The following is a 57671-nucleotide window of genomic DNA, read 5'->3' as shown; positions in this document are numbered from 1 at the left end:
AGGAGATCGGGATGGGCGAGAACCTCGACATCCCCGGCCGGGAGGCGGTCCGGGTGCCGATGCAGTGGTCCGACGGCCCGAACGGCGGCTTCTCGACCGTGGACCCGGACGCGGAGGCGGACCGCCTGCCCGCCCCCGTCGTCCAGGGCGAGTACGGCCCGGCCAAGGTGAACGTGGCGGCCCAGCGCCACGATCCCACCTCGCTGTTCTCCTGGGTGGCCGCGCTGGTGCGCCGCTACCGGCAGTGTCCCGAGCTGGCCTGGGGTGCCGGCGTGACCGTCGACCACGACACCGCGTCCGTGCTGGCGCACTGGACGGAGCACGACGGACGTGCCGTCCTCACCCTGCACAACTTCGCCGCCGCGTCGGCGAGCGTCACGCTCAGGCTCCCGGAGGTCGGCGCGGGCGCCCGGTTCGTCGAGCTGCTCGGCGAGCAGNCCGGCGCCGTCCGAACCGTGGACGAGGACGGCAGCCTGCGCCTGGACGTCGACGCCTACGCGGCCCACTGGCTGCGCACCGAAAGCTGAGCGCGGCCCCGACGGGAAAACCTGCCTACTCGACACTGACGGTGCAGTGATGTCGGCGCGGTTCCTCGATCTCATCGAGCAGTGCTATCGCGAAGTCCGCGTACNCGATCCGACTGNCCGAGTCGCCGTGTTCGGCAATCCGGTACCGACCGGTGCGCGCTCCATCGTGGTCGAAATCCCCGGCGGGAGCGACGTACACCCAATCGAGCTCGCAGGCCCGAAGCACGTCGAGGCCCGCGGCATGCCCGAGGCAGAAGGAACGGTACTCGTCCGGAAAGCCGGGCTCATCCATCAAAGGAGCACCGGACGCCCCCGGCAGGATCGAGGAGACGCCGACGACCACCAGACGGCGCACACCTGCCTTCGCCAGCCCGGTGGCCAGGGCCCGAGATGATGAGGTGAAGAAGTCGTGGGCCGGAACGGCCAGATCCACCGCGGCGCTGATCGCCGCGTCCTGCCCGGCCGCCGCATGCTGGACATCTACCGCATCCGTGACGTCACCCACCATCACCCGGCTACCAGCCAGCACATCGCCGTGACGTGCGGGGGCGCGCACCACGGCAGTCACCCCGTGGCCGCGCCGACGCGCCTCGGCGAGAGCCTGTCGCCCCGCCCGCCCGCCCGCGCCGAACACCACAATATTCACGACAACCGCCTCTCCCCAGATCCGATGCCTTCGCGCCGGCCGGTTCGGACGGTATCGGGGGCGGAAGTTACCACGGGGATACCGACTGTCCGGCTATCGTGACGCCATGAGGGAGNCCCTGCGCGCCGACATGTTCGACGAGCTGTGCCCGTCCGCGCTCAACCCGGTCCGCTTCGGCGACAAGTGGGCGGCACTCATCATCCGCTGCCTCGAAGACGGGCCCCGCCGGTTTTCCGAGCTGCGCGTACCGCTGGGTCGGATAACTCCCAAGGTGCTCACCCATTCGCTGCGCTCCCTCGAACGGGACGGCCTGCTCACCCGAACCGTCCTGAACGGCACGACCACCGTCCGCGTCGAATACGAGCTGACCGCGCTGGGCCGCAGCATGCTGGAGCCCATGGCGATCGCCTGCGCCTGGGTGGCGGAACACTGGGAGCAGCTCCTCGACGCCCGCGAGGCCTACGACCGCGCCATCCGTTTCGACCGCGCTGCCGCGGCGCTGCCGGCCGGCCGGCGCGCGGCGGCGCCGATCGGCTGACGCACGGCAGCGCCGGTCGGCGTTGAACGGCGTAGCCCGTCGGCACGGACCCCGGGCCGACGGCCCTGCCGGCACTTTCTCCCTCCTCGCTTACCGCCGATAACCTTTTAATCCATGCTTCTCCGGGCATGACGTGCCTGAGCAGGGCGCGAGGGGATGGCGAGGGTGGTTCTGGTGGCTCAGAGTGAGCGAGGTGCGGCCGAACCGCCCGGGAAACGGCGCCCACGACGCCCCCGAGCACGGCGTCCGGAGCAGGAACAGGGCCCGGAACAGGAACGGCGCCGAAGGCGAGCGTGGCGGGCGACGAAGTCCGCGGTGGCCGAGGCGCACGCCACCCGGGAGACGACCGTGACCGCGTCCGACGGGGTGCGGCTGCACGTCACCGAGGCCGGGCCACCGGACGCGGCGCTGACCCTGGTCTTCGTCCACGGCTTCTGTATGACCGCGGACGCCTGGCACTTCCAACGCCGAGACCTCGCCGACCTGGGCCGCACGGTCTGCTACGACCAGCGCGCGCACGGCCGGTCCGGCCCGTCCGACGTCGAGCACTGCACCATCGCCCAGCTTGCCGACGACCTACACCGGGTCCTCGACGACCGGGTGCCGACCGGCCCGGTCGTGCTCATCGGACATTCGATGGGCGGGATGACCGTTCTCGGCCTGGCGGAGACACACCCGGAGCTGTTCGGCGACCGGATCATCGCGGTGGCCCTGCTGTCCACGAGCGCGGGCGAGCTGGCCCGCCTGGCGTTCGGGCTGCCGGCGACCGTCACCGCGGCGGCGCGGCGGGTCCTGCCCGGGGTGGCCGTCGGGTTGCAGCACGCCCCGTCCCTACTGGAACGGCTCCGCTGGCGGGGGAGCAGCGCGTCGCGGGCGCTGACCCGGCGGCTCGGGTTCGGCGTGACCCGGGTGCCGGAGCCGGTCGTCGACTCGCTGGAGGAGATGATCGCGAACACCCCGATTCCCGTGGTCGGCGCCTTCCTGCCCACCCTGCTCGACCACGATCGGCTGGCGGCCGCCGGTGTGCTGCGCGAGGTTCCCACCCTCCTGCTCGTCGGCGACGCCGACGTCATGACCCCGCTGGAGCACAGCCGGACNCTGGCCGAGGCCCTGCCCAGGGCCGAGCTCTCGGTCGAGAAGGGCGCGGGGCACGCGGTCATCCTGGAACGACCGCACGAGGTCAGCGCCCGCATCCGCGAGCTGGTCGCCCGCGCCCGGCCGGCCCGGCGGACCTCCCGGCACCGGACGACACTGACGCTGCGCACCCCCAGGGCCGGACGATCAGGCAAGCGCGCCCAGGCTCACCGCCTGCCTGATCGCCTTCCTGACCAGCGGTGATGCCGGCCTGCCGCACCACACNCAACCCCGGTGGTCTCCGCGCCCTCCGGCGTTGCACCCCGGGACAGCGCTCAGGCTAGGAGCGCGGTCCGACAGAAAGACCCGAGGCGGATGGGGCCAGGTCGGAAGGGTGGCCATCACCCGACCGAGGCCCGGTCTGCTGAACATCGTCTCGACCACNACCGCGCCGGTGAGCAACGCACCGAAGACCCACGCCGACAGGCTGACCAGCGGCACGAGCGCGTGCCGCAGCGCGTGCACGTTGAGGTACCAGTGCGGGTGGGTCGGCGAGCCGCCGTTGGTGGCGAAGACGATGTGACCGTCCCGCCGGACGCGGTACTGAAGTGGGTTGACCCGCTCCGCTCCCGATCGGCGGCCCCGATGGTGGAGCAGGAGCAACGGGACGCCGGCGAAGCTGTAGTCGCCGACGACNCTCGACACCCGCCCCCCCGCGGGCCCTGAACTCGGCGGTGATCTTCTCGTTGAGCCGCCGCTTGATCTCATAGGTGTCGACGCGGGACAGCACGACGATCGAGACCGGGTCGCCGACGATCACACAGCTTAACGAGCCGGTCAACACCCGTAGGCCCACTCACCACCCGCAGGCCCGCCCGAGACCGGTGGGCCCGCCGACGGCGAGCACGTAACCTCGGTTCATGGCTCTACCGCCGGCCAGCTCCACCCCGCCAGCCAGCTCCACATCGCCAGCCAGCTCCACATCGCCAGCCAGCTCCACATCGCCAGCCAGCTCCACCCGCGCCGAACGCCGCCGTCAGACCGAGTCGCGCATCCTGCACGCCGCCCGCGAGCTGTTCGCCNAGCACGGCTACGACCNCACCACCATCCGAGCGGTCGCGACCCGGGCCAGCACGGATCCCGGGCTCGTCATGCGCTACTTCGGCTCCAAGGCCGAGCTGTTCTCGCACGCCGCCTGCCTGCAGGAGGAGGCAGCCGCACCGGACTCCCCGGAGGAGCTGACCGAGTACCTGCTGGACACCCTCACCGACCGCCTCACCCAGGAGCCGACCGCCGCGCTGGCGATGCTGCGATCGATGCTGACGCACCCCGAGGCGGCCGACGCGGTGCGGACGTCGCTGGGTGGCCAACTCAAGGGCGTGCAGGAGGTCATCTCCGCCGACGACGCGGCGGTCCGCAGCGGCCTGGTGAGCACCATCCTGCTGGGCGTGGTCATCGGCCGGGTGCTCCTCGAACTCGACGAGCTCACCGCCGCCGACCCGGCACAGATCCGCCAGTTGCTGCGCCCCTGCGTCCGGCTCCTGGTCAACGACCTCCCGACCGGGTAGCACCCCGGCCGGACAGCACCCGGCCGCCGGCCTCGCCGCGCGTTCGGCTCCTACTCGCCGTCGACCTCACTACTCGCCGTGGGCCTCACTACTCGCCGTGTCCTCACTACTCGCCGTCGACGAGGATCGCCTGCGCCGGGCACGAGCCGGCGGCGTCGATCACCTCCTGGCGCCGCTCCTCGGGCGGGTCCTCCGTCAGCAGCACCACCAGCCCGTCCTCACCAGTCCGTCCTCGTCCTGCTCGAAGACGGTCGGCGCCCAGCGCATCGGCAGCGCGGCGCGCAGGCCCGGGAGCCGCCGGAAGAGCGTGGGGTAGACGATCCCCAGCTCGAGTCGCGCACTGACGCAGTTCGGCCACCGTCCGGTTGCGCTCCTCCTGGGTGGTCCGGAGGTTCACCGTCGCCGCGGTGCTTTCCTGGAACAGCTGGCGGTCGGTGTAGGGCACACCGAGCAGTTCGCAGATCGTCATCGTCGGGACCGGCAGCGACAGCACCTGCACGAGGTCGGCCGGAGGACCGGCGTCAAGCAACTGGTCGATGCACTCGTTGACGATGTGCTCCACGTGCGGTCGCAGTCTCTCCAGCGTGTTCACCGAGAACTCGCCGGCGAGCATGCGCCGGTACATGGTGTGGTCCGGCGGATCCATCCAGACCAGGAAGCCCTTCTGCCCGCGCACCAGGGCCTCCTGGTCCGGCACCAGCGGNGGGTAGCCCGGCCGCAGACCGTTCTTGCTGACCTTCGGGTCGTTCAACAGACGACGCACGAGCGCGTGGCCGGTGACAAACCAACCAGTGCTGCCGTCGACGAGGCGCACCTTCGTGATCGGCGCCTCGGAACGCGCCCGGGCATAACCGGGGGGCGGCTCGAACGGTGAGCTCCGTTCCATTGGACAACTCGGCAGATGCGACTCCACGCTCAGCGTCATCAGAGGAGCCTCCACATCGGATGAATGGCACGGCCACAGCCGTCGTCCGGGCCGCCATCCTCCGACCGGCGGCTTGTGGCCGCCCTGAACCCGGGATGGGTCCCGCCCGGCCGCNGGGCGCAGCGGTCACGACAGACAAATCCGACCGGCTTACTCGGGAACGCGACGGCGCCGCACCCACATCTCGGCCTACGAGCGTTGACCGATCAGTCCTGGCGTGCCATGATTCGGTCAACGCTCGTAGACCCAACCCGCCCGTAGACCCATCCCGCCCGCAGACTCGCCCCGCCCGCAGACCCACCCAGCTCGTGGACCTACCCGACGCCCGAAGACCTGCTCGACCTCCGTAGACCTGCTTGGAGTGACATGGACAGCCAGTCGGCGCCAGCTCTTCGCCTGCCTCCACCAGCCGTCGCCGAGTGGGCCGAGGAGACGGCCGGGCGCGACGACGCCTTCGTCTGGACGAACCGGCACACGGTCGCCCTGCTCGTCCTGTGCCTGGCGCAGCTGCTNGAGGCGCTGGACATGACCGTGGTGAACGTCGCACTGCCCGCCGTCCGCGATGATCTCGGTTTCTCGGCCNGCAACCTCGCCTGGGTGGTCAACGCGTACACGGTGCTGTTCGGCGGCTTCCTCCTGCTCGGCGGCCGGGCCGGTGACCTGCTCGGCCGGCGGCGGGTGTTCCTCACCGGAATGCTGGCCTTCACCGTGGCCTCGCTTGGCGCGGGCCTGTCGCAGGGGGAGACGTCGCTCATCTCCGCCCGCGCCGTCCAGGGCCTCGCCGCGGGCTTCGTGTCCCCGATGACCCTGGCCATGATCGCGTCGATCTTCCCGCAGGGACCGCCGCGCAACCGAGCCCTCGGCGTCTGGGGAACGACCAGCGCGCTGAGCGCGTCGCTCGGCCTGATTCTTGGCGGTGTCCTCGTCGACGGGCCCGGCTGGCGTTGGATCTTCTTCATCAACCTGCCCGTTGCGGCGGTCCTGCTCGTCAGCGCCCTGCGCGTGCTGCCGCCGGACCGGCCCACGCACCGACACCAGCGGTTCGACGCGGTCGGTGCGGTGGCCTCCACCATCGGCGCGAGCCTGCTCGCCTACACCGTCATTCAGACCGATGCGCATGGCTGGGGCTCGGCCCGAACAATCTCGCTCTTCGCGCTCACGGTGGTGGTCATCGCCTACTTCATCGTGCATGAGACGAAAATCAGCAAAGAACCGCTGGTTCCGTTCTCACTTTTCCGAATCCGGTCCCTGTCGGCCGCGAACACGGTGCAGGCGCTCACCTCCGCGGCCATGTTCGCGCTCTTCTTCTTCACCTCGCTCTACATGCAGAACGTGCTGCACTACTCGTCCCTCAAGACCGGCCTGGCCTACCTTCCACTCACCGCCACACTGGTGATCTTCGCCGGCATTGTGCCGCCGCTGATCCCNAAACTGGGAGTGCGCTGGGTGCTCGTCGCCGGAGCGACCGTGTCCGCGGTCGGNCTGGCCCTGTTCTCCCGCATCACCCCCGAGCGCGGCCTGGTGTCCGGCATCATCCTTCCCTCCCTGGTGGTCAGCTTCGGCTTCTCGCTGATGTGGATCCCGATGACGATCGCGGCGGTGTCGGGCGTTCCCGGCCACCAGAACGGCATAGCCGCGGCGATGCTCAACGTCAGCCGCACGCTGGGCGGCGCCCTCGGGCTGGCGTTCATCTCCACCTTCGCCACGCGCCACACCGCCAGCCTGCTCGCCCGGCACGACCCGCCGCGCCTGGAGCACGCGTTGAGCGACGGCTACCGCCTGGGCTTCCTCATCAGCGCCGCACTGATGGTCGCCACCGCCGTCACCGCCCTCACGCTCTTCCGTAACGAAGGTCGCGGGGAGAAGGTCGACACCGCCCAGCTCGCCGCCGTGGGAATCGAGGAGTGATCGACAACACTCCCACCACGACGAGACGGATGGCCGTGCGCCCTTCCGCCACGTCAGCAGGTCGTGTAACAAACGGGTAGCAATCTTGACCCGTCGAAACAGGACGTACCCCCCCCGACGGTTGGACGGTACCCTGTCCAGTCTCCGCGACTGGCTGCACTCGTCCCGCCGGATGACGCAGAATGGCACACGGCTCCCTCCACGACGACTCCGCGGCGCCGCGGAGGGTCGGTGCTGCCCGACGTCTGGCGGGGCGCGCAGGCTGGCCGTCCTGCGCCGTGTTTCCGGGCCGGGACGGAGGGACAGCCCACGACAGGGAAAGCAGAACAGGGAGAGACCCTCCGAAGGTCGACGACCAAACCCGACCTGTCAGCCCTCGGTGGCGGGCAACGTGGGCAGCGCCGATGCCTGCGCGCGTCAGGGACCGAACCCAGGGGCCAGGAAGCTCCGTAAGCGGATTGAGCTTCCCAATGCTGGACAACCATGCGCAGCATGTCCCACCTGGTCATGCTCCCGGCCTTCATGAGGAGAACACCTTCCACAGCATGCGCGAGGAACAGGCGCTTCTCANCCAACCGGTGGCGGATCTTCATGTCGCGGGTGACCAGCACCAACAAGATCGACGGCATCCGCATGCACCGCTCGGGGCGAGNGGCCACGTAGCAGGAGAACTACGGCTGCGCCCACTCGACGGTGTCGGGTCGTTCNCCGGTCGTGAAGTTCGCCCGGACGACCTGTTGGGCCGTCGCCATCGGGATCAGCGCCCAGGGCGGGCAGTAACTCGGCTGGCTACCCAGCCAATAGTCGACCTCGTCGCGCGNNTCGCCTCGTGACCACCAGATCTGCGAGTTACTGGTGAAGGGCCTGATCAGGTCGTTGTCGCTCTTCATGCGCCACCCTTGCCCTTCCCACCATGATCTCGGATCTGGGCGATACGCGGGTATCCGCGCGACCCGTCCCGTTCCATGTCGTTAGGGTGATCGCCTGACGGCATTTGTGTAAGGGGGCAGGGGCGATGGCAGACCCAGGTGCGGACACGGACCGGGTGGGGGCGACGCTGCGGACGGACAGGCCACACGCAGCTCGGATGTACGACTACTACCTCGGCGGAAAGGACAACTTTCCCGCCGACCGGGAGGCCGCCGAGCAGGCGATCGCCGCCTTCCCGAACGCGCGGGTGACCGCCCGGGTGAACCGGGCCTTCATGACGCGGGCGACCCGCCATCTGGCCGCCGACGCCGGGATTCGCCAGTTCCTCGACATCGGGACGGGAATCCCGACGTCGCCGAACCTGCATGAAGTGGCCCAGGCCGTCGCGCCTGACACTCGGGTCGTCTACGCGGACAACGACCCGATCGTGCTCACCCACGCCCGGGCACTGCTGACCAGCACCCCGCAGGGCCGGACCGCCTATGTCGACGCGGACCTGCGCGACCCGGCCGCGATCCTGGACTCGCCCGAACTGCAGAAGACCCTGGATCTGTCCCGGCCGCTCGCCTTGTCACTTGTCGCGATCTTTCATTTCCTCCCCGACGAGGATGATCCTTACGGGATCGTGCGCCGCCTCGTCGACGCGCTGCCCTCGGGCAGCTACCTGGTCCTCACCCACGGGACCGCCGACTTCGACCCGGGCGCCGAGGAGTTCGCGGCCGCCTATCGACAGCGGGGGGTGCCGTTCCAGCTCCGCAGTCGCGCCGAGGTGGAACGCCTGTTCGATGGGCTGGAGCTGGTCGACCCGGGCCTGCTCGTCGCGCACCGCTGGCGACCCGACGATGACGACTCGATGAGCCTGCTCGACGCACAGGTGGGCCTCTACGGCGGGGTCGCCCGGAAGCCGTGATCGTCGTCGACGTGCGTCGGCGCATGGTCGCGCTGGGCGTCGGAGGGCAGACAAGCCCGGCGAGCCAGCCCGCAGGATCGGGGTCGCGCCCGGTCCGCGTCCCCACGTCCCCACGTCCCCCGGCCAGGGAGTGGTAGCCCTCACCACCTGGCCGGCGCGCGCGGGATCGCCGCGCGGGACGCCGCCGGCCGGGTGGCGAGAGCGGACTCGGCCCATACAGCGCTTCGGGCGGCGAGCTCTACCACGTCCAGATGATCGACTGACCCCACGGGGTGCCGCCGTCCCGCCGGGGATTCCGGGTGGGACGGCGATTGGCGTTCGGGGGTATACCCCGCGATGCGCCTGTTCCAGGTACATGCATCGGCAAGCCCGGAAGAATCCTCCATCGTGCCGTGGATCTCTTGGCCCGATGCACTCCCTGCGGGGAGTGTCTGGCGGATATCCCCTGGGATGCCCGCGAAGGTGTCCAACGGTGTACGGCGTGATAGCAGAACGACTACGTAAACCGGCGCCGCCCATCCCGTGCCGGGGGGCCGGCGGGNACCTCACCCACCGGCCCCTACAGATTCCAGACGTGAGTCTTTCTCTTCATCCAGAATCCCGGATCCGGCTGGCCGAAATCAGTGCCATCGCTGGTAATTTCCTCCGTTGCAGACGTGGGTGTACACCGAACCGCCGCCGTTGCTGTCGAGACAGAAGCCGGTTGCCACATTCTGGATCTGGTAACCGAACGGGCCCTGGTCGGTCACCTGCCACTGCTGATAACTACCGCCGTTGCAGGGCAGTGTGTAGACACGCTTGGCACCGTTGCTGTCCAGGCACCGTCCGGTCCTGACGTCCTGAATCTGGTCGCCGAAGTTCAGCTGGCTACTCACCCAGGACTGGTAGGGGCCACCGTTGCAGCCGAGGGCGTAGACGGCCCCTTTACCGTTGCTGTCCAGGCACTTCGAGGTCGCCGTGTTGACCCAGGTTCTTGGCGCGGCCGAGGCCGCCGAGGCGGCGAGCATCGTCGCCACCAGGCAGATGAACGATGCCGTCGCAAGACGGATTGACAGTCGCATGATCGTGCTCTCCTGTTCTCCCGCACTGGTCGACATCGGCCGGCGGGGCGTGAATTTTGCGGCACGTGGCCGTCCTGTTGGCGACGCACATGGATGGTGGCGCAGGTAGATTTCGGCGCACACCGATGTCAGCACAGCCAGAGTCGGCGCAACACGGTCCCGCGTTCGCGGCTCGCGCTCGGGCATCGGGCATCGGGCATCGGGTGTCGGGTGTCGGGTGTCGGGTGTCGAAAGAGTGTGAGGCGAGAGGGCCCGCAGCCGGATCTGCGCATTCCCGTCAACCTGGTCAGGGTTCACGGGTATTACACCTGCGTTTTACAGGCCTGATGGTCTGCCAAGAAAGGCCAGCCACTCGGCACCGGTACCTGTCATGTCGGCGACAGGTTCGCACCGGCTGTGCTGGACCCGGCGGGCCGTTCGACGGCCGGTAAGCGGAAGTCCGACCTGGCCCGGCAGTTGGGATCGGCCGGGAGACCGTGTACAGCTACCTGCGCGCCGTGCGCCCCCATCCTGCCGCCGCTGCCGGGTAGATGCGGGCTTCTCTTTTGTGTGCCGATGCTCCCCGTGTCATGACGGCGGGGTAATCGGGGCAGGGTGCTGCTCGACCGGCTGATGACTGTTGCAGATCGCCCGCCACACGGGTTGTGCACAACGGCGCGGATGCCAGCGGCGGCCGGTGCCACCGAGATCGTGGTCGGGATGCGCTACCGGGAGCCGGTGGGGACCTGGACGCTGTACGTCGACCGCGAGCCGGTCGGGGAGGTCACCGTCGTGTCCGCCGTACCGATGAGCGGCACCCGGGCGCGGCTGACGCTCGCCGCTCCCCTGCCGGTCGACATCGGGGTGGATGCGGAGCTCGGCTGGTCGATGCTGTCCCGCCGACGGCTCCACGATCTGCGGCACTCGTCGGCGTCGATCCAGCTCGCCGAAGGCATGGATCTTGCTCTCGTGTCGAAGCGGATGCGGCACAGCTCGACGTCAATCACCGGGAACCTGTACGTCCACCTGCTGCGCTCGTCCGGCCAGGAGGCGNCCGAAGCGGTGGCGGCGGCGGTGCCCCGCTCCGCGCGGCGCGGGCGCACCAGGTGGGCACCGAACCCGCGGAGGGGGTCGTTTCGGCTGACAAGGGCGAGATTCCCGCTGGTAGCCGAGGAAAGCGCCCGAAGCGATCACTGCGGAGGATGAGAGATTCGAACTCTCGAGGGGTTGCCCCCAACACGCTTTCCAAGCGTGCGCCCTAGGCCACTAGGCGAATCCTCCGTCGATGAGACTATCTGATCGTCGCCGATCCGTGGACNCGGGGTCGGCCGAGCCGGACCCGCGACGGCGCCAGCGTCCCACGGGTCCCGCCATCGGGCCGCCGCTCCGGTCGGTGCCGTGCCGCCCGCGCCGGCGTCCACTCCCCACGCGTGCCCGACGTACGCCCTGCCCTCGCCCGTCCGGCGCTCGGCCGCTTCCTCGTCTATCCAGAGGGTTTCGTGTCCGATTTATCCCTCTGGATAGGCAAGGAACGAGCGCGGGACGGAGGGGGTCGGGCTGGAGTGGCGGCCGGTTCGGGTGAGGTGGAGGACCTCCAGATTCATGATCGTCCTGGGCGGGCTAGACTGCGGAGCAGACCCCTCGTGCGGCGTTACCCTCGTGAACCCCCCCAGGGCCGGAAGGCAGCAAGGGTAAGCGGGCTCTGACGGGTGTGNGGGGGGTCCTCTCGTTTCGCCGATCGTCTCGTCGAGCACGCGGAGCAGGCCAGTGAGCACAGCGTTGTACAACCGGTACCGTCCCGCGACCTTCGCCCAGGTCGTCGGCCAGGAACACGTGACCGACGCGCTGCGCAAGGCTCTGCGAACCGGCCGGCTGCACCACGCGTACCTGTTCAGCGGCCCGCGGGGCTGCGGCAAGACGTCCTCGGCCCGGATCCTCGCCGCCTCGCTGAACTGCGAGCAGGGCCCCACCCCCGAGCCCTGTGGCGTATGCGACGAGTGCGTCGGCATCCGCACCGGCGCCTCGATGGACGTCACCGAGATCGACGCGGCCTCCCACGGCCTCGTCGACGATGCCCGAGATCTGCGCGAACGGGCCTTCTTCGCCCCCGCGTCGGCCCGGTTCAAGGTGTTCGTGGTCGACGAGGCGCACATGGTGACGGCCGCGGCGTTCAACGCCCTGCTGAAGGTCGTCGAGGAGCCGCCGCCGTACCTGAAGTTCGTCTTCGCCACCACCGAGCCGGACAAGGTCATCCCGACGATCCGGTCCCGCACCCACCACTACGCCTTCCGGCTCGTTCCGCCAGGCGTGCTGCGCACGCACCTGGCGTCGATCTGCGAGCAGGAGGGCGTCACCGTCGACCCGACGGTGCTGCCACTGGTCGTGCGGGCCGGAGCGGGATCGGTTCGGGACTCGCTGTCCGTCCTCGACCAGCTCCTCGCCGGGGCGGACGACGACGGTCTGCACTACGACCGCGCGGTAGCCCTTCTCGGCATGACCGACGGGGTCCTGCTCGACGAGACCGTCGACGCGCTCGCCCGGCACGACGGCGCCGCCCTGTTCACCGTCGTCGACAAGGTCGTCTCCGCCGGCCACGACCCGCGGCGCTTCGCCACCGACCTGCTCGACCGGCTCCGCGACCTGATCATCATGGCGGCCGTCCCGGACGCCGACGCCCGCGGGCTGCTGGAATCCTTCTCCCCGGACCAGATCGACCGGATGCGCGCGCAGGCCGCCGCGGTCGGCCCCGCGGAGCTGTCCCGCACGGCGGACGTGCTGCACGGCGGCCTGGTCGAGATGCGGGGCACGACGAGCCCACGGCTGATGCTCGAGCTGATCCTCGCCCGCGCGCTGCTGCCCGCGGCCTCCGCGGACCCGGCGGCGCTGCTGACCCGGCTGGAACGGCTGGAACGCCGTTCCGTGCTCGCCGCTCCCGACTCGGCGGCCGCTCACCCGGCCTCGGCGCCCGGCTTCGGCCCGGACCCGGCGGCAGGCAGTTCCCCGTTCGGCGGTGTCAACGGCCCGGATGGCCCGCGTGGCATGNCCGGCCCGCCTGGCCCGGACGAGGCAGCGGCCCCCGCACGGACGGCGTCGCCCGCTCGGCCGGCACCCGCCCACTCGGCACGCGCCGCCGCGGCTCCCGCTTCCCAGGGGCCGGCCAGCGGATCGTGGGACGCGGCTCCGGTGGGGGGTGGCGCAGGACCGGGTGCACCGACCGGCGGAGCCGGCTACGGCGGACCGCCGCCGGCAGGCGCCGGTTTCGGCCCGCAGCCCGGAGCCGGCGGCGGCCCCGGGGCGAGGCAGGGCGCAGGGACCGGGCAGGGTGCCGGAGCCGGGCAGGGCCCAGGAACTGGGCAGGGTGCCGGGGCCAGGCACGGTCTTGGCGCCGGGCAGAGTGCCGGTGCCGNGCAGGGCGCTGCGGCTGGGCAGGGCGGCGGGGTCGGTCCGGGCGGCGGGCGGATCGACGCCGCTGGCCTGCGGATGCTGTGGGACGAGGTCCTCCAGCTCGCCAGCCGTCGCAGTCGCAAGACGCACGCGATCCTGAAGGACCACGCGACCGTCGCCGATGTGCGCGGTGACGAGGTGGTGCTCGCCTTCGCCAGCCCCACGATGGGACGGATGTTCGGGCAGGGCAACAACGCCGAGGTGTTCTGCACCGCCCTGGCCGAGAAGATCGGCGGAACCTGGCGAGTCAGCGTGGGGCCCGCGGGAGGCTCCGGTCCCGGACGCGGCGGCGGCCGACCGGTCGGGGGGCCGCCGCCCGGCGGGGGCTTCGGTGGCCAGCCGGGATCAGGACCCGCCTGGGCCGGCCCGGACCAGCGCTTCGGTGGCGGTGGGCCAGCCCCGGCGGCGGGCGGCCGAGCCGGTGGGCCCGCTCCAGGCCAACCCGGGCCAGGGCAACCCGTGTCGGGACACTGGCAGGGGCCGGGCGGCGGAAGTCACCCGGACCAGCAGGATCACTCGGGTCACGCGCGCCCCGGGGAGGGACCTGGCGGCGTGGACGCCGGCGGCCGGCCGCCCGCCCCGACGGGCTGGGCGCCCGGTCCGGGCGGTGGCGTGCCGCGCGCCGACGACGGGGACGCCGGTCGGGCGACCGGCGCACACGGCCCCGTGGGCGGACCCGGGGAAGGCGGACCCGGGCAAGGCGGACCCGGGCAAGGCGGACCCGGGCAAGGCGTGGCCGACGACGGCTGGCGCGGCCGTGGTGGGGAGTCGGGCGGGGATCATCACCTGGGCCGGCGCAGCGACAACACCCGATTCCCCGAGCCCACCCCGCCGACCCACGAACACCTCGAGGACGGCGGCAGCGGTACCTACTACGGCGACCGCGGCCAGGGGTCCGGTGACGCCCACGGCATCGTCGAACAGCGCGGGGCCGGTGCGCATGCAGCCGGCCAGAACAGCACGGGCCGTAACGGCGCCGGACCNAACAACGCCGGACCGAACAGCTTGGGCCGGAACGGCGTCGCGCAGAACAGCACCGACTGGAACGGCGCGCGCCACCATGTCGGCGTGCACCGTGCCGCGGATCAGGGCGCCGCTGCTCAGGGCGCCGCCGGTCAGGGCGCCGGCGGCGGGGGTGCCGCGGCGAGGGGTGGCGCCGGTTGGGCGGGAGGTGGCGAGGGCGGCGCTGGCCCGATCGGGGTCGGCGGGCACGGTTCGGCGGGGGGTGGCGGCACGCCCGCCGCGCCGCCGGTCAACGACGAGCCGTCCCTCGATGACGATGATGCCCCGGGGCAGGTGGGCGGGGCCCGCGGCGGTGCGGAGGCGGCGATGTCCCTGCTGCGGACCGGGCTCGGCGCCACGGTCATCGAACAGATCCCGACAAGCTGACGGGAAAGTAGGCTCGTCGACATGTCGAACTCGCAGACCTCCGCCGGCGATGGGACNCCGGCCGGCGGTGGACTGCCCGCCGGGGGTGGNGCCCATCTGGGGCAGATCCTCCAGCAGGCGCAGAAGATGCAGGCCGCGCTCCTGTCGGCCCAGGAGGAGCTCGCCTCCGCCCGGGTGGACGGCACGGCCGGCGGTGGCCTGGTCAGGGCCACCGTCAACGGCGGCGGCGAGCTCGTCGACCTCACGATCAGCCCGGAGGCGGTCGATCCGGAGGATACCGAGACACTCGCCGATCTGATCCTCGCGGCGGTCCGCGACGCGACCACCAACGCGCACCGGCTCGCCGCGGAACGGATGGGCTCGCTCACGGGCGGACTGGGCGCAGGCGGGCTCGCCGGCGGCGGGCTCGGTGGGGCCACCGCTGCAGGTGGGGCCGGTGGGGCGCTCGGCGGTCTGGGTGATCTCGGCGGCCTGTTGGCCGGCGGCGGCGCGGCGGGGCCGCGCGGTCCCGGTCGTCCCGGACTGGGCTGACGGGCGGGAGCATCGATGTACGAGGGCATCGTCCAGGATCTGATCGACGAACTCGGGCGGCTGCCCGGCATCGGCCCCAAGAGCGCCCAGCGGATCGCGTTCCACCTGCTGGCCGCCGACCCGGTGGACGTCCGCCGGCTGGCGACCGCGCTGACCGAGGTCAAGGACAAGGTCCGGTTCTGCCGGAGCTGCTTCAACGTCGCCCAGTCGGAGCTGTGCCGGATCTGCGCCGATCCCCGCCGCGACCAGGCCCTGATCTGCGTGGTCGAGGAGCCCAAGGACGTCGTCGCGATCGAGCGCANCCGGGAGTTCCGCGGGCGGTACCACGTGCTCGGCGGGGCGATCAACCCGATCGGCGGGGTCGGGCCCGACGACCTGCACATCCGCGAACTCGTCGCACGGCTGGCCGACGGCACGGTGACGGAGCTGATCCTCGCCACCGACCCGAACACCGAGGGTGAGGTCACCGCGTCCTACCTCGCCCGCCAGATCGGGCCGATGGGGCTGCGGGTCACCCGACTGGCCAGCGGCCTGCCGATGGGCGGCGACCTGGAGTGGGCCGACGAGGTGACCCTCGGCCGCGCCTTCGAGGGACGCCGGGTCGTCAACGCCTGACCCACCGGCCCCGGGGCCCGGGACCCTCGGCTCGACCCCCGGTCAGAAGCCGAGGATGGGCGCGTACGTCGAGCTGGGGATCGAGGCGAGGGTCAGCAGGACGACGCTGACATCGAGGTGGTCGGNCTCGGCGCTGAACACGGCATGCAGGCCACGGGTGCGGTAGACATCCACCCCGTGGTCGCGGCTGACCCGCACGCCGAAGACCTTCGTCGCCCTGATCCACCAGATCCGGCCGGCCGCCCGGATCCGGATCTGGCGGGCGTCGCGCCGCATGCCGGTCGTCAGCCGGGCCAGCCGGTCCGCGGGCAGCCACGGCTGGTCCACGTAGCCGACGATGTCCCGCTCCGGGCCGTGCACCACGAGCCGGGCGGGGCGGGCCGCGGAACCGGGCTCGACCAGGTCGAGCTCCGTGGTGATCTCCCGGTCCCGGGGGAACATCTCGGCCGCCCAGACACCCTCCCCGTGCAGGACCCGCTTGCCCTGCGGACCGCCCTGCGGATGCCCGCGGGGCAGCATTCCGCCGATGATCCGGCCGGCGCCGTCCAACCGCCAGGCCACCGAGATGACGACGCCCGGGGGCAGGGCGGCGCCAAGATCACAGGCATCACGTAGGGGGCAGGTCCGCACGCCTCGGATCCACCTATCCATCCAGGCCGCTCAGGTGCCGTCGTGCCCGCGCACGCCCCTGGGTCGCCTCCCCGGGGGCCGGCCCGCCTCCGGGTGGACCGGATTTCCCCCTGGAGATCACTCGACACCTCCCCACTGCCCCCGGTCACCGTCCGCACATGTGGTCACTTTCCGCCACCAAGCTCGACTGCCACCGACCATCGATGTGTGGATCTGCAACGCCTCGCTGNGCTGTGCACCCAGATGCTACGCCGCGCGCCCATGTGCCCATCATGTGCACTCGCGCGAGCATGTGCGCGCGCTTTCGCCATCCCGTCCGCCCACGCTTTCGGACGCGCGTCGGCACCGGCGTCCGAACGGTCGTCGGCGATCGCCTCGGAACGTTCATCCAGCGGAGCGTTCGCACGTGCATATGCCCGATACGTTCGCCCCTCCGGCCATTCCTACGGATCACATGACGACCACGGTGCGGGCCGGTACCAGGACCGATGCCGACCCCCGCGGTCCGCGGACGCGGAGCCGGGCGGCATGGTTAGGGGCGGCCGGTCCACACCGTCCATCAGGAGGTCCACCGTATGATCATCAGCTCGCATGTCCCCGCGGGCGCCTTCGTGGGTATGGCGATCCGGCATCCCGTGCCCGCCCTGGCCGCCGGATTCCTCTCGCATCTCGCCATGGACGCGCTGCCGCACTGGGGCACCGGCCCGAACACCGAGTCGGAGTGGCTGCCGATCGCGCGCCGGGACGGGGTCGCCGGGCTCGCCGCCATGGCCCTGCTGACCGCGTCGGCCCCGGCCGGGCGGCGCCTGGCCGTCCTCGCCGGCATGACCGGCGCCTGCCTGCCCGACACCGACAAGGTGGGCCGGTACTTCGTCGGCTCCAGTCCCTGGCCGAGCAGGTTCGACCGCTTCCACGAGAAGATCCAGAACGAGGCCCGCCACCGGCTGCCCCGTGAGGTGGCGACGGCCGCGGCCCTCACCCTCGCGGGCACGGTGCTGCTGCGTCGGCTGCCCGCCCGCGCGTCCTGACCGGGGCGCCAGGGGCCGCCCGCGCGTCCTGACCGGCCGGTAGGGGCCGCCCTGGCCCCGGACCGCCCGGTCCGGACCGCCCGGTCCGGGCTGGCCGGTCCGGGCTGGCCGGTCCGGGCTGGCCGGTCCGGGCTGGCCGGTCCGGGCTGGCCGGTCCGGGCTGGCCCCGCCCGGCCGCCGTCAGGGCAGCAGGACGGCCGCGCCGGTGACCCGGTCGGCGGCGAGATCGTCGAGGGCCTGGTCGGCGGCGTCGAGCGGGTAGGGCGACACCGTCACCGCCAGCCGGTGCTCGGCGGCGATCGCGAGGAACTCCGCGCCGTCGGCCCGGGTGTTCGCGGTCGTGCTGCGCAGGTCGCGCTCCTGAAACAGGTGGTCGGCATAGACGAGTGGCGGGATGTCGCTGAGGTGGATGCCCGCCACCGACAGGGTGCCGCCGCGGTCGAGCGCCGCGAGCGCCACCGGCACCAGCTCGCCCACCGGCGCGAACAGCACCGCCGCGTCCAGCGGCTCGGGCGGCGCGTCGTACGCCCCGGCCGCGGACGCCGCGCCGAGTTCGAGGGCCAGGGCCTGCGCGCGGGCCGAGCGGGTCAGCACATGGACCCGCGCCCCCTGGGCGATCGCCACCTGGGCGGCGAGATGCGCGGACGCGCCGAAGCCGTAGATACCCAGCCGGCCGCCGGGGGGCAGTGCCGCCCGCCGCAGCGCCCGGTAGCCGACGATGCCGGCGCACAACAGCGGGGCGAGCTCGGCGTCGCTGTAGCCGGNGGGCAGCCGGTAGGCGTAGTCGGCGCGGACGCAGACGTACTCGGCGTACCCGCCGTCGACGTCCCAGCCGGTGTAGGTCGACGCGGGGCAGAGATTCTCCGCGCCGCGGGCACAGTAGGCGCAGGTCCCGTCGGTCGAGGCGAGCCACGCCACGCCCAGCCGGTCGCCCAGGCGCACCCCCGGCGGACCTGCGTCCACCGCCGCCGGCACCCCGGGGCCGAGCGCGTCGACCCGGCCGACGACCTCGTGCCCCGGCACGGTGCGCGGCCGGTGCGGCACGAGGTCGCCCTCGGCGAGGTGCAGGTCGGTGCGGCACACGCCGCACGCGTCGACGCGCAGCCGGACCTGCCCGGGCCCCGGTTCGGGCACGGGCAGCTCGGCCGCGCGCAGCGGGCGCGTGCCCATCGGCCCCGGCGCGACGACCTGCCAGGCCCGCATCGCCGGCCCCGGCCCGCGGCTCAGACGCTGACGCCGTGGTCGCGGGCCAGGCCACCGAGGTCGTTGTGGCCCTGGCCCACGGCCCGGAACTTCCAGTCCGCGCCGTTGCGGTAGACCTCGCCGAAGATCACGACCGTCTCGGTGGAGTAGTCCTCGGACAGGTCGTACCGAACCAGCTCGTTGCCGCCCTGGTCGACGACCCGGATGTAGGCGTTGCGCACCTGGCCGAAGTTCTGGCTGCGGTTCACCGCGTCATAGATCGAGACGGGGACGACGATCCGTTCGATCTCGGCGGGCACCGAGGGCAGGTTGATGATGATGGACTCGTCGTCGCCCTCGCCCTGCCCCGTCTTGTTGTCGCCGGTCAGCGTGATCGCCCCCTCGGGCGAGGCGAGGTTGTTGTAGAAGATGAAGTAGCTGTCGTTGAAGGCCTTGCCGTCCGCCCGCAGGCCGATGGCCGAGGCGTCGAGGTCGAAGTCGGTGCCGGTGGTGGTGCGGGCGTCCCAGCCGANCCCGACGTTCAGCGCGGTGAGCTGGGNGGTGCCGGCCTCCGCGGCCTGCTTCGTGAGGCTTACGTTGCCACCCTTGGCGAGGCTGACTGCCATTGCGGATGTCCTTCCTGGACTGATGCGTCGGGGACCATCGCATCCAACCGCGGGACGCGGTCGATATGGCGCGGTCGGTGCCGTCACCCTGGCACAACGGATCGGATCCGCCCAGCGTGCCGTCGTCGGGACGACAGGGTCGCGGCGGGTCGGACCCCGGGCACGCTGCGCAGACATGCACCCAGGTCACATCGGAGCAATCCCTGGCGAGCGGAGCGGGCAGGTGTCGGCGCTCGGTAACCTGGCTGCCATGGCGCTCCTGGTCGCGAAGTTNGGTGGGTCCTCCGTTGCCGACGCGGACCGCATCAAACGGGTCGCCGAGCGGGTCGTCGAGGCGCGCCGCGACGGCAACGACGTGGTGGTCGTGGTGAGCGCCATGGGCGACACGACCGACGAGCTGCTCGACCTCGCCGAGCAGGTGTCACCGTTGCCGCCCGCCCGCGAGCTCGACATGCTCCTCACCGCCGGCGAGCGGATCTCCATGGCCCTGCTGGCGATGGCGATCACCACGCTCGGCGCGGAGGCCCGGTCGTTCACCGGCTCCCAGGCCGGCGTCATCACCGACTCGGTCCACGGCAAGGCCCGCATCATCGACGTCACACCGGGCCGGATCCGGGCCGCGCTCGACGAGGGCGCGATCGCGATCGTCGCCGGTTTCCAGGGCGTCAGCCAGGACACCAAGGACATCACCACGCTGGGCCGGGGCGGCTCGGACACGACCGCGGTCGCGCTCGCCGCGGCGCTGCACGCCGACGCGTGCGAGATCTACACCGACGTCGACGGCGTGTTCAGCGCCGATCCGCGCATCGTCCCCGACGCCCGCCGCATCGACACGATCTCCTACGAGGAGATGCTGGAGATGGCGGCCTGCGGCGCGAAGGTCCTCATGCTGCGCTGCGTCGAGTACGCCCGTCGCTACAGCGTCCCCGTGCATGTCCGCTCGTCGTTCAACGCGAAGCCGGGCACGTGGGTCACCGAGATTCCGGAGGCACAGCTCGTGGAACAGGCCATCATCCGTGGCGTCGCGCACGACGTCAGCGAGGCGAAGGTGACGGTCGTCGGCTGCCCGGACAAGCCGGGGGTGGCGGCGGCGGTGTTCCGGNCCGTNGCGGACGCGGACGTCAATCTCGACATGATCGTCCAGGTCGGCTCGGTCGCGGGCTCCGGCCGCACCGACNTCTCCTTCACCCTGCCCAAGACCGACGGGCGGACCGCGCTGACGGCGCTGGCGAAGGTGCAGGGCGAGATCGGCTTCGAGCGGACCCTCTACGACGACCACATCGGCAAGCTGTCGCTGATCGGCGCCGGGATGAAGTCGCACCCCGGGGTGTCGGCGCGGTTCTTCGGCGCGCTCGCCGACGCCGGCGTCAACGTGGAGATCATCTCAACGTCGGAGATCCGGATCTCGGTGGTGGTACGCGACACCGACCTGCCGGGCGCGGTGCGCGCCGTGCACGGCGCCTTCGAGCTCGGTGACCCCGACGGCGGGGCGGTCGTCTACGCGGGCACCGGTCGATGAGAACACCGGTCACGCGCGCCGTGGCGACGATCGCGGACGGCACGGCACTGATCACGGGTCATCGGGAGGATGGGGCATGACGGGCAACGAGGCCGGCCGGCGGCCGACGCTCGCGGTGGTGGGCGCTACGGGCGCGGTCGGCACGGTGATGCTGTCGATGCTCGCCGAGCGTCCGGACATCTGGGGGGAGATCCGGCCCGTGGCCTCGGCCCGCTCGGCCGGGCGCACCGTGCGGGTGCGCGGCGCGGACGTCGCCGTGCAGGTGCTCTCGCCGGAGGTCTTCGACGGGGTGGACGTCGCCGTGTTCGACGTGCCCGACGAGGTGTCGGCGCAGTGGGCGCCGGTGGCGGCGGCGCGCGGCGCGGTCGCGGTCGACAACTCGGGCGCCTTCCGGATGGACGACGACGTCCCCCTCGTCGTCCCCGAGGTCAACGCCGACCAGCTCGCCGCCCGCCCGCGGGGCATCATCGCCAACCCGAACTGCACGACCCTGTCGATGATCGTCGCGCTCGGCGCGCTGCACCGGGCCTTCGGTCTGGAGTCGATGTTCGCCGCCTCCTACCAGGCCGCCAGCGGCGCCGGACAGGCCGGCATCGACACCCTCTACAACCAGCTCGCCACGGTCGGTGGGACGCGGGAACTCGGCCAGACCGCCGGTGACGTGCNCAAGGCGATCGGCGAGGACGGCCTCGGCCCGTTCCCCGCGCCGCTGGCCCTCAACGTCGTGCCGTGGGCCGGGTCGCTGCGCGACGGCGGCTGGTCGTCCGAGGAGTTCAAGGTCCGCAACGAGTCCCGCAAGATCCTGGGCCTGCCGGACCTACGAGTGTCGGCGACCTGCGTCCGGGTGCCGGTGATCACCACCCATGCCGTCGCGGTGCACGCCCGTTTCGCGCGGCCCGTCACCGGCGACGAGGCCCGCGCGGTGCTGCTCNCCGCCCCCGGGGTCGCGGTGGTGGACGACCCGTCCGCCGGCGAGTTCCCCACCCCTTCGGACGTGGTGGGCACCGATCCCACCTGGGTCGGACGGATCCGGCAGTCGCCGGACGACCCGCACGAGATCGCACTGTTTCTCTGCGGCGACAACCTGCGCAAGGGAGCGGCGCTGAACACGCTGCAGATCGCCGAACTGCTCGTCGCCGGGCCACCGGCAGCGCAGGCGGCGGCAGCCGGCTGACGGCCCGCTGAGGCGGTTCGTACGCTCGCGTGCGGCGGGCCCGGCCGGCGCCCAGGCGCGGCCGGCCTGTCACGCACCCGCACGCCGTCCGCGCCGAGCCGTGATTGGTCTGGTCGCGGCAGCGCGCACATTCGCTTTCCCTGCGTTTCTCAGCAACCTTTAAGCTTTGGTCGCCGAGAGGAGCCACAAGGGAGACCGAGAACGAGCGGTCGGAGAACGGGATGCGCTTACCCGGCTTTGCACGAACAGCCATCGCCCCGGCGGCGATCCGTCACCGAAATCACGCCGATCGGCAAAAGCGCGGCGACCCGCCGGAAGGCGGATCAACCGGCCTCGACAGTGGGACATCGAAGACCGTTCCATTCCCGCCTGGCCAGGGGGAAAGGCGTCTTCTGGAGTACAGTCCCGCAGGAGGCTCCGATCGAGGCGACACACCCGAGCGGGCCGGGGAAACGAAGCCCTCCGGCACGATCGGGCAGTCGTGCAATCGACTCCGCCACGTGACGAACGGCGCGGAGAAGCGGTCAGCCCGCCCAGCGGAGCACCCGATGGGCGGGCTGACCGTGAAGTCTCTCGTGGCTCAGACGACGCGGACGGCGTCGGCCTGCGGACCCTTCTGACCCTGGGTCACCTGGAACTCGACCCGCTGGCCCTCCTCAAGTGCCTTGTAGCCGTCCATCTGAATCGCGCTGTAGTGAACGAAGACGTCGGAGCCGCCGCCGTCCACGGAGATGAAGCCGAAGCCCTTCTCCGAGTTGAACCACTTCACCGTGCCCTGAGCCACGTGCCGTTCTCCCTGCTGGTGCAGTCAGGACCCGCACCGCGCGGGCCCCGGACCGAACGCCAGGAAGCCACAAGAGTTCCTGGCGCTGTTCCGCCGCGCCTCGGTTGAGACGCGAACCGGCGAACTCCGGCCAGGGACGACGCTACACGGACGGAGGGCTTCGCGGGAGTCCTCCGAGCAAGGAAGTCCACTTCATGCCCCGGTAACAGAACAACGCCGCCGGCCCGGCCACGGGCTAGTACACCCGGGCGGTCCCGCAATCCGTCGAGCTGACAGGGATTTCCNAGCGTGGGCAGCGTGCGGGGGCGACCGCGCGATGGATGGCCCAGACGTGGCAACTCGGACGGGTGACCGCCGCGACTTTCGATCCGACCACGACCCGGACCACATCCCGGCCCACAATCGGGCCCACACGCGGCTACGCGTCGCCGGCGGGGTGCAACGGACCGCGGCCGGCGGAGAGTCGTTCGGCCGCCGCGGCGATCTCGGCGAGATCGGCGCCGGTGAGGGTCAGCGAGCCGGCCGGCAACCAGCCGTCGAGCTGGTCCGGGCGGCGGGCTCCGACGATGGCGCCGCTCACCCCGGGGGAGGCCAGGGTCCAGGCGACCGCGACGGCGGCGACCGTGGTCGCGTGCCGGCGGGCCACCTCCGCGAGCACCTCGACGAGGGCGAGGTTGCGCGCCAGGGCCGGCGGGTTGAACTCGGGGGCCCCGCGCCGCCAGTCGTCGGCCGGCAGCTCGGCGGTCCGCGTCGCGCTCCAACGCCCGGAGAGCAACCCGGACTGCATCGGGCTGTAGACGATCGTGCCGATGCCGTGGGCGGCCGCATACGGCAGGATCTCACCGGCGACGGCCCGGTCGATCAGGGAGAAGGGCGGCTGCAGCACGTCCACCCCGCCGGCCGCCGCGGCCTGCTCGAGCTGGTCGACGGAGAAGTTGGACACGCCCACCGAACGGATCTTGCCGGCGGCCCGCAGCTCGTGCAGCGTCCCGACGGCGTCGGCGATCGGCGTGCCGTCCTGCGGCGGCCAGTGCAGCTGATACAGGTCGATGCGGTCGACGCCGAGCCGGCGCAGCGAGGCGTCGACCTCGGTCCGGATCGAGGCCGGGGCGCCCACCCGGGCCGGCGGGACGCTCCGGTCGGCGTCGTCCCAGACCAGACCGCACTTGGTGAACACGTAGGGTCGCTCGGCCGCGGGGAGGTCGGCGAGCGCCCGGGCGACGAGCTCCTCGGAGTGCCCGAGCCCGTAGACGGCGGCGGTGTCGATCCAGTTGATCCCCNCCGCGACCGCGTGGCGGATCGCCGCGACCGCCTCGGCGTCGTCCTGGGCGCCCCAGCCGAAGGCCCAGCCCGCTCCGCCGATCGCCCAGGCACCGAAGCCCACCCGGGTGATCTCCATGCCCGTCGGGCCCAGCGGCGTCGTCGGAAGCGTGGTCGAGGTGGTCATCGCGAGCCTCCTGCGGCACCGGGACGAAGGCGGGGTCGACCGGAGGCTACCCGCCCCCGCCCGTCCGACGCCCTGATGCTGCCGACGCCCCCGGCACTGCCTACGCCCAGAGTTACCGGGCGCCACGGGCACCGCGGCTGCTCAGGCGAGCCAGCGGCGGTACTTCGCGGCGGAGATCCGGGGCCAGGCGTCGAAGAAGTCCCGCTCGGCCAGCCGCCCGCGGCACTCCTCCAGCCCGAGCAGGACCCCCAGCGTGAACGCGGTGGACTCGCCCTGGGCCTGGGCGGCGGCGCCCCACCCGCGCAGGAGGTCTCGCGCGACGGTGGCGTCCTGATGGGTGCCGAGCAGCTCCTGCGCCCGCTCCGCCTGGCCGACGAGTGCCGTCGCGTCCTGGCCGTACAGCGGGGTCACCGCCTCGACGGCGTAACGCAGCCGCTTGGCCTGCTTGCGCGCGGAGTGCAGCAGCTCGTCCCGGTCGTGGCCGACGGGGAGCCCGGCGGCGGCGGTCACCTTCTTGGCCAGCCGCCGGTCGGCGCGGCGGACGAGGTCGGGCAGGACCTTGCCGGCCGGGCGCCGTGCCGCGCCGGTCAGCGGGGCGCGGACCAGGGTGAGCAGGCTCGCGACGAGGGCGAAGTACCGGTCGCTGCGCAGCATCGCCAGCGCCTCGTCGCGGGCGGCGGCCATCCCGGTGGACAGGTGGGCGCTGACCGTCTCGTGCACCGGCCCGGCGACCAGGTCCGCGGGCAGCTCGGCCAGCCGGCCGTCGAAGTAGGCGATCTGCACCTCGGCGTCGCGGGCGCCGGACAGCGCGCCGGCCAGGTCGCGCAGCTCCCCGTCGAGCAGCGTCACCGTGTCGGCCGGGAACAGCGGCGCGAAGGTCCGCAGCGTGCTGCGGGCCCGCCGGCAGGCCACCCGCATCCGGTGGACGGCCTCGGGCTCGTCGAGCCGCACCCGCGGGTCGGCGGCGAGCAGGGCGCGGACCTGCTCGATGAGGTAGGCGCGCACGACGTCGCCCGCCGGGGCCCGCCGGCGCGGGCGGCGCGGCAGCGGGGGCACGTCCGGCCCCGGACCGGCGGCGAGCGCGGGCCCGAGCAGCCGGCCCAGCTTCGAGGAGTCCGTCGCCGCGACCGCGCCGGCCGAAAGCAGCAGCTCGCCGACGTCGTCGAGCAGGCCGCGCTTGCCGTCGACGAGTTCGACCTCGATCTCCCGCCAGGTGCTCACGACCGTCGCCTCGCCGAGCGTCTGGGCGGAGACCTGGTCGTCGACCACCTCGGCCAGGTCGACGCCGGCGGCGTCGCGCAGCCGCCGGGCGGTGCGCAGGGTGCGCAGCCGGGCGACCGGACGCAGCTCGCCGCCGCGCAGGTGCACCGTCACCAGGTCGACGAACTCCGCCGGCGGGGTGTGCCGCGCGCCCGCGGCCACGTCGACCACGCCGTCGGCGGCGTCGAGCGGGAGCCGCAGCTCGTCGCGCTCGCCGACGCGGACCGGCAGCTTCAGGTGCCAGCCGGCGTCGGAGCCGCCGGTGCGCCGGCGCAACGTGATCCGGTTACGGGCGAGGCGCAGGTCGTCGGTGTCGAAGTACACGGCCTCGAGGCTGACGGCGCGGCGGGTCCGCGCGGTCGCGACCCCGGGCAGTCCGCCCAGCTTCGGCAGCACGAAGGTCGGCTCGACGGCGTACTTGCGTTCTATCTCACGGGCCCCGGTGGCCATCCGCCCCGCCCTCCTCGTTGTTCTCCCATGGCGACTCTTCGCCTTACACCGTCACGCGCCCCACATCGCGGGCATGGCGCACCCAGGCAGCCCCTGCCCAGCCCCTCGTCGTTGTCCGATGGTCNGTCGGAGTNCCGGGAAGGACAGCGTCGGACACCTGATGGACGACTTGTGTTTCCCTGCCGTTAACCTTAGCGCGGAGCGGGAATCCAGGAGACCTTCCCGACCAGGAGCACATAGCCGACGAACGCCACCGTGTCGATGAGCGAGTGGGCGATCACCAGCGGCAGCACCCGGCCGTTGCGCTGGAACAGCCGGGCGAACAGCAGGCCCATCGCGAGGTTGCCGGCGAACCCGCCCAGGCCCTGGTACAGGTGGTAGGAACCGCGCAGCAGCGCGCTGGTGGCCAGCGCCCGCCCCGGCGTGACCCCGAGCTCACGCAGCCGCACCAGCAGGTAGCCGGTGACGATGACCTCCTCGGCGAGGCCGTTCTGGCAGGCGCTCAGCACGAGGACCGGCACCCGCCACCACACGTCGGGCAGGCTCGACGGCGCGACGGTGAGGTTGGCGCCGCTGTGCCAGGCCAGCAGGTAGAAGCCGAGGCCGAGGCCGCCGATCCCGGCGGCGAGCAGGGCGCCCTGGGCGAGGTCCGGGCCGGGTCGCCGGCCGTCGAGGCCGATTACGCGCCGCCCGCCGCCGTGGCGGGCCAGCAGGTGCACGGCCAGCAGCACGGGCACCACGCCGGTGGCGACGTCGGCCAGTTGCAGGGCGAGGTCGAGCCACGGGCGGCCCGGCGCGGCCGAGGTGTTCAACCGGGCGACCTGGGAACGGACCGGTCCCGGCCGGGTGAGCACGCCCACGTAGCGGATGAGCGCGTAGAGCGCGGAGGCGGCGAAGGAGACCCCGAGCACGAGCCAGACCTCGGCGGCCAGAACCCGCCGGGTGAGCGGTTCGGCCGTGACCGGCGCCGCCGGCGGGGCATCCGTCACCGGTCGACCGTAGCCCACCGCAATGGGCGGCCCGACCACGGATCGGCCCGGCGGCGACGCACCGCCGGGCCGATCCAGGGCCGCGGATCGGGTCGGCCGGTCAGTCCACCGGCTCGGGCCGGGTGAACAGCCGGTACAGCACGACCAGCGGCGGCGTGATCAGCAGGAGGCCGCCGCCGACGGTGTAGAGCATCGCGTGGATGTTGGTCGCCGGCGCCGCGGCGTCGTCGACCGTCACCTGCCCCACGATCAGGTCGGGGTACTGGGCGACCGCCCAGCCCCAGAGCATCGCGGCGACCGCGAGACCCGCCGCCAGCCGGGCGGCGACGAACTGGTTGCGCGCCAGCGCGACCAGGGAGCCGATCCCACCGACCGCGGAGAGCACCACCAGCAGCATCGAACGATCACGGAACCGGTGCGCGACCACGGGGGCCTGGTCCCAGAACAGNGGCAGCAGGACCAGCGCGAGGATGCCGCAGACCACGGCCCCGCCGACGGCGCGGCGGCGGAAGTCGGCCACCAGGTGCTCGGTGGCCGGCGAGGCCGCCGCGTCCTTGCACAGGTACACGGCGGCGAGGAAGGCCGTCGCGGCGACCGCGAACAGCCCGCAGACGAGGCCGAACGAGCTGCGGACCGGCGCGAACGGGTCGTCGGCCGACATGTCCCCGGTGGCCAGCGCCGCCCCGGCCACCCCGAGCGCGAACGGGGTGATCGTGGACGACACCGCGAAGACGTGCCCCCACCAGTGGTCGGGCCCCGCCGCGCCGGCGCCGTAGGCGCGGTAGACGTAGGCCGCGCCGCGCAGCACGATGCCGATCAGCGCGGCCGACAGCGGCACCTCCAGCGAGGAGCCGACCACCCCGTAGGCGGGCGGGAACCCGCTGAACAGGGCGACGACGATGAACACGAGCCAGACGTGGTTGGCCTCCCACACCGGCCCGATCGCGTTCGAGATCAGCTTGCGCTGGGCCCGCGCGTCCCGTCCTCGGGCGAGCAGGTCCCACACGCCGCCGCCGAAGTCCGCGCCGCCGAGCAGCGCGTAGGCGGTCAGGCCGATCACCATGACGACGAGGAGCAGGTCGGCGGAGGTCATCGGGTCTCTCCCCGGTCGGTGCGGCCGGCGGTGCGCGTGCCGGTGTCGGGACGGCGGGTGGTGGCGTGTCGGCCCCCGGCGGAGCGCCGGCCCAGCAGGCCGTGCCAGCCGGGCGCGCCACGCCGGTTCGACGCCGCGGGCCGTCCGCCCCCGAAGGATCCGGTGGGGTGCGGCTCGGGCCGGGGCCGCGGGATGGTGGGCGACGTGGGAGCCGGCGTCGTGGGCGTCGCGGACGGCTCGGCGCCGTCCGGCCGCGGGCTGATCGTCGGTGCCGGGTTGCGGCTCGGGTCCATGCCGGGGTCGGCGCCTGCCAGCGGATCGGCCTCGGTGGCCGGCTCGGTTTCGGTCGGCGGTTCGGACCCGGTGGACGGCTCGGTCCCCCTGGAGGGATCCGGCCCCTTGGCGGGGTCGGATCCCTCGGACGGGTTGCCGATCCCGGTGACCATGCTGCCGCCGGCGGGAGCGGGTGCGCCGGCGGGGGTCACGGGGAGGCGGCCGGGGAGGAGCACCGCCACCGGCAGGCCCGTCTGGTCGCGCTCGGAGAGCAGATCCGTCCGGGTCGTGTACCAGGCGACCGGCTCGGCGGCCGGGTCATACGCGGCGGCCGGCACATGCCGGGCGGCGGGGGCGAACGTGGCGGCCGGAACGTACCGGACCGCGGGCACGGACTCCGCCGCGGGGAAGGACCTGGCGGCCGGGACGTACCGGACCGCGGGGANGGACTNGGCGGCAGGGAAGGACTCGGCGGCAGGGAGGGACCTGGCGGCAGGGAGGGACCTGGCGGCCGGTACTCCTGTGGCAGCCGGCACTCCTGAAGCGGCCGGCGCCCCTGTGGCAGCCGGCACTCCCCTGGCCGCAGGGATGTACCGCGCGGCGGGGACGGACTCCTTCGAGCCGGACTCGTCGCCGCCGCTGCCCTGCTCCGGTCCGGAGCCGGCCGGGCCCGAGCCGCCGCTGCCGGACCCGGACCCGCCGTCGCGCGGCCGGGGGGCGGTGGGGGCCGAGGGGCCGGCGGGCTGGCCGGGACGAAGCTGCTCGCCGCTGGGGCCGCCGGTGGCCATCTTCCGCAGGATGAGCAGCAGGGCGCCGGCGAGCCCGAGGTACAGCACCAGGGTGCCCGCGAACATCGGCGCGACCGCGTCGCCGCCGGTGACGCCCTCGACGACCCGCATGTGGTCGCCGACGATCCACGGCTGGCGGCCGCCCTCGGTGACCTCCCAGCCGGTGAGCATCGCCAGCATCGCCGCCGGCCCGGTGCACGCCGCGGCGATCAGCCACGGCCTGCTGGTGGGTAGCAGCGGGCGCTCCCCGCGACGGCGCCGCCGCAGGACGACGAACCCCGTGATCAACGACAGGCCGATCAGGGCGGAACCCGCCCCGACCATCGTGGTGAACGCACCGTGCACGAGCGTGCCGTTCGGTCGCTCGTCCGGNGGCGCACCGTCCAGGCCCTTGATCACGTGACCGGTGCTGAAGCCCTCGAGCAGGGACAGGCCGCCGGGGATCTCCAGGCCGTAGCGGATCTCGCCGGTCTTGTTGTCGTAGATCCCGCCGAGGGCGAAGGGGGCATGCGACCCGGTGTGGTACAGACCCTCCATCGCCGCGAGCTTGAACGGCTGGTTGGCGCCGGCGACGCGGGCCGCCCAGTCCCCGACGATGAGCTGCAGGGGCGCGCAGGCCAGCACGACCGCGAGCCCGATCTTCAGGCCGCGCTGGTGGTAGGTGTCGCGCCGGCCGCGCAGCATGCCCACCGCGTAGATGGCGGCGACCACGCCGCCCGCACACATCAGCGCCGNGAGCAGCATGTGGACGAGCTGCGGCGGAGTACCGGGGCTGATGAACGGGGCGTACGGCTTGGCCTCGAGGAGCTTGCCGTTCTGCTCCACGATCCCGCGCGGCACGTTCATCCAGGCGTTGACCGTGATGATGAACAGCGTCGACAGGGTGCCGGAGATCGCGATCGGCCACAGNGTCAGCCAGTGGGCCCGCGGCGAGAGGCGCTTCCAGCCGTACAGGTACATGCCGACGAAGATCGCCTCGGTGAAGAACGCAAAGCCCTCCATGGTGAACGACAGCCCGAGGGCGCCCCCGTATTTGGACATGAACGCGGGCCAGAGCAGCCCGAACTCGAACGACAACACTGTTCCCGAGACGGCCCCCACCGCGAAGAGAACGGCGAAGGCACGCGACCACTTCTTCGTCAGCGCCAGCCAGACCGGATCGCCGGTCTTGAGCCAACGTCGCTCGGTGTAGATCAGCAGCCATGGCAAACCGACACCGAACACGGCGAAGCAGATGTGGAACGCGAGGGAGAACGCCGTCTGGGCACGAGCGAGGTCGACGGCGTCGGCGGCGAGAACCATGCGCACGGCTCCTTCGAAGGACCGCGGGAAGAAATCGACCGGGATTCAGTCGACCTTCTACCCAAAGTAGAAGGTCCTAAGGTACGTAGCGGGGTGATCCGGTCGGCGGTCGGGCCTCCGTGAGGTCCACGACATGCGCGACGCCGGCCGGCGGGGCGGTGCATCGCGCGTCCCCTTCACCTGCATACGCCGTCTTCCGNCCGCTTCCCCCCCGCAAACACCGTGTGACGTGCCCGGCAGCCGCGGACCTTGGCATTTGCCGCGTTCACCGCGGCACCAAAGGGCCCGTCCCGCGCATTCCCCGCAACCGGCCATGGCGGGCCGGAACAAGTTCACCCCCGGAGCGGGCCGGTCGGCTCGGCCGAAAAAATAACTTTCGGATAACACATCGACGCCGCCAAGCGGGTAACCCGCCACAAGGCCCCCGGGAACGGCGGCGAATGCATTTGCCGACGCCGCGGTCGGGCCGGCCGGACGCCGACGGGCCGGGACGGTCCCCGGGGTGCACCCGGCCCGGCAGCCGCGTGGGCGGAATGTGCCGGCGCCCCGCCGAATCGGGCCGGGGAGAAGGTCCCGACGCCGCGGGAGCGACGCCGGCGGCAGCCGACCGGGCGGCCGGCCCGGCGGCCAGGCCGGCGGTTCGACCTTCGGGCCACGGGCGGGTTGTGACGTCCGCGGCGCCAGCCCGGGCGGGCCGCCGACGGCGCGAGGCCGCCCGCGCCTGCCCTCGCGGGGCGAACACCCAGGTCGCGCGACTGTGTGACGTAGGAGGTGACGCGAACGAGACCGTTCCGCCGCCCTGAACTTCTACGCGACGTAGGATAGACCTATGGCGCGCCTGGGTGACCTCGAACGGTCGGTCATGGACGTGTTGTGGTCGAGCGAAGGCTGGCTCACGGCCCGCGAGGTCGCGGCCCGCCTCGACCATGAGCGCGATCTCGCGTACACCACCGTGCTGACCGTGCTTGAACGACTGGAACGCAAGGGTTTCGTCCGTCGGCAGCGGGCCGCGCGNGCCCACCGTTACGCCGCGTCCGACAGCCGGGAGGCCGTCGTCGCCGAGGCGATGATGGAGGCGCTGGGCACCGCGGACGACCGCGGATCGGCGCTGGTCCGCTTCGTCGGATCGGTCTCCGCCGAGGAGGCGGAGATCCTCCGCCGGGCGTTGGAGCCCCTCGGGGGCGAGCCGGCTGCCGAGGTCCCGGATCCCGCAGTCCCACCCCCGCCCGGGGCGGCCCCCGGCGGGCCGGACGGACCGGCCGCGGTGACCACCGACTCGGATCGAACGGTGCAGATTCCACCGGACGGGCGGTAGCGTTGCCGGTGAGATGACGACCGCGGCCCTCCTCGCCCTGTTCGCGGGCGTGCTGGCCTGGCCGGTACCACGCCTGCTGGCCGCCGCGCGCTGGCCGCACCGCTGCCCGCGGGCGGCGATCGTGCTGTGGCAGGCAATCGGGCTGGCCGGCGGGGTCTCGGCGCTGCTGGCCGCGATCGCGTTCACCGTCTCCCCGCTGTCCGGGAGCACGCCGACCGCGATCACGGATCATCTCGGCAACATCGCGGCCGGATCCCCCCTCACCGGCCTGCGCTGGGTCAACCTCGTCGGGCTTGCCACGGCGANGGCCCTCGCCTGCCGGTTGTTCGGAGTGCTCTGCGCCTCCACCGCGGCGACCCTGCGTGAGCGGCACCGGCATCGGCACCTGGTCGACCTCGCCGGCCGCCGCCACCGCGGGCACGGCGCGTGGGAGTCGGCCGACCACACGCACCTTCATCCGCCCACCACTGCCACTGCCGGCGGCGCCGGCGGCGGCGATGCCGACCACGGCGACGCCACCAACCCCGGCGACGGCCCGGGCGCAGGCGGCGACGGGAGCGGGAGCGGCGCCGATTCCACCACCTGCTGCCTGTGCGAACACCGTGACCGGGCCGGCATCCTGCTGCGGATCCTCGACCATCCGATCGCGGTCGCCTACTGCGTCCCGGGGGTCCGCCACGCCCGCGTGGTGGTCTCCAGGGGTCTGCTGAACACCCTCGACGCCGCCGAGCTGGACGCGGTCCTCGCCCACGAGGCGGCGCACGTCGCCGGACGGCACGATCTGGTCATCCAGCCGTTCGTCGCCTGGGAGCGCACCTTCCCCTTCCTCCGGCCGGCCCGGGAGGCGACGGCGGCCGTGTCCTTACTGGTCGAGATGCTCGCCGACGACGCCGCCGCCCGTGAGACCAACCGGCGCTCGCTCGCCCGGGCGCTGGCCCGACTCGGCGTGGCCCGGGCCCCGGTCCCCGCGGGGGCGCTCAGCATTACCGGGCACCCGGCCGCCGTGCTGCCCGCCCTCGGTGCCGAGGATCCCCTGCCGGCCACGGCGGCCCGGGCGGCGACCCGCTTCGGAGCCGGCTCGGCCGGCAGCCCGAGAAGCGCGCCGGGAGCGGGTTCCGCCGCAGCCGTCGCGCCGGACGCACCCGGCCTGCGGCTCGGGACGGTCAATCCCGTCATCTCCCGCATCGCCCGGCTGCTCGATCCGCCGGGGGTCCGTTGGTGGCTGCCCGCCGGGGCCTACCTGGCCGCCGCAGCCGTCCTCGCAGCCCCCCCGATGNTCGTCCTCATCGGCTGATCGCGCAGGTCACCGGCGGTCCATGACCGCAGGCGCCGGCTCGGCAAGGGCCGGCGGAGCACCCGAGAGACGATTTATCTCTCTCCCGCCATCTCGCCCATAGGCAAGGCGCGGGCGAGTCGGCAGACTAGGCCGCGTCGGCGCAGGACGGTCCTCGCCGGCCCCCGGCGACATCGCGGTCGCCGTGTCCGGCATCTCGGCGAACCCAGGCAGACCCATACGGGCCAAGGCAGAACCAGGCAGACCCAGGCGTACGGCAGACCCAGGCGAACCCAGGCGAACCACCGGAGGCGGCGTGACGACCGAGCGGAGCGCGAGTACGACCCTGGACGAGCTGGCCCCGGATCCCGGCGCCTTCGCCGGCGGAGTCTCCTCCGACGCCCGCCATGCGGCCGTGCGGGCGGGGGTCCGCCGGCTCGGGGATCTGCTCGGCCAGGCCCTGACCCGGCACGAGGGCGCGGCGACGCTCGCGCTCGTCGAACAGGTCCGCGCNCTGGCCCGCCGGCCCGACAACGGCGCCGAACTCGGCCGGCTGCTCGCCACCGTGGACGACCNGACGGCCATCGTGCTCGCCCGTGCCTTCACCGCCTACTTCCAGCTCGCCAACATCACCGAACAGCTGCACCGGTCCCGGGAACTGTCCGATCGGNCGAAGGGCCCGCTGACGGAGACCTTCGACCGGATGGCCGCCGCGCTCGACGCCGGCACCCTCGACCGGTCGCTGGCCGAGTCGATCGCCCGGCGCCTGGAGCTGCGCCCGGTCTTCACCGCCCACCCGACCGAGGCCAGCCGCCGCTCGGTGCTCGACACGCTGCGCCGCATCGCCGACCTGCTCGACGCCGACAGCCCGGACGGCGCGGTCCCGGCCGCCGACCGGGACCNCACGCAGCGGCGCCTCGCCGAGATGGTCGACGTCCTGTGGCAGACCGACGAGCTGCGGGTGGAGCGGCCGAAGCCCGCCGACGAGGCCCGCTCGGCGGCCTACTACCTGGAACTGATCGCCACCGAGGTGCTGCCCGACCTGCTGGAGGAGCTCGACCTGGCGCTCGCCCGGGTGGGGCTCACGCTGCCGGCCGGGGCGCACCCGGTGCGGTTCGGCTCCTGGGCGGGCGGCGACCGCGACGGCAACCCGAACGTGACTCCGGCGGTCACCCTGGAGGTGCTCACCCTCCAGCACGAGTTCGGCATCCGGTTGCTGACCGCCTCGGTCGAACGGCTCATCCAGGAGCTGACGGCGTCCACCCGGGTGGTGGGGGTCGGCGACGAGCTGCTGTCCTCGCTGGCCGCGGACCGCGAGGCGCTGCCCGAGGTCCACGACCGCTACATCCGGCTCAACGCGGAGGAGCCCTACCGGCTCAAGTGCAGCTACATCCTGGCGAGGCTCGCCGGCACCCGGGAACGGCTGGCCGCCGGTGCGCCGCACGTGCCCGGGCGTGACTACGGCGGCGTCGCCGAAATTCTCGACGACCTGGAGGTGATGCGCGCCTCGCTCAACGCCGGCGACGGATCCCTCGTCGCGGACGGCCCGCTGCTGCGCGTCATCCGCACCGCGCGCGCGATGGGGCTGTCGCTGGCCACCCTCGACATCCGCGAGCATGCCGACAAGCACCATGCGGCCCTGGCGGCGGTGTACGACCAGGTCGGGGAGCTCGACGTGCCCTACGCCCAGCTCGACCGGCCCGCGCGGCGCACGCTGCTGTCCGCGGAGCTCGCCCGGCGCCGGCCGCTGCTCGGCGCCGTGCCGCCGCCGCTGCCCCCGGCGGTGCTGGGCACGTTGGAGCTGATGCGCACCGTGCGGGAGGCGCTGGACCGCTTCGGCGGCGACGTCATCGAGAGCTACATCGTCTCGATGACCCGCGACGTCGACGACATCCTGGCCGTGGTCGTGCTCGCCCGGGAGGCCGGCCTGGTCGGTCTCGGCTTCGCCGACCGCCNCGCCTGGGCCCGCATCGGGTTCGTCCCGCTGTTCGAGACGGTGGCCGAGCTGCGGGCGGCCGGCTCGCTGCTCGACGGCATGCTGTCCGACCCCTCCTACCGCTCGCTGGTGCGCGCCCGCGCCGACGTGCAGGAGGTCATGCTCGGCTACTCCGACTCGTCGAAGGACGNGGGGATCACCGCGTCCCAGTGGGAGATCCACAAGGCACAGCGGGAACTGCGCGACGTCGCCCGCCGCCACGGCGTCGTGCTGCGGCTGTTCCACGGCCGCGGCGGCTCCGTCGGCCGCGGGGGCGGCCCGAGCGGCGAGGCGATCATGGCACAGCCGTTCGGCACGCTGGACGGCTCGATCAAGGTCACCGAGCAGGGCGAGGTGATCTCGGACAAGTACACGCTGCCCCAGCTCGCCCGGCACAACCTGGAGATCACCCTCGCGGCCGTGGTCGAGGCGTCGATCCTGCACCGATCCTCGCGGTTGAGCCCGACCGTGCTCGCCGGGTGGAACGAGACCATGCAGGCGGTCGCGGACTCGNCCCGGGTCACCTACCAGGCGTTCGTGGGCGATCCGGCGCTCGTGCCGTTCTTCCTCGCCGCCACCCCGGTGGAGGAGCTCGGCAACCTCAACATCGGCTCCCGGCCGTCGCGACGGCCCGGCGGAACCGGGGGGCTCGCCGACCTGCGCGCGATCCCCTGGGTGTTCGGCTGGACGCAGTCACGGATCATCCTGCCCGGCTGGTTCGGTGTGGGCACCGGCCTGGCCGCGGCCCGGGCCGCGGGGGCCGGCGACACCCTTGCCGAGATGTACCGGTCGTGGCACTTCTTCCGGACCTTCCTCGGCAACGTGCAGATGACCCTCGCCAAGTCCGACCTCACGATCGCCCAGCGGTACGTCTCGACCCTCGTCGGCGACGACGGCGGCACGATCTTCGAGACCATCCGCGCCGAGCACGCCCGCACGGTCGCCGAGGTCCTCACGGTCACCGGCCAGGCCGAGCTGCTGGAGAACGCCCCGACGCTGNGCCACACCCTCGAGGTCCGCGACGCCTACCTCGCCCCGCTGCACGCCCTGCAGGTCTCCCTGCTCGCCCGCGCCCGCGCCGCCGGGGAGGGCGCCGATCCCCTGCTGCGCCGGGCGCTGCTGCTGACGATCAACGGCATCGCCGCCGGCCTTCGCAACACCGNCTGACGCCACCCGGCCGACCACCGGACCAAACCATCCTCTTCTAGCTTCTCAATCTCTAGCTTCTCAATTGTCTTGGTTGACAACATGTTGTGCACTATCTACCGTCGGATGCATGAGCCGGCGCCTTCTCCTGGTATGCCNTGCCCACATCGACTTCCATCGCGTCGCGAGCGCGCTCTGTAGACCTNGCCGCTGATCCTCCCGAGTCTCAGGGCCCAGCCGCGCGCCGCGGTCGGCCGCGTGAGCCGGAACAGTCGGGACGGCGGGTCGGCTCCTGCCGTTGAGGCAGCCTGGCCGGAGCAAGCGTCGCCGATCGCCGCGCTTGTCGCGGCGCTCCTACCAGTCCGGCTACCGCCACGGGGCCCAAGGTCCGCTACGACTCCCCTCCCACCCCGCCGACCCGCCGGCCGTGGTCGGCGACCACGGTCACCGTCACGCGCCGCGGTCACAACGCGTCCGGGCGTGGCAGCCGCGGGTCGCCGGTGGGACCCCGCCCCGGTCATCCACCCGAGACGCTGCCACGGTGCGCGCCTCGGCACGCCTCACGCCCGCGCCGCGGAACAGCCGCACGTGGCCCGGCTGTGACGCGAGGAGGTTCCCCGTGTCCGTCCAGCGCAGCGTGTCCGTCCGCAACGAGGTGGGTCTNCGCGGCGAGCCGCCGACCACCCGTGCCCCGCGTGCCCGTCCCTCCGGCCGCGGGGGCGCCCCCGGAGCAGGCACGGCGCCGTCAGCCGGCCCGGCAGAGGCCGCTTCGACCAGCAGCGGTCCGGCGGGGGCCGGTCCGACCCGCGGTGGGTCGACCGGCGGTGGGTCGACCGGCGGTGGGTCGACCGGCGGTGGGTCGACCGGCGGTGGGTCGACCGGCGGTGGCATCGGCTCCGGCGCCGCGGCGGCGATCCTGCGGACGGTGCTCGACCACGGGCCGGTGGCCCGCACGGCGATCGGGCGGGCCACGGGGCTCAGCCCGGCGGCGGTGTCACGGCAGACCGCGGGGCTGATTTCGCTGGGCCTGCTGCGCGAGCTCCCGGCGAGCTCGCTGTCCCCGCGGGTGGGGCGCCCGCATGTGCCGCTCGACGTTGACACCCGGCGCCATCTCGCCTGCGGCGTGCACATCGCGGTCCCGTTCGTGACCTTCAGCGTGGTCGACCTGCGCGGCCAGGTGGTCGCCCGGGAGCAGCGGCCGCGTGAGGGCGACGCCATGACCGTCCTCCAGATGATCATCCGGCACCTGCCCGGCTTCCTCGCTCGGCACGCCACCGGAAGCCGGGTGCTGGGGCTGGGCGTGGTCACCGGCGGTCGGGTCGACCCCGAGCTCGGCCTGGTGGTCGAGCACGAGCCACTGGACTGGCGGGACGTGCCGGTGCGCGCCGTGCTGGCGGCGGCCACCGGGTTGCCGGTGCACGTCGACGGGCACGCCCGGGCACTGGCGCAGGCGGAGATCCTCTTCGGCGACCCGCGTGCCCGGCGCAGCCTGCTGCACCTGTTCGTGGGCAACGTCGCCGACGCCGCGTTCGCCACGGACGGCTCGGTGCACATCGGCCCCAACTCGGCCGCCGGCGGCATCGCCCACCTGCGGCTTGCCGACAGCGACGCGCACTGCCGGTGCGGCCGGTCCGGCTGCGTGCAGGCGACCCTGTCCGAACGCACGCTGCTACGGCACGCCGTGGGCGAGGGGATCATCTCCCGGCCGGACCTGCAGGACCTGCTGGCCGCGGCCCTCGGCGGCGACCGTCGCGCCGTGGCGCTCTTCCGCGACCGGCTGCGCGTGGTAGGACGGCTGATCGCTCTGCTCGTCGACATGATGGATCCGGAGATCGTCGTTCTCACCGAGGCCGCCACCCTGTTCCTGCCAGCCCTGCGGGCCGACCTGTTCGCCGAGATCTCCGCGTACTCCCGGGTGTGCGCCGAACCCGAACGGATGGTGCTGCCGAGCAGCTTCGGCCCCGACGTGCTCGCGGTCGCCGCGGGCGCGGCGGTGCTCGACGCGGTGCACCGCAGCCCGCACAGTCTGCTGGCCGGCCTGACGACGCCGCGGCCGGCCGCGGGGGCGGCTTCTCCTCGCCGTCCGGCCACCCCGCTCACCCGCCACGGCAATTAATTTCAGCGGAACGCAAAATATTGACGGCCCCATCGTTCATCACCGAAGATTGGTCCGTGAACAACATCGGACGGAGCGGCGGGGGTATTTCTCCGCCTCCCGGCCCGCGTTGTCGCCGATGTTGACGCCGGATATCCTCCACCCTACCGAGCGGATATCCGGGCAGGCTCGCGTCGAGGATGCCGCCACTGCTATCCTCCCCCGCATTCCCGGCTGCTCCGCCGGCCACCCCTGAAACGAGGAAGCCCCCTCGACCGTCAGCGATTCCGGCCGATTTCGGCTGCCCTGAAGGCGTGCATCCAGAGACCTGGGTCGGCAGCGCGCGAAAACATCGGATGCCCCGTTCCCAGCTTCATCCATTCCTTTTCCCGCCCTGGAGGAACCGCAGGATGACCAGCATCACACCCACCGCCCTGGGCATCGACGTCCGCCCGCTCTCCGGCCACACGGGGGCCGAGATCCACGGGATCGACCTGCGCGAGGAGCTCGACGACGCGACCGTGGCGGAGATCCGTTCGGCGCTGCACCAGTGGAAAGTGGTCTTCTTTCGGGACCAGCANATCGACCACGCCCAGCAGGTCGCGTTCGGGCGTCGGTTCGGTCGACTGACGCCGGCGCACCCGCACGAGGAGGCGCCGCCGGTCGGCTTCCCGGAGATCCTGCCGATCGACAGCCGCCGATACGCGAAGGTTTTCGGCAAGCGGAAGGCCACCTACGACAACGGCTGGCACACCGACGTCACCGCCCTGGTGAACCCACCCACCGCGTCGATCCTGCGCGGCGACGTCATCCCCCCGTACGGCGGGGACACCGCGTGGACGAACCTGGTGGCGGCCTACGAGGGGCTCCCCGAGCCGCTGCGGAACCTGGCGGACGGCCTGCGCGCCCGGCACAGCTTCGGGAACTTCCCCAGCGACAGCGAGTACGGCCGCAGAGTGGCCGCCAATCCGCTGGTGGCAATCCACCCGGTGGTGCGGGTGCACCCCGAGACCGGCGAGCGGGCGTTGTTCGTCAGCCCGAGCTTCACCGCGAAGGACGGCGAGATCATCGGCTTCTCGCCGAAGCAGAGCCGGCAGATCCTCGACGTTTTCTACGACCANATCTCCCGCTCCGAGTTCACCGTGCGGTTCAAGTGGAACCAGGGCGACGNCGCGTTCTGGGACAACCGGGCGACCGCTCATCTGGGGCCGTCCGACCTCGGCCATCTCGACTTCGACCGGGTGCTGTACCGGGTGACCATCGAGGGCGACATCCCGGTCGGCGTGGACGGTCGAGAGTCGGAACTCGTCGCCGGCGAGCCTTTCCTCGGTACCTGACGAGACCGCACCGGCGGGCCAACAGAGCCCGAGCGGCGGTCCGCAGCCCCGAGAGCCGAGAAAGCCGCCGAAAGCCGCGAGGGCCATCTCCCTCGCGGCTTTCGGGCGCACGCCGGACGGCCGCCGACCACCGGCCGGGTCTGACCGACCAGCCGGGTTTGACCGACCGGCCGGGTTTGACCGACCAGCCGGGTTTGACCGACCAGCGGGTTTGACTGACCGGCCGGGTTTGACTGACCGAGAGGGAGATCTCCATGCATCATCGACGACCGTGGGCGCGGCGTCCTTCCCTCCTGACCGCGGGACTCGCCGTGCTCATCACGGTGATCCTGGCCGCCTGCGGCAGCGGCGGCGGGGACGGCGCACGGGCGGCGGCCGGCGACCAGCGGGTGACGCTGCGGATCGGTGACCAGAGCAAGACCCTGGAGCTGCCGCTGACGCTGTCCGGCGCGGCCAGGGGCGCCCCGTACGGTCTGGCCTACAGCACGTTCGCCGACGGGCCGCACATGAATGCCGCCTTCAGCGCGGGGCGCCTCGACGTCGGCTACATGGGTGACACGCCGGTGCTGTTCGCGAACGCCGCGAACGCCGGTGTCGTGGCGATCTCCGTCGCAGAGAACCCGGTGAACAGTCAGACGATCATCGCGAGAGCCGGCTCCGGGATCCNCACGCCGGCTGATCTGCGCGGCCGGCGGGTCGCGTTCACCCTCGGCACGTCGCTGCACGGCTACCTGCTCAACCAGCTCGACGGCGCCGGCCTGAACCAGGACGACATCAGCCCGGTCAACGTGCCCGTCACCAGCCTGACCTCGACGCTGGCCTCCGGCAAGGTCGACGCGATCGTCTACACCCGCCAGTACAGGTCCGCCGTCGCCAGGCAGGCTCCCGGCTCCTACGAGATCCAGACCCGGCCGCTACCGCAGTACTCGGTGCTGCTCGCGTCGAAGTCGGCGCTGAAGAACCCGGCGAAACGCGCCGCGATCCGGGACTTCGTCCTGCGGCTGGCACGGGCCTGGTCCTGGCCCAAGGCCAACGCCGCCCTCTGGGTCCAGAAGTACTACGTCGACCAGCTCAAGCAGGATCCGGTCGCCTCGCGGAAGTACTTCGACTCGCTGCCCGAGGCCCGCTACCGGCCGGTCTCCCCCGCCTTCGTGGCGAGCCAGCGGGTGCAGGCCCGGCTGCTGGGCAGCGTCGGTGAGCTGCCGAAGTCCCTCGACGTCGACGACGAGCTCGATCCCGCGTTCAACGGCGAGCTGACAGCGGCCTTCGCGAAGGCGTTCCCCGCAACCTGAGTGGGCCGCAGTGCGACTGCGCGCGACCGCCTGCGCGGCGGTCGAACAGAGCCGGTACCGGGACGGGTTCATATCCTCTTGAAAGGCGGGTCAAACCGTGACCAGCAAGGGACGGCGTCTCCTCCCCGCCGTGAACGGCGCAGTCTCCACGCCGCAAGTCCGATGACCGAACTCATCTCGCACCACGACGTTGCCGGGCAGCGTGCCGCGTCCCCCGGTCCGCTCGCGGCCGAGCCGGCGACGACCGCAGCCGCACCGGCGGGACGGTCCCAGGTAGTCCTGGTGGACCTCGCCGCCGGGCGGCGCCGCACCACCAGGCGGCGTCGGGTGCCGACGGAGGTGCGCCGCTTCCTCGGCCCGGCGCTGCTGTTCGCGCTGTGGTGGGCCGTGACGGGGCTCGACCTCGTCAGCGATCGCGCGCTGGCCTCGCCCGCGGCCGTCCTCGACGCGGCCCGCGAGCTGTGGCGCAACGGAGACCTCGTCGACAGTCTCGGTGCCTCCCTGTACCGGGTCGGGGCCGGCGTGCTGTTCGGCGTNGGCATCGGGCTGGCGCTCGCCGTCGTCGCCGGCTTCTTCCGGACGGCCTCGGACGTCGTCGACTCGGCGATGAACTTCCTGCGCACGATCCCGGTCATCGCCCTGCTGCCGCTGATCATCGTGTGGATCGGGATCGGCGAGAGCGCCAAGATCTTTCTGATTACCGTCGGCGTCGCGTTCCCCATCTACATGAACACCTACGCGGCGATCCGCGGCGTCGACGCCCGGCTCGTGGAGGCCGGGCAGACCTTCGGGCTGGGCCGGTTCGGGCTGGTGCGCTCGGTCATCGTGCCGGCAGCCGCGCCGGGCTTCCTCGTCGGGCTGCGCTGGGCGCTCGGCGTCGCCTGGCTGCTGCTGGTGTTCGCCGAGCAGGTCAACACCGACTCCGGCCTCGGCTNTCTGCTCAACAGCGCGCAGTCCTGGAACCGCACCGACATCATCGTGCTCTGCCTGGTCGTCTACGGCATTCTCGGGCTGGTCAGCGACGGCCTGGTCCGCCTCCTGGAAAGGATGCTGCTGTCATGGCGCCGCGGCTTCGACGGAACGTGAGCATGCTGGACCCGCAGCACCGGGCACACGCTGCGGCGGCGGATCCTACGCCGGGGGCGGGCGGCGGGGTCGCGGTGCGCGTCCGCGGGCTGCGGCGCGTCTTCGGCGAACAGGTGGTGCTCGACGGGCTCGATCTGACGATCACGCCGGGCGAGTTCGTCGCCCTGCTCGGCCGCAGCGGGTCGGGGAAGAGCACGCTGATCCGGATCCTGGGCGGCTTCGACGATGGTGTGGAGGGCGAGGTGCTGGCCGCCCGGCGGCGTTCGGTCGTCTTCCAGGAGGCGCGGCTGCTGCCGTGGAAACGGGTCCTGCCGAACGTCACGCTCGGCCTGGCCGGCCGGGACGTCGCCGAACGCGGCCGCGTGGCGCTCGCGGAGGTCGGTCTGGCCGGTCGGGAGCGGTCCTGGCCGGCGACGCTGTCCGGCGGCGAGGCTCAACGGGTGGCGCTGGCGCGGGCGCTCGTGCGGGAACCGGATCTGCTCATGCTCGACGAACCGTTCGGCGCCCTCGACNCCCTGACCCGGATCCGGATGCACGCCCTGCTCCAACACCTGTGCCGGCGGCACCAGCCGGCGGTGCTGTTCGTGACGCACGACGTCGACGAGGCGATCCTGCTCGCCGACCGGGTGGTCGTGCTCACCGAGGGCCGGTTCTCCCTGGACGTCCCGGTGGCGGTGGCGTCACCGCGCCGACNGGCCGACCCCGCCTTCGACCGGCTGCGCGCCACGCTGCTCGCCGAGCTGGGCGTGGACGACCTGGCGGCGGCCACCCACTGACAGCCTCCGTGCGGCCGGCCCGCACCATGCCCGCCCGGCCGCGCAGGGGCGCCGCGTTCGCGCGGCTGTCCGCGCGGAAGCCACCATCGGGCGGAGCGTCGGGCCGACGGACTGGCCGGACGAACGGCCGTCACGCCGTCTGCGTAATCAGGCGGGAGCGAGGCGGCTCCGAATGCGGCGGATCATCGCTGTCCCCCCACTAGAATTCGATGCCGTGATGGGTCAGGGCGGTCCGCGGGGCACGGGTGGGGCCGCGCCGGCCATCCCACCGCCCGAGGACCCCACGACCGGCTCCGGCACCGGCACNGGCGCGGGCGGCGCGCGACGCTGGACGGCCGGATGGGCCGCAACCCGCACCGGGCGGATCGCCCGGGCCACGGTGGCAGCACTGCTGACCGTCGGGTTGGCGGTGGCCGCGCACGTCCTCGCCTGCGGCCGGGCGCCAGCCGTCGCGGTCGTGCTGGTGGGGATCGTCCTGGTGCTGCGCGTCTGCTGGGGCGTGTCGGAGCGCCGCGTGTCGATGTCCCGGCTGGTCGGACTGGTGCTCGCCGTCCAGGGATGCCTGCACGTGGCCTTCGGGCTGTCCGCCCCCGCTGGTCACGCCGGCCATGCCGGCATCGGCGGCGGGGCAGACCACGCGGGGCTCGCGGCCGCGTCGCCGGCGGACCTGGTACCCGGCGGTGCGGCGATGCTCGGCCTGCACCTGGCCGCGGCGCTGCTCCTCGCCGGGTGGCTCGCCCTCGGCGAGCGCCTGCTCTGGCAGGCTGCGCGCGGCGCGGTACGGGTGGCCCGTCGCGCGGTGGGCCGGCTNCACCGCCCTCGGCCGGCCGGCGGTGTGCCCGCGACGGTCGCGAGCCAGCGAATTCTCGCCATCTCCAGGCCGCCTGACGCGGCGTGCTCGCTGTGGCTCCGGCATGTGGTCGTGCGGCGCGGACCGCCACGCCTTGCGGCCCGACAAACCGCGGCCCGTCGCGGCGCACAGGCATCCGTTTCGTAGCACCGGTCTCCAGGACTCGGAGCAACCATGTCACGATCATTTCCGGCACTTCCCGTCTCGAATCCGCCGCTGCCGGCGGCCCNCCCCTCGATGAGCCGCATCGGTCGGGCAACGACGATCAGCCCGGCGACCACGATCGGCCCGGCGATCACCCTCGGTCCGGCAGCCACAACCAGCCCGGCAACGACACCAGGCCAGGCACTGACCGCAGGCCAGGCAATGACCGCAGGCCCGGAAATCACCGCAGGCCCGGCAGCCGCAGTCGACCTGGCGACGACAGGGGCGGTCGGCCCGACCGCCGCCTCCACCGTGCCCCAGCCCAAGAGGGCCGCCGGGGATCTGGAGCGGGCCGTCCTGACCCTGCTGTGGTCGGCCGACGAGCCGTTGATGCCCTTCCAGGTCCAGCAACGCCTCGGCGCCGGACTCGCGCAGAGCACGATCGCGACGACCCTGCTGAGGCTGGTGAACAAGGGGATGGTCCAGCGGGCGCCGCGCGGAAGGGGCTTCGCCTACCGTCCCCTGCGGCGGGCTGCGGACCACGCAGCGGGGCAGATGNTCGACTTCCTGCGACGCGGCGAGAATCCCGACAGCGTCCTGCGGTGCTTCGCCCGCCGCCTCTCCACCGATCAGCGCGATGTCCTTCTCCGCGCGCTGACCTGATCGGCAGCCGATCCCGCCTGGCGGGCAGGTCGCCGGCAACGGCCGGACGCAGTGCACGGGAAGCCAGATGCGGCACGTGGGGTACGGTCCGTCGGCGCAGACCGTGCAAGGCGCACTGCAACCAGCCCCGCCGCGGTTCAGACCTGCTCGTCCAGGGCTAGGCCGTCGCGGCGGGGTCCTCNCCGGCGAGGTGGGCGGTGATCCGGTCGAGCGTGGCGAGGTCGGCCGCGTCGAGCGCGACGAGTGCCGCGGGCGGCCGGTTGAGCATGTCGTCGGCGAGTCGGGCCGCCGTCCGGCCCGAGGCGGTCAGCTCGACGAGCTTCGAGCGCCGGTCGTCCGGGTGCACGGTGCGTTCGGCCAGGCCGCGCCGTTCCAGCTCGTGCACGGTCAGGGTGGTGTACGGGCGGTCGATCGACAGGGCGGCGGCGAGTTCGCCCAGCGTCAGCGGCCCGGCCTGTAGCGCCAGGAGCGCCTTGACCCGGATGAAGCTGAGGTCCAGCGCCTCGCAGACCTCNCGCCGGCGCTCGTTGCGATCGACCACGACCGCCCGGATCCGCCGCCACACCCGAGCCGCTCGCGCCGACCTCTCCGCCCGCCCGGACAGCCCCGGCGCGGCGGAACGCACGCCCGCGTCGGCGAGTCCGGCTGCATCGGCGAGTCCGGCCGCATCGGCGAGTCCGGCCGCATCGGCCGGCCCGGATGCATCGGCCGGCCCAGGCGTATCGGCCGGTCCGGATGCATCGGCCGGCCCAGGCGTATCGGCCGGTCCGGGTGCATGGGCCGGCTGGGGCGCATCAAACGGCCCGGCCATGTCGGCCGGTACAGCCGGCTCGGGTTGCCCGCCGGGGACGCCGACGGGCTCCGGCGGGTCGGCCACCGCCGTGGCGGTCGGCGTGGAATCGCGCCGGTCAGCGCGTGGGAGCGAACTCATCGTGACCATCCTGCCCGGAGGAACCGTGGGACCGAGACCGGGCGGCGACGCCGACGCGCCCCGCCCTGGACCGCCGCCGGAAAGCGCTCTGTCGCCAGACGGGGCGACTGGCACGGTCGTCGTCACCCGCGACCATCCCCGCCGCCACGGGCCGCACCGGTCGCCGATGCCGCCCGCCCCCCTCGCCGCCCCCGAGGCGCGCGCCGCCCGCGGCCGGCCGGCCGTCCTCGAGACGCCCCGCCGACGCGGCGTCCCGAGCCTCCGGCGTCCGATCGGCATCGGCATCGGCCGTGGCGGTGGCCCTGCCGGCGGTGGCGGCGGTGGCGGCGATCCCAGAGGCGACGGCGGTGGCCCCGGGGGCGGCATCGGCGGCGAGCCGGGCGGCGGTGCGCTGCGCGGTGCCGCGCGCCCAGGTGCCGGTGCTCGCGGCTCCGAGCAGCAGCACGCCCGCTCCGCAGAGCACGATGGTCCACCAGCCGACGGCGCTGGTCGGGTCGACGACCCCGCCGCGGCCGGCGACGTGCGCCGCGGCGAGCGACCCGATGACCGCGACGCCGAGGGACTGCCCGACCTGACGGCTCGTCGAGGCGATGCCGGCGGCCACCCCGGCCTGGGACTGCGGCATGCCGGTCACGGCCGTGTTGGTGATCGGCGCGTTGACCATGCCGAATCCTAGCCCGACGAGCACATAGGCCGACACGAGCCAGAGTATCGAGGTGCTCACACCCAGCGCGGTCAGCATCACGCTGCCCGCGGTCATCGTCACGCCCGCGATGAGCAGCGGGGTGCGGGCCCCGCGGCTGGCCACGAGCCGCCCGGCGATCGGCGCGGACACCACCGTCATCCCGGCCATCGGCAGGGTGGTGATCCCGGCGAGNAACGGCGAGTAGCCGCGGACCTCCTGCAGGTACAGCGTGTTGAGGAACAGGAAGCCGGCCAGCGCGGCGAAGGCGAACACGGCGATGCNGGTCGCCCCGGCGAACGGCGCCGCCCGGAAGAAGCGGACGTCCAGCAACGGCTGGGCACGGCGGCCCTCGTAGCGGACGAGCACGGCCGCCGCCAGCGCCGACACCGCGAACAGCGCCAGCGTCCGGGCGGCGAGCCAGCCCGCCGACGGAGCCTCGATGATCCCGTAGGTGAGCGAGGCCAGGATGACGATCACCAGGGCCTGCCCCACCGGGTCGAACCGGCGGGCCCGCGCCGCGCGCGACTCCGGGACGAACAGACCCGCGAGCACCAGCGCCGCGACGCCGACGGGGACGTTCACCCAGAAGATCGCTCGCCAGCTCACCGACTCGACGAGCGTCCCGCCGAGCACCGGCCCCAGCGCCATGCTGACGCCGATCACCGCGCCCCACACCCCGATCGCCCGGGCTCGTTCCCGCGAGTCGGTGAAGGTGTTGCTGATGATGGACATGGCGACCGGGTTGAGCATCGACCCGCCGACCGCCTGCACCATCCGGAAGACGATCAGCCAGGTCAGGCTCGGCGCGAGGCTGCACANCAGCGACCCGAGGGTGAACAGCACCAGCCCGGTCTGGAAGACCCGGNGACGGCCGAGCCGGTCGCCCGTCGACCCGCCGAGCATGAGCAGGCTGGCCAGCACAAGGGTGTAGGCGTCGATCGTCCACTGCAGGCCGGAGGCGNAGGCGTGCAGGTCACGGCGCAACGACGGCAGGGCGACGTTCACGATCGTGTTGTCGAGCCCGACGATGAACAGGCTCATGCAGCAGATCGCCAGGACGAGTAGGCGCCGTCCTCGGGTCAGGTCGGACATCAGCAGCTCCCAGCGAGCGGAGTGGCCGGCTCCGACGACTGTGCGGCGCCNGGGCCCGACCACACCCCGGATAGTTGTATCTAAACAATCTTTAACCTACTGCAACGGTCTCGCGGCGCGCCTTGTGCCACCGCCCGTCCTGCCCGCCGCGACGAGATCGCCGAAGCGCGGGGAGTTGCCGGAGGNTGATGACCGCGGCAAGCCCGTCGGACCGTCACCAACCTCCAGCATTTCCCCACCGCTATACGGCCCCGACTGCTATACGGCCCCGACCGCGGCGACCACCGGGACGATCGGCGTCACCCCGTCTCGCGCCGAGCCGTGAGCAGGAGGCGGCCGGCGCCCAGGGTGTATGGCGTGCCGTCCGGGCCGGCGTAGCGCCGGATGTCGGTGAACCCGGCGTCCGTCAGCAGGTCGCCCAGATGGGCGCTGGTGTAGACGTGGTGCAGCGCGGTGGCGGCGAGCCGCCGCGCCCCCTGGCTGAAGCGGTAGCGGCTGATCAGGCAGCTCGCCGCGACGTCGTACTCGGTGGTCGTCTCCACGGTGATGTCGCCGGTCCGCATGGTGCGCGGCGCCCCGGTGAAGCTGGGCAGGATCGACTCTGCCGTCGCGCCGAAGTCGACAGCCAGCCCGCCGCCCGGGCGGACGGCCCGGCCGAGCGCCGCGGCGAAGGCCCGGGTGNCGGCCAGGTCCAGGTAGCCGAAGCTGTTACCCAGGCAGACCGCGGCGTCGAAGACGCCGAACCGGCCGAGGTCACGCATGTCGCCGTGTTCGAACNCCACGGCCTGCCCGGCGACCCGCGCCGCACGCCGGGCGTGAGCGATGGCCTCCGTGGACAGGTCGACCCCGGTCACCCGGTGGCCGCGGGCGGCGAGGGCGAGGCTGTGCCGGCCGCTGCCGCACGGGACGTCCAGGATCCGCGAATCGCGCGGCAGGCCGAGCCGGGCCTCGACGAAGTCGACGTCGGCCTCGGTCCATTCCGGGGTGGCGGCGCGCCGCCAGAACTCGTTGGGAAGGTCGGTGAAGAAGTCCGCGTACCACGCGGACGTGATGTGGCCGGACGGGCTGTGGCTGGACAACGCAGGATGCTCCCGAATGAGGTACCTCGACAGGACGTTGCTGTCGCGGGACACCGGGAGAAGGACAGCCGCGCAGATCAACCGGCCGGCGGACGACTGGGCTCCGCGGAACGAACGGGTTCCGCGGAACCACCGGACTTCGCGGAACAACTGGGCTCCGCGGGACCATCGGACTCCGCGGACGACGATCTCCCGCGAAACGGCCCGAGGCCGGCGTGGCATTGCGCGTGACCACCGCCGGGCCGGGATGGCCGGGCGGTCACCGGTGACCCGGGACGGGGCCCGGGGCAGCCATGGCATCCTCCATGCTCGCCGCCGGACCGACGCCCGGCAGGACTGCGGGCCAGGCTAAACCGTCCGGCCCGGGTCGGCAACGGAATTTCCGCACCGGCCGGCCTCGTCCGCCCGCCCGGATTCGAGACGGGGCACGCCCGTATCCTCAGTGCGGGTCGAACCAGGTTCGGGGAGGGCAACGGCGGTGTTACCCCTGCGTCCCGACGATCCTGCGCTGATCGGCGACTACCGGCTGCTGCAACGGCTCGGTGCCGGCGGCATGGGCCGGGTGTACCTCGGTCGCAGCCCGGGCGGGCGCACCGTGGCGATCAAGGTGATCCGATCCGAGTTCGCCGACGACCCGCAGTTCCGCCAGCGGTTCCGGCGCGAGGTCGACGCGGCCCGTCGGGTGGGCGGGGCGTGGACAGCCCCGGTGCTCGACGCCGACCCCGACGCCGAGCAGCCCTGGCTGGTCACCGCCTTCGTGCCCGGTCCGTCGCTGCACGAGGCCGTCCGCACCCACGGCCTGCTGCCCGCCCGCACCGTCCGGGCCCTCGGCGCGGGCCTGGCCGAGGCGCTGATCGCCGTGCACGGCGCGGGCCTCGTGCACCGGGACCTCAAGCCGTCCAACGTGCTGCTGAGCCTGGACGGTCCGCGGGTCATCGACTTCGGCATCTCCCAGGCGGTCGACGCAACCACGCTGACGCATACCGGGGCGGCGATCGGTTCGCCGGCGTTCATGGCGCCCGAGCAGATCGGGACCGGGGACGTCGGGCCGGCCAGCGACGTCTTCGCCCTCGGCGCGGTGCTCGTGCACGCCGCGACCGGCNCGAGTCCGTTCCAGGCCGCCACCGTGCCGGNGATGATGTACGCCGTCCTGTCGCGGGAGCCGGACCTGGCCGCCGTGCCGGACGACCTGCGCGACCTGATCGGCGCCTGCCTGCGCAAGGACCCCGGCGAGCGTCCCGCGCCCACCGCGGTGCTGGCCGCGCTGGCGCCGGCCGGTGGCGCGGCCACGCTGATCGCCGCCGGCTGGCTGCCCGCAACGCTCGTCACCGCCCTGAGCCGCCGCGCCGTCGCCCTGCTCGACCTCGACGCCCCGACCCGCCCGCCCCCGCCGCGGGACCTGTCCGGAACCAGTCCCCCGCACTCGACTGGCATCCCGAACCACCCCGAGCCGCCGGCCGCCATCACCGGCCCGGACGCGAGCCACGGACCGCGGCCGGATCGCGGCCGCACCCGGAACGTCCCGTCCGACCCACGCGGGTATCCACCGCCCGGCACCACCCCGCCGCCCGACGCATACCGACCGCCCGGCGCCACCCCATCACCCGACGCATACCGACCGCCCGGCGCCACCCCGCGGCCCGACGCCTTTCCACCACCCGGCGCCCTCCCGCCACCTGGCGCAACCCCGCGACCCGGCACTGGCTCGGCGCCCGGGCCCCTGCCGGGTCAGGACCCGCTGTGGCCGCCGGCCGCGCCCCGGCAGCCGGCGACGCGGCGACGACGGTCTCGTGTCCTCGCGGTCCTCGCGGGCGCGGGCGCCGTCGGTCTGGCTCTGGTCGCCCTGGCCGTGGTGCTGATCGTCGATCGTGGCTCCGGCGGCGGCTCCGACGGCGGCACCGCCACTGCCGGCGGTGCCCGCTCGGGCGCCACGTCCGGCGCAACCGCGGGCGCGGCGTCGGGGTCGGGATCGGGGGCGGTCGGCGGCGAACGGCTCGCCGGGGCGAACCCGTCGACGAGCCCGGCCGTGACCGCGGGCGCGGCGGTGCCGGCCGGATACGTCGGCACCTGGCGCGGCGAGATCACCACGCCGTCGGGCCTGGCGCAGAACGCCGTCGTCACGGTGCACCCGGGGCTGACCGGTCAGGCCGTGGCGCATTCCGAGATCACCGTCGACGGGCTGACCCAGGCCGACGGGCAGCCCATCCGCTGCACCGCCGATCTGCGGCTCGTGAGCATCTCCGGCGGCCTGAGCCTGCAGGACATCCCTGGCACGGGCTCGGACCCGAAGATCCTGGGTATCTCCGCGTGCTCGCACGGCGGCCGGATCTCGCTGCTCCTGCAGGNCGACGGCACGGTCCGCTTCGCCGCCGACGCCCCCGGCACCGGCAACCCGACCGGCACCCTGATCCGCGACCGGTAGCCGCGACCGGTCACCAGTTATCGGTCACCGGTCACCGGTCACGGGCGGTTGCCACGATGATCAGGNCACGGGGACGGCACCGCAGCTCGTTCGTCGGCCAGAAGGATCCACGTTGACGAGTCTAAATCTACATATGTAACTTAAGAAGTATGGCAGGTTTGTCCCGCGTCACGCCGGCGACGCTCGACGTCCTCGAGGTGCTCCTCGACGACGATGTCGAGCCGTATGGCCTGGCGATCGCCAGGAAGGCCGGGCTGGCGACCGGCAGCGTGTTCCCGATCCTGGCCCGCCTGGAACGCCTCGGATGGGCGAGCTCCTCCTGGGAGGAGTCCGACCGTCCCGGCCCTCGCCGCCGGCTGTACCGGTTCACCCCCGAGGGGATGGCCGGCGCCCGCGCGCTGCTCGCCGAGCGCAGGCCGCGCCGCGGGCACGGGCACGGGCGCCACGGCACGTTCACCACGCCCGAGGGAGCGTGGTGAACGCCCCGACGACAGGTGCGGCAGTCACGACAGGTGCGGCGGGTGCGACAGGTGCCGGCGGTGCCCGCGCCGCCGGCACGCCGCGACGGGTCGCTGCCCGCGTCGGCCTCGGTGTCGTCATCGGGACGTATCTGGGCGACGCCCTGTCGGCGTTCTTCCCCGGCACCCCCGGCTATCCGGTGGTCGCCGCCGGCTCGCTGCTCGGGCTGCTCCTCGGCCTGCTGACGGCGCACCGCCGCGAGCTCGCGTCGGCGTCGCTGGGCCTGGCGGCGGGCGCGGTCACGGGCCTGGTCGCCAACCCCGTCGCCCCCGTCGCGATCGCCCGGACCTACCGCAATGCGGGGACCGCCGACTACGGCTACCAGCCGGTCGTGACCCTGGTGTTCCTCGCGGCGCTCGGGGCTGCCCTCGGCCAGGTCGTCGAGCGCCGTCCGCGGTTCACGAAGCCCGTGTCGGGTCTGGCGCTGGGCGCTCTGGGCGGGCACTTCGCCGGTCTTGCCGCGAAGACCGGCGCCGGTCGCTTCGTCGCCGACAGCGCCGGGCCGCGTCTCGACCACCTCGACGGTGCCGGTCACGCCGACACACTCGTCTCCGGGTACGGGTATGCCCACGGCTACGCCTCGGCCGTGTTCGTGGCCGGTGGGGCGGTGCTGGGGTTGCTCGTCGGCCTGGTGGCCGACCGTCGCCGTGGGCTCGCACGCCCAACGCTGGGCCTGGCGCTCGGCGCCCTCCTCGGTGGCCTCGGCGTCGCGGCGAGCCGGAGCATGTACGCCGCGTTCACCAGCCCGACCCTCATCGACGGCCTGGGATCCGACCCCGTCGGGAGGTTCGCCGGCGTCGGCTATCTCGGCGACCTTGACCCTGGCCACGGGCTGGCCCTCGTGGCGGGTGGTGCGGCGCTGGGCCTGCTGCTCGGCCTGCTCGCCGAGCGCTGGCACCGGATTGCGACACCGCTGCTGGGAGCGGCGGTCGGTGGTGTGGTCGGTCATGTCGCCGGTGGCGGGTTGCGGCTCGTGGACAGCACGTCCTTCGACTGGCCCGACTCGCTCACCTGGTCAGGGGGGAGCGAGCCCGCCGGCCCGGCCCAGTCGCTCGTGGTCGGCCACGGCAACGGGCAGGTCGTCGCCCTGCTGATCGGCGCCGTGCTGGGCGGCGTCGCCGGCCCGCTCGCCGGCCCGCTCGCCGGCCGTCGCCGTCGGCTCCTCACGCCCTTGGCGGGTCTGGTGCTGGCCGTCTCGGCCGTGTCCGCGGTCAGCGTCGGCTACGACAACTTCGTCCTGCTCGCCAGCGCGCCCTCACCGCCGAGCAACGACGCTCTGGGAGTCAGGATCGCTGTCCTTGCGCTGGCCTGCCTGGTCGCCGGGCTGGGAGCCGGCGTGATCGCCGGTCGGTGTCCCCGCCTCGTCCGTCCGACGCTGGGCCTGGTGTTCGGCGCGATCGTCGGCCAGACCGCGGCAGACGTGGCGGCGGACGCGTACCTGTTCGCCGTCGACTACACCTACAACCATCCGTCGGACACCCGCTGGGCGGGGGTCGTGGGTCTGCTGGCCGGTGCCGCGGCAGGGCTGGTGCTCGGCGCGATCGCCAACCGCCGGCCCCGGCTCGCGGGCCCCTCGCTGGGGCTGGCTCTCGGNGCCCTCGCGGGTTCCGCGGCCGGTTCCGCCTACGCCTCCAGCCTTTTTGAGGAGAACCGGCACCCGCCGGACGCCCTGTCCGTCTACGTCTGCACCGCCATGGTCGCCGGTGCCGTGTTTGGCCTGCTGGCCGGTCTCACGACGCGCTGGCCACGCCGACGGCGGCGCGTCCTGGGCGCGCTCGCGGGGGTCTTCTCGGGGGCACCGCTGTCGGCGTTGGTGTTCGAGATCTCCCCGGCCGTTCTGCTCGTCCTCAGCGGGGCAGTCGGAGCGGTCGTGGCCGCCGGCGGACTGGGAGCGTCGTCCGCCCCGTCAGCCGGGAGTACCCCGTTCCGGTCGTCGTCGTTGCCGACAAGGCGGGTGGTCCGCCTGCTGCGGCCGGGCATGTTCGCGCACGGCCTGGTCGGGCTGGCGGCGGCAATCGCGGCGTCCGACGGCCAGCAGGAGCGCTACGCGGAGGAGTTCGAGGCGACGCTCGTGGACGTCGACGGTCGGCTGCGTCGTACCAGGAGGTTGTGGTGCGCGCTGACGATCCTGGCGGGTGCCGCGCTGCTGCGCGCCGAGCTGGCCAGGAAGGAGGCCGAACGTCGGTCCTGAGAGCGCGGACGACGCGGCACGGCGAACGAGCGGCCGGCCCGGGAGGCTCGGCGTGATCACATCCTGCCTCAGCCGCGGCGCAGCGCTGACGGCGGCGTCCCGGCCGCGTGTTCCCGCGTCGAGGAGCTCGTCGCCATGCTCGCGCGTCCAGTCACCGAGCGCCTTCATCGGGCCTTCGACCAGGCTGTGCCCCAGCGGGGTCAGCCCGTACTCGACCCGGGGCGGCGCCTGCGCGAAGGAGCGACGGTCCACCAGGCCGTGGGCGCACAGCCGGCGCAGCGCTTCGGTGAGGACCTTGTCGCTCATGCCGCCGATCGCGGCCCGCAGCTCGCGGCGCCGCCGGGGGCCAGGGCGCAGCGCCATCAGGACGACGGGATCCCAGGTGTGGGCGAACAGGTCGGTCGTCGCCCGCAGGCGGCAGTCCGCGACCAGCTCCACGCAGGCGTCATCGCGCTCGCTCATCCTCGCCATCGTCGTAGGTTTCTCACGCACCGATCGGTACGTAAGCAGATCTCTACCGTGGGCAGCGCAGCGGTCGGCGGAACGAGGGAGGGACCANGCGGATCGGGATTCTGGGCACCGGAGCCCTGGCCGAGGCACTGGGCACGGGTTGGGCCCGGGCCGGGCACGAACTGGTGGTCGGCGGCCGGTCGCGGGCGAAGGCGCAGGCACTCGCCGGCCGTCTGGGCGCCGGCGCGCGGGCGGCCGACCCGCGAGAGGTGGTCGCCGGGCGGGACGCAGTGCTGCTCGCGGTGCTGTGGAGCGGCGTCGCGGACGTGCTGCGCGACGTGGACGCCGCCGCCGGCGCCCTGGCCGGCACCACCCTGATCGATCCGACCAATGCCGTGGAGCACGGCGTCGGAGTGCTCCTCACGGGGGCCGGGACGTCCGCCGCGGGCCAGATCGCCGCGTGGGCTCCCGGCGCTCTCGTGGTGAAGGCGTTCCATCTGTTCCCCGCGGAGCAGTGGACGGCACCGCCGCCCGGCGACGCTGCCGGCACGGCACCGGCGACGGTGGTGATCTGCGGCGACGACGCCGGCGCGCTGCGCATCACCGGCGAGCTCATCCGCGACGTCGGCGGGACGCCGGCCGTGCTGGGCCCGTTGGCCCGCGCCCGCCAGCTCGAGGAGGCCGCGGGTTTGGTCATCGGCCTGGCCTTCGCGGGCTTCGACCCCAGCTCCGCCATCCCCCGCGTCCCGACCCAGTCACCGTCCCCGGACGGCTCGGTGGTCCGACCGCCGCGATGCGGCCGGACGGCCGGGAAGCAGGAGCGAGGCAACGGCCGCGGTGGCGGTGACGACTGCTGCGCCGAGCAGTGCGTGAGCATAGCCGTCGGCGAGGGCGGCGGCTACGGAGTGGGTTTGCAGACGCGCGGCGGTGGTGGGGACGGCAACGGCGTGGGCAGCAGCGGTGGTGTGGGCGGCGAGGGTGGCCAGCGCGGCGAGGCCGAGCGCGCCGCCGACCTGCCGTGAGGTGTTGACCAGGCCGGCGGCCAGGCCGGAGTGCGCCCGGTCGATCCCCTGGGTGGCGGTGACGGTGGTCGGGGTGATCGCCAGGCCCAGGCCGAGGGCGGTCAGCAGGAACGGTGCCAGCACATCGGTGCGGTAGTCCCCGTCGACGCCGACCCGCGACAGCCACGCGAAGCCGGCCGTGCTCAGCGCCATGCCGATCACGAGGAGACGACGGGGGCCGAGCGTCCCGAGCAGGCGGACGGAGATCCGGGCTCCGACGATGATGGACAGGGCCCCGGGAAGGAGACACCACCCGGTGCGGACGGCGTGCAGATGCAGGACCTGCTGCAGGTACAGCGACAGCAGGAACCACATCGGGAACAGCGCCCCGCCAATGAAGATCATGATGAGGTTCCCGCCGGCGAGGGTGCGACGGCGCAGCATCGCCAAGGGGACCAGGGGTTGCGCGNCAGTGAACTCGATCGCGACGAATCCGGCGAGCAGCAGCACCGCGGCGGCGAGGGGAACGGCGACCCGGGGGTCGGCCAGGCCGTGAGTCTCTGTGTTGACCACCCCGTAGACCAGCGCCGTCAACGCGGCGAAGACGGCTGCGGCCCCCGGCAGGTCCAGGCGGCGCAGGGCGTCCGCCGCGCGCCCGTCGGCGGCGGGGATGCGGCCGCCGGCCACGGCGAGGACGGCCGCGCCGGCCGGGACGTTGACGAACAGGACCCAGCGCCAGCCGAGGTACTGGGTGAGCACCCCGCCCAGGACCGCGCCGGCGGCACCGCCGGTGGTCGTCACGGTGCTCCAGGCGCCCACGGCCCGGGTGCGGGCTGTGGGCTCGGTGAACGTCGTGGTGATCAGAGTGAGGGTGGCCGGGGCGAGGAACGCGGCGCAGACTCCCTGGCCCGCCCGGGCGGCGATGAGCACGGCGCCGCTGGTCGCCAGACCGCCGGCCAGCGACGCCAGGGTGAACCCCGCCAGGCCTGCCAGGAAGACACGCCGGACGCCGACGAGGTCCGCGACCCGACCGCCGAGCAGCAGCAGCCCGGCGAACCCGAGGGTGTAAGCGGTGACGATCCACTGCTGACCCGCGGCGCTCAGGCCCAGGCCGTGCCGCATCGCGGGCAGCGCCACGTTCACGATGGACACGTCGAGAATGACCATGAACTGGGCCACGCAGGCGAGCGTCAGGATCGCGGCCTTCGAGGAGGTCGTCGAGGCGGTCGCCGCCGATGGGGCGGGGCGGGCGATCGCCTGTGGTTGCGTGGACATCGGCATGGACACGGCGCGGACCTCCCGGTCGGTCGGATGATCAGAACTTCGCCGGCTACTCCCCGTCCGTCGGCGTGCCGTCGACGAACTGCACGAACTGCACGAGCAGGGTCAGCAGCGCATCGGGGGCCTCGAGATGCGGCAGGTGTCCGGCTGCGGGCAGCAGGTGGAAGGCGGCGCCGGGGATGGCCGCGGCGTACTGCCGGCCGTAGGCCGGCACGGCCATCCGGTCCGCCTCGCCCCAGACCACGAGCGTGGGAACGGCGAGTCCGCCCAGGCGTCCGGCCAGGCTCGGGTCGGCCATCGTCGGGCCGCCGTAGGCCTGCAGGGCCGCCCGGTTGCCCGCGGTGACGGACTTCTGCGCGTCGGTCAGCGCGGCCAGGTTGATCCGGAACCTGTCCGGGTCGGCGTAGCTGAGGTTCACGACCGCGTCCAGCGTCAGGGCGAAGAAGTCGGCGACGGGGTGCTTGGCGCTGGTGGGGCCGATGGCGTTGAGCAGGACGAGGCGTCCGACCCGCCTGGGCGCGGCGAGCGCGAGTTCCGCGGNGATCCAGCCGCCGATCGAGTTCCCCACGACGGTCACGTCGGTGAGGTCGAGCAGGTCCAGCAGGCCGCGGTAGACCTCGGCGAGCCGGCGGACGGAGTCGATGCCGTCAGGCCGGGGGGTGCCGCCGAACCCGGGGTGCTTCGGGGTCAGGACCCGGGCCGGCCCGTGGGCGGCGAGCAGGTCGGCGAAGCCGGCGACCGAGTCGGGACCGGCGCCGCCGTGCAGCAGCAGGACGACCCGGCCCTGCCCGCGCTCGGTGACGGTGACGGGCACGGGGCCGGACGACGTGGGCACCTGGTGGACGGCCGTCGAGAGGCCAGTGGTGGTGAACATGCGATCTCCTCGTGACGGAACGGGTGNGCCGCATGAGAGGGGCGGCGCGAGGGGGGCGGCGCGAGGGGGCGGCGCGCTGCCGGCGTNCAACGACGTGCAGGGGCGACGGGCGCGGAGCCGATCAGTGGCTCAGTCGGCGTAGTCGGTGGCCACCTCGGTGGCGTACCGGCTCATGACCTGCGCGGTCGCCTCGGGCGTCGCGGGGCCGGTCTGGGCGATCATGTCCCGCAGGTCGCGGAAGTACTGCACATACAGGTCCGGGGTGAAGGTGTTGAGCAGCACCAGCGGTTCGTCGCCGGGGTTGGCGAAGGTGTGCGGCGCGCCGGGCGGGATCATCGCGAGGGTGCCGGCCGGCGCGTCGTAAATGGTGGTGCCGACGGTGAACCGGGCGGTCCCGGAGACGACGTAGAAGCCTTCGTCGTGCCGGCCGTGCCGATGTTGCGGCGGTCCGTCGGTGTGCGGGGCGAGGGTGATCTCGCCGATCCCGATGCGGTGGCCGGTGGTGCTGCCGTCCTCCAGGACTGTCTCTTATACACATCTGCCGTGCCGATGTTGCGGCGGTCCGTCGGTGTGCGGGGCGAGGGTGATCTCGCCGATCCCGATG

The 57671-nt window shown here is 73.1% G+C and carries 31 protein-coding genes, 1 tRNA gene, 1 other RNA gene and 65 pseudogenes (1 of these 98 only partly in view); 61 read left to right on the top strand and 37 right to left on the bottom strand.

What is annotated here, in order from left to right; all coding sequences use genetic code 11:
* Positions 1–437, top strand: a pseudogene (locus UK94_RS03330) (alpha-amylase family protein) (its annotated part extends 1147 nt beyond the left edge of the window); the annotation flags it as partial.
* A gap of 115 nt (positions 438–552) precedes the next feature.
* Here UK94_RS03330 and UK94_RS72735 read toward each other — a convergent pair.
* Positions 553–631: pseudogene (locus UK94_RS72735) on the bottom strand (NADH-flavin reductase); the annotation flags it as partial.
* Positions 632–644: 13 nt separating this feature from the next.
* The coding region (locus UK94_RS03325) for an NAD(P)H-binding protein (RefSeq protein ID WP_268761195.1) at positions 645–1161 on the bottom strand (517 nt) is incomplete at its 3' end.
* 142 nt (positions 1162–1303) lie between these two features.
* Between UK94_RS03325 and UK94_RS03320 the strand changes: the two genes are divergently transcribed.
* The 3 genes and pseudogenes from UK94_RS03320 to UK94_RS38535 form a co-directional block, all read left to right on the top strand.
* On the top strand, positions 1304–1711 hold the full coding sequence (locus UK94_RS03320; protein ID WP_235486408.1) for a helix-turn-helix domain-containing protein: 408 nt from the start codon (positions 1304–1306) through the stop codon (positions 1709–1711).
* A gap of 315 nt (positions 1712–2026) precedes the next feature.
* A pseudogene (locus tag UK94_RS03315) lies at positions 2027–2808 on the top strand (alpha/beta hydrolase); the annotation flags it as partial.
* A 1-nt stretch (position 2809) separates the two neighbouring features.
* Positions 2810–3049 (top strand): annotated as a pseudogene (locus tag UK94_RS38535) (alpha/beta hydrolase); the annotation flags it as partial.
* A 181-nt stretch (positions 3050–3230) separates the two neighbouring features.
* Here UK94_RS38535 and UK94_RS38530 read toward each other — a convergent pair.
* Positions 3231–3286 (bottom strand): hypothetical protein (locus UK94_RS38530; protein ID WP_235486407.1); only part of this gene is annotated, 56 nt, incomplete at its 3' end.
* A gap of 419 nt (positions 3287–3705) precedes the next feature.
* On the opposite strand from UK94_RS38530, the pseudogene UK94_RS72730 reads away from it, so the two are divergent.
* From UK94_RS72730 to UK94_RS03285, 8 genes and pseudogenes are all read left to right on the top strand, one after another.
* Positions 3706–3867 (top strand): annotated as a pseudogene (locus UK94_RS72730) (hypothetical protein); the annotation flags it as partial.
* 17 nt (positions 3868–3884) lie between these two features.
* A partial coding sequence (locus tag UK94_RS03305) for a TetR family transcriptional regulator (protein WP_268761194.1) occupies positions 3885–4353 on the top strand: 469 nt, incomplete at its 5' end.
* Between the two features lie 1291 nt (positions 4354–5644).
* Positions 5645–5790 (top strand): annotated as a pseudogene (locus UK94_RS72725) (hypothetical protein); the annotation flags it as partial.
* 1 nt (position 5791) lies between these two features.
* Positions 5792–5860 (top strand): annotated as a pseudogene (locus tag UK94_RS38525) (hypothetical protein); the annotation flags it as partial.
* Position 5861: 1 nt separating this feature from the next.
* Positions 5862–6705, top strand: a pseudogene (locus UK94_RS38520) (MFS transporter); the annotation flags it as partial.
* Between the two features lies 1 nt (position 6706).
* Positions 6707–6759: pseudogene (locus tag UK94_RS38515) on the top strand (hypothetical protein); the annotation flags it as partial.
* Between the two features lies 1 nt (position 6760).
* A pseudogene (locus UK94_RS38510) lies at positions 6761–7186 on the top strand (MFS transporter); the annotation flags it as partial.
* 1015 nt (positions 7187–8201) lie between these two features.
* Positions 8202–9026: an SAM-dependent methyltransferase gene (locus tag UK94_RS03285; protein ID WP_050996989.1), complete on the top strand. Its 825-nt coding sequence runs from the start codon at positions 8202–8204 to the stop codon at positions 9024–9026.
* A gap of 620 nt (positions 9027–9646) precedes the next feature.
* Here UK94_RS03285 and UK94_RS03280 read toward each other — a convergent pair.
* Entirely contained in the window at positions 9647–10087 is a 441-nt protein-coding gene (locus tag UK94_RS03280; protein WP_231861473.1) for an RICIN domain-containing protein, read from the bottom strand.
* Between the two features lie 612 nt (positions 10088–10699).
* Between UK94_RS03280 and UK94_RS75725 the strand changes: the two are divergent.
* Positions 10700–11119 (top strand): annotated as a pseudogene (locus UK94_RS75725) (tyrosine-type recombinase/integrase); the annotation flags it as partial.
* A gap of 143 nt (positions 11120–11262) precedes the next feature.
* On the opposite strand, the gene UK94_RS03270 reads toward UK94_RS75725, so the two are convergent.
* A tRNA-Ser gene (locus UK94_RS03270) sits at positions 11263–11347 on the bottom strand.
* 351 nt (positions 11348–11698) lie between these two features.
* Between UK94_RS03270 and ffs the strand changes: the two genes are divergently transcribed.
* The 8 genes and pseudogenes from ffs to UK94_RS38475 form a co-directional block, all read left to right on the top strand.
* Positions 11699–11795, top strand: an RNA gene (ffs, locus tag UK94_RS31790) — signal recognition particle sRNA small type.
* Between the two features lie 38 nt (positions 11796–11833).
* Positions 11834–13108 (top strand): annotated as a pseudogene (locus UK94_RS38500) (DNA polymerase III subunit gamma and tau); the annotation flags it as partial.
* A gap of 1 nt (position 13109) precedes the next feature.
* Positions 13110–13472: pseudogene (locus UK94_RS38495) on the top strand (DNA polymerase III subunit gamma and tau); the annotation flags it as partial.
* A gap of 1 nt (position 13473) precedes the next feature.
* Positions 13474–14493, top strand: a pseudogene (locus tag UK94_RS38490) (DNA polymerase III subunit gamma and tau); the annotation flags it as partial.
* A 1-nt stretch (position 14494) separates the two neighbouring features.
* Positions 14495–14899, top strand: a pseudogene (locus tag UK94_RS38485) (DNA polymerase III subunit gamma and tau); the annotation flags it as partial.
* A 90-nt stretch (positions 14900–14989) separates the two neighbouring features.
* The coding region (locus UK94_RS03260; protein WP_235486324.1) for a YbaB/EbfC family nucleoid-associated protein at positions 14990–15430 on the top strand (441 nt) is incomplete at its 5' end.
* Between the two features lie 15 nt (positions 15431–15445).
* Positions 15446–15731, top strand: a pseudogene (locus UK94_RS38480) (recombination protein RecR); the annotation flags it as partial.
* Position 15732: 1 nt separating this feature from the next.
* Positions 15733–16045, top strand: a 313-nt coding sequence (locus UK94_RS38475) for a toprim domain-containing protein (RefSeq protein ID WP_235486321.1), incomplete at its 5' end; no start/stop codon positions are given.
* Positions 16046–16171: 126 nt separating this feature from the next.
* Here UK94_RS38475 and UK94_RS03250 read toward each other — a convergent pair.
* A partial coding sequence (locus UK94_RS03250) for a hypothetical protein (RefSeq protein ID WP_235486319.1) occupies positions 16172–16696 on the bottom strand: 525 nt, incomplete at its 3' end.
* 554 nt (positions 16697–17250) lie between these two features.
* Between UK94_RS03250 and UK94_RS03245 the strand changes: the two genes are divergently transcribed.
* The gene (locus UK94_RS03245) at positions 17251–17703 is read left to right on the top strand and encodes a hypothetical protein (protein ID WP_011601857.1); all 453 of its coding nucleotides are present in this window, start codon (positions 17251–17253) and stop codon (positions 17701–17703) included.
* Between the two features lie 180 nt (positions 17704–17883).
* Here the strand turns inward: UK94_RS03245 and UK94_RS38470 are convergent.
* From UK94_RS38470 to UK94_RS38455, 4 genes and pseudogenes are all read right to left on the bottom strand, one after another.
* Positions 17884–18467 (bottom strand): annotated as a pseudogene (locus UK94_RS38470) (zinc-binding alcohol dehydrogenase family protein); the annotation flags it as partial.
* 1 nt (position 18468) lies between these two features.
* Positions 18469–18906: alcohol dehydrogenase catalytic domain-containing protein (locus tag UK94_RS38465; RefSeq protein WP_235486317.1), on the bottom strand; the 438-nt coding region annotated here is incomplete at its 3' end.
* A gap of 20 nt (positions 18907–18926) precedes the next feature.
* Positions 18927–19417, bottom strand: a pseudogene (locus tag UK94_RS03235) (TerD family protein); the annotation flags it as partial.
* Between the two features lie 28 nt (positions 19418–19445).
* Positions 19446–19511: pseudogene (locus tag UK94_RS38455) on the bottom strand (TerD family protein); the annotation flags it as partial.
* A gap of 274 nt (positions 19512–19785) precedes the next feature.
* On the opposite strand from UK94_RS38455, the pseudogene UK94_RS03230 reads away from it, so the two are divergent.
* From UK94_RS03230 to UK94_RS38430, 6 genes and pseudogenes are all read left to right on the top strand, one after another.
* A pseudogene (locus UK94_RS03230) lies at positions 19786–20613 on the top strand (aspartate kinase); the annotation flags it as partial.
* A 6-nt stretch (positions 20614–20619) separates the two neighbouring features.
* Positions 20620–20688, top strand: a pseudogene (locus UK94_RS38450) (hypothetical protein); the annotation flags it as partial.
* Between the two features lies 1 nt (position 20689).
* Positions 20690–21030 (top strand): ACT domain-containing protein (locus UK94_RS38445; protein WP_235486315.1); only part of this gene is annotated, 341 nt, incomplete at its 5' end.
* A 76-nt stretch (positions 21031–21106) separates the two neighbouring features.
* Positions 21107–21695: pseudogene (locus tag UK94_RS38440) on the top strand (Asd/ArgC dimerization domain-containing protein); the annotation flags it as partial.
* A gap of 1 nt (position 21696) precedes the next feature.
* Positions 21697–21961 (top strand): annotated as a pseudogene (locus UK94_RS38435) (Asd/ArgC dimerization domain-containing protein); the annotation flags it as partial.
* A 1-nt stretch (position 21962) separates the two neighbouring features.
* On the top strand, positions 21963–22204 hold a 242-nt coding region (locus tag UK94_RS38430), incomplete at its 5' end, for an Asd/ArgC dimerization domain-containing protein (RefSeq protein ID WP_268761193.1).
* A 580-nt stretch (positions 22205–22784) separates the two neighbouring features.
* Here UK94_RS38430 and UK94_RS03220 read toward each other — a convergent pair.
* The 11 genes and pseudogenes from UK94_RS03220 to UK94_RS38395 all read right to left on the bottom strand — a co-directional run.
* A complete protein-coding gene (locus UK94_RS03220) occupies positions 22785–22988 on the bottom strand; it encodes a cold-shock protein (protein WP_009740954.1) in 204 nt (67 codons plus the stop codon).
* A 418-nt stretch (positions 22989–23406) separates the two neighbouring features.
* Positions 23407–24268: pseudogene (locus UK94_RS03215) on the bottom strand (aldo/keto reductase); the annotation flags it as partial.
* Position 24269: 1 nt separating this feature from the next.
* Positions 24270–24435 (bottom strand): annotated as a pseudogene (locus UK94_RS38425) (aldo/keto reductase); the annotation flags it as partial.
* A gap of 141 nt (positions 24436–24576) precedes the next feature.
* On the bottom strand, positions 24577–26145 hold the full coding sequence (locus tag UK94_RS03210) for a CYTH and CHAD domain-containing protein (protein WP_011601851.1): 1569 nt from the start codon (positions 26143–26145) through the stop codon (positions 24577–24579).
* 191 nt (positions 26146–26336) lie between these two features.
* Positions 26337–27134, bottom strand: coding sequence for a CPBP family intramembrane glutamic endopeptidase (locus tag UK94_RS03205; protein WP_231861472.1), 798 nt, complete (start codon positions 27132–27134; stop codon positions 26337–26339).
* Between the two features lie 100 nt (positions 27135–27234).
* On the bottom strand, positions 27235–27582 hold the full coding sequence (locus tag UK94_RS38420) for a cytochrome d ubiquinol oxidase subunit II (RefSeq protein ID WP_313949443.1): 348 nt from the start codon (positions 27580–27582) through the stop codon (positions 27235–27237).
* A 1-nt stretch (position 27583) separates the two neighbouring features.
* Positions 27584–28227 (bottom strand): cytochrome d ubiquinol oxidase subunit II (locus UK94_RS38415; protein WP_235486312.1); only part of this gene is annotated, 644 nt, incomplete at its 3' end.
* Positions 28228–28952: 725 nt separating this feature from the next.
* A pseudogene (locus UK94_RS38410) lies at positions 28953–29660 on the bottom strand (cytochrome ubiquinol oxidase subunit I); the annotation flags it as partial.
* 1 nt (position 29661) lies between these two features.
* A pseudogene (locus UK94_RS38405) lies at positions 29662–30022 on the bottom strand (cytochrome ubiquinol oxidase subunit I); the annotation flags it as partial.
* Position 30023: 1 nt separating this feature from the next.
* Positions 30024–30197: cytochrome ubiquinol oxidase subunit I (locus tag UK94_RS38400; protein WP_313949447.1), on the bottom strand; the 174-nt coding region annotated here is incomplete at its 3' end.
* Position 30198: 1 nt separating this feature from the next.
* Positions 30199–30590, bottom strand: a 392-nt coding sequence (locus tag UK94_RS38395; RefSeq protein WP_235486310.1) for a cytochrome ubiquinol oxidase subunit I, incomplete at its 3' end; no start/stop codon positions are given.
* A gap of 829 nt (positions 30591–31419) precedes the next feature.
* On the opposite strand from UK94_RS38395, the pseudogene UK94_RS38390 reads away from it, so the two are divergent.
* The 27 genes and pseudogenes from UK94_RS38390 to UK94_RS38270 all read left to right on the top strand — a co-directional run.
* Positions 31420–31604: pseudogene (locus tag UK94_RS38390) on the top strand (BlaI/MecI/CopY family transcriptional regulator); the annotation flags it as partial.
* A 1-nt stretch (position 31605) separates the two neighbouring features.
* Positions 31606–31905: BlaI/MecI/CopY family transcriptional regulator (locus UK94_RS38385; RefSeq protein WP_235486308.1), on the top strand; the 300-nt coding region annotated here is incomplete at its 5' end.
* A gap of 13 nt (positions 31906–31918) precedes the next feature.
* A pseudogene (locus UK94_RS38380) lies at positions 31919–32210 on the top strand (M56 family peptidase); the annotation flags it as partial.
* A 1-nt stretch (position 32211) separates the two neighbouring features.
* A pseudogene (locus tag UK94_RS03185) lies at positions 32212–33181 on the top strand (M56 family metallopeptidase); the annotation flags it as partial.
* Positions 33182–33383: 202 nt separating this feature from the next.
* Positions 33384–33691: pseudogene (locus UK94_RS38375) on the top strand (phosphoenolpyruvate carboxylase); the annotation flags it as partial.
* A 1-nt stretch (position 33692) separates the two neighbouring features.
* A pseudogene (locus UK94_RS38370) lies at positions 33693–33753 on the top strand (hypothetical protein); the annotation flags it as partial.
* Position 33754: 1 nt separating this feature from the next.
* A pseudogene (locus UK94_RS38365) lies at positions 33755–33848 on the top strand (phosphoenolpyruvate carboxylase); the annotation flags it as partial.
* Between the two features lies 1 nt (position 33849).
* Positions 33850–34080, top strand: a pseudogene (locus UK94_RS38360) (phosphoenolpyruvate carboxylase); the annotation flags it as partial.
* 1 nt (position 34081) lies between these two features.
* Positions 34082–35133, top strand: a pseudogene (locus UK94_RS38355) (phosphoenolpyruvate carboxylase); the annotation flags it as partial.
* Between the two features lies 1 nt (position 35134).
* Positions 35135–35304, top strand: a pseudogene (locus UK94_RS38350) (phosphoenolpyruvate carboxylase); the annotation flags it as partial.
* Position 35305: 1 nt separating this feature from the next.
* Positions 35306–35666 (top strand): annotated as a pseudogene (locus UK94_RS38345) (phosphoenolpyruvate carboxylase); the annotation flags it as partial.
* 1 nt (position 35667) lies between these two features.
* Positions 35668–36152 (top strand): annotated as a pseudogene (locus tag UK94_RS38340) (phosphoenolpyruvate carboxylase); the annotation flags it as partial.
* A 1-nt stretch (position 36153) separates the two neighbouring features.
* Positions 36154–36315 (top strand): annotated as a pseudogene (locus tag UK94_RS38335) (phosphoenolpyruvate carboxylase); the annotation flags it as partial.
* 648 nt (positions 36316–36963) lie between these two features.
* Positions 36964–38415, top strand: a 1452-nt coding sequence (locus tag UK94_RS03175; RefSeq protein ID WP_235486306.1) for an ROK family protein, incomplete at its 5' end; no start/stop codon positions are given.
* Positions 38416–38804: 389 nt separating this feature from the next.
* Positions 38805–38974, top strand: a pseudogene (locus tag UK94_RS38330) (TauD/TfdA family dioxygenase); the annotation flags it as partial.
* A gap of 1 nt (position 38975) precedes the next feature.
* A pseudogene (locus tag UK94_RS38325) lies at positions 38976–39514 on the top strand (TauD/TfdA family dioxygenase); the annotation flags it as partial.
* A gap of 1 nt (position 39515) precedes the next feature.
* Positions 39516–39564, top strand: a pseudogene (locus UK94_RS38320) (hypothetical protein); the annotation flags it as partial.
* Between the two features lies 1 nt (position 39565).
* Positions 39566–39731: pseudogene (locus UK94_RS38315) on the top strand (TauD/TfdA family dioxygenase); the annotation flags it as partial.
* Between the two features lie 254 nt (positions 39732–39985).
* Positions 39986–40397, top strand: a pseudogene (locus UK94_RS38310) (ABC transporter substrate-binding protein); the annotation flags it as partial.
* 1 nt (position 40398) lies between these two features.
* A partial coding sequence (locus tag UK94_RS38305; protein WP_235486304.1) for an ABC transporter substrate-binding protein occupies positions 40399–41023 on the top strand: 625 nt, incomplete at its 5' end.
* Positions 41024–41560: 537 nt separating this feature from the next.
* Positions 41561–41957, top strand: a pseudogene (locus UK94_RS38295) (ABC transporter permease subunit); the annotation flags it as partial.
* Position 41958: 1 nt separating this feature from the next.
* Positions 41959–42109, top strand: a pseudogene (locus tag UK94_RS38290) (ABC transporter permease); the annotation flags it as partial.
* A pseudogene (locus UK94_RS03155) lies at positions 42082–42621 on the top strand (ATP-binding cassette domain-containing protein); the annotation flags it as partial. The pseudogenes UK94_RS38290 and UK94_RS03155, both read left to right, overlap by 28 nt.
* A gap of 1 nt (position 42622) precedes the next feature.
* A pseudogene (locus UK94_RS38285) lies at positions 42623–42802 on the top strand (sulfonate ABC transporter ATP-binding protein); the annotation flags it as partial.
* Between the two features lies 1 nt (position 42803).
* Positions 42804–42885, top strand: a pseudogene (locus UK94_RS38280) (sulfonate ABC transporter ATP-binding protein); the annotation flags it as partial.
* A gap of 1087 nt (positions 42886–43972) precedes the next feature.
* Positions 43973–44437 (top strand): annotated as a pseudogene (locus UK94_RS72720) (BlaI/MecI/CopY family transcriptional regulator); the annotation flags it as partial.
* A 1-nt stretch (position 44438) separates the two neighbouring features.
* A pseudogene (locus UK94_RS38270) lies at positions 44439–44542 on the top strand (transcriptional regulator); the annotation flags it as partial.
* Between the two features lie 182 nt (positions 44543–44724).
* Here the strand turns inward: UK94_RS38270 and UK94_RS38265 are convergent.
* The 10 genes and pseudogenes from UK94_RS38265 to UK94_RS38220 form a co-directional block, all read right to left on the bottom strand.
* Positions 44725–45026 (bottom strand): MarR family transcriptional regulator (locus UK94_RS38265; protein ID WP_268761202.1); only part of this gene is annotated, 302 nt, incomplete at its 3' end.
* 424 nt (positions 45027–45450) lie between these two features.
* Positions 45451–46350: pseudogene (locus UK94_RS38260) on the bottom strand (MFS transporter); the annotation flags it as partial.
* Position 46351: 1 nt separating this feature from the next.
* Positions 46352–46439 (bottom strand): annotated as a pseudogene (locus tag UK94_RS38255) (hypothetical protein); the annotation flags it as partial.
* 1 nt (position 46440) lies between these two features.
* Positions 46441–46976: pseudogene (locus tag UK94_RS38250) on the bottom strand (MFS transporter); the annotation flags it as partial.
* Between the two features lies 1 nt (position 46977).
* Positions 46978–47023, bottom strand: a pseudogene (locus UK94_RS38245) (hypothetical protein); the annotation flags it as partial.
* A 1-nt stretch (position 47024) separates the two neighbouring features.
* Positions 47025–47119 (bottom strand): annotated as a pseudogene (locus UK94_RS38240) (hypothetical protein); the annotation flags it as partial.
* A 1-nt stretch (position 47120) separates the two neighbouring features.
* A partial coding sequence (locus UK94_RS38235) for a hypothetical protein (RefSeq protein WP_235486400.1) occupies positions 47121–47250 on the bottom strand: 130 nt, incomplete at its 3' end.
* Between the two features lie 299 nt (positions 47251–47549).
* Positions 47550–47931 (bottom strand): annotated as a pseudogene (locus UK94_RS38230) (methyltransferase); the annotation flags it as partial.
* A 1-nt stretch (position 47932) separates the two neighbouring features.
* A pseudogene (locus UK94_RS38225) lies at positions 47933–48027 on the bottom strand (methyltransferase); the annotation flags it as partial.
* Between the two features lies 1 nt (position 48028).
* Positions 48029–48551 (bottom strand): class I SAM-dependent methyltransferase (locus tag UK94_RS38220; RefSeq protein ID WP_235486302.1); only part of this gene is annotated, 523 nt, incomplete at its 3' end.
* 331 nt (positions 48552–48882) lie between these two features.
* On the opposite strand from UK94_RS38220, the pseudogene UK94_RS38215 reads away from it, so the two are divergent.
* The 4 genes and pseudogenes from UK94_RS38215 to UK94_RS38200 all read left to right on the top strand — a co-directional run.
* Positions 48883–49431 (top strand): annotated as a pseudogene (locus UK94_RS38215) (serine/threonine-protein kinase); the annotation flags it as partial.
* Between the two features lie 32 nt (positions 49432–49463).
* Positions 49464–50674, top strand: a pseudogene (locus UK94_RS38205) (hypothetical protein); the annotation flags it as partial.
* A 226-nt stretch (positions 50675–50900) separates the two neighbouring features.
* Positions 50901–51230: a helix-turn-helix transcriptional regulator gene (locus tag UK94_RS03120; RefSeq protein ID WP_041938724.1), complete on the top strand. Its 330-nt coding sequence runs from the start codon at positions 50901–50903 to the stop codon at positions 51228–51230.
* 1634 nt (positions 51231–52864) lie between these two features.
* Positions 52865–53461: pseudogene (locus UK94_RS38200) on the top strand (hypothetical protein); the annotation flags it as partial.
* A gap of 141 nt (positions 53462–53602) precedes the next feature.
* Here the strand turns inward: UK94_RS38200 and UK94_RS72715 are convergent.
* A pseudogene (locus tag UK94_RS72715) lies at positions 53603–53923 on the bottom strand (helix-turn-helix domain-containing protein); the annotation flags it as partial.
* Between the two features lie 101 nt (positions 53924–54024).
* Here UK94_RS72715 and UK94_RS38190 point away from each other — a divergent pair.
* Positions 54025–54291, top strand: a pseudogene (locus tag UK94_RS38190) (NAD(P)-binding domain-containing protein); the annotation flags it as partial.
* Positions 54292–54666: 375 nt separating this feature from the next.
* On the opposite strand, the pseudogene UK94_RS38185 reads toward UK94_RS38190, so the two are convergent.
* From UK94_RS38185 to UK94_RS03100, 5 genes and pseudogenes are all read right to left on the bottom strand, one after another.
* Positions 54667–55381, bottom strand: a pseudogene (locus UK94_RS38185) (MFS transporter); the annotation flags it as partial.
* Between the two features lies 1 nt (position 55382).
* A partial coding sequence (locus UK94_RS38180) for an MFS transporter (protein WP_268761201.1) occupies positions 55383–56187 on the bottom strand: 805 nt, incomplete at its 3' end.
* Between the two features lie 55 nt (positions 56188–56242).
* Positions 56243–56733, bottom strand: a pseudogene (locus tag UK94_RS38175) (alpha/beta fold hydrolase); the annotation flags it as partial.
* Between the two features lies 1 nt (position 56734).
* Positions 56735–57067, bottom strand: a 333-nt coding sequence (locus UK94_RS38170; RefSeq protein WP_235486300.1) for an alpha/beta hydrolase, incomplete at its 3' end; no start/stop codon positions are given.
* Positions 57068–57196: 129 nt separating this feature from the next.
* Positions 57197–57541: a cupin domain-containing protein gene (locus UK94_RS03100; RefSeq protein WP_235486394.1), complete on the bottom strand. Its 345-nt coding sequence runs from the start codon at positions 57539–57541 to the stop codon at positions 57197–57199.
* Between UK94_RS03100 and UK94_RS38165 the strand changes: the two genes are divergently transcribed.
* The coding region (locus UK94_RS38165; RefSeq protein ID WP_235486298.1) for a hypothetical protein at positions 57488–57671 on the top strand (184 nt) is incomplete at its 3' end. The two genes, UK94_RS03100 and UK94_RS38165, sit on opposite strands and share 54 nt — an antisense overlap.

Origin of the sequence: Frankia sp. AvcI1 (assembly GCF_001420875.1) — a bacterium.
GTDB lineage: Bacteria > Actinomycetota > Actinomycetes > Frankiales > Frankiaceae > Frankia > Frankia alni.
The sequence above is the reverse complement of the archived record's forward strand: the minus strand, read 5'-3'. Positions and strand labels throughout refer to the sequence as shown.

Coding starts and splice junctions, on each gene's coding strand:
- UK94_RS03285 (WP_050996989.1), top strand. CDS start 8,202: ATGGCAGACCCAGGTGCGGACACGGACCGGGTGGGGGCGACGCTGCGG.
- UK94_RS03280 (WP_231861473.1), bottom strand. CDS start 10,087: ATGCGACTGTCAATCCGTCTTGCGACGGCATCGTTCATCTGCCTGGTG.
- UK94_RS03120 (WP_041938724.1), top strand. CDS start 50,901: ATGGCAGGTTTGTCCCGCGTCACGCCGGCGACGCTCGACGTCCTCGAG.
- UK94_RS03320 (WP_235486408.1), top strand. CDS start 1,304: ATGTTCGACGAGCTGTGCCCGTCCGCGCTCAACCCGGTCCGCTTCGGC.
- UK94_RS03210 (WP_011601851.1), bottom strand. CDS start 26,145: ATGGCCACCGGGGCCCGTGAGATAGAACGCAAGTACGCCGTCGAGCCG.
- UK94_RS03245 (WP_011601857.1), top strand. CDS start 17,251: ATGATCATCAGCTCGCATGTCCCCGCGGGCGCCTTCGTGGGTATGGCG.